This window comes from Pseudomonas sp. KCJK8993 (assembly GCF_046230915.1).
Lineage (GTDB): Bacteria > Pseudomonadota > Gammaproteobacteria > Pseudomonadales > Pseudomonadaceae > Aquipseudomonas > Aquipseudomonas piscis.
Window position 1 is genome coordinate 1 of the sequence record NZ_JBJJLO010000044.1, and the last position, 46,294, is coordinate 46,294.

The 46,294-nt window shown below is 61.5% G+C and carries 46 protein-coding genes and 5 pseudogenes; 28 read left to right on the forward strand and 23 right to left on the reverse strand.

Features of this window, described 5'->3' with window-relative positions; genetic code table 11:
* Nucleotides 1-469 precede the first annotated feature (469 nt).
* Together ACK6AU_RS15785 and ACK6AU_RS15790 are read right to left on the reverse strand one after the other, a co-directional pair.
* A complete protein-coding gene (locus tag ACK6AU_RS15785; protein ID WP_409299946.1) occupies nt 470-1,750 on the reverse strand; it encodes an MFS transporter in 1,281 nt (426 codons plus the stop codon).
* A gap of 44 nt (nt 1,751-1,794) precedes the next feature.
* Nucleotides 1,795-2,724 carry a transporter gene (locus ACK6AU_RS15790; RefSeq protein ID WP_409299999.1) on the reverse strand — a complete coding sequence of 310 codons (930 nt, stop codon included), beginning with the start codon at nt 2,722-2,724 and terminating at the stop codon, nt 1,795-1,797.
* 413 nt (nt 2,725-3,137) lie between these two features.
* Here ACK6AU_RS15790 and ACK6AU_RS15795 point away from each other — a divergent pair.
* A pseudogene (locus tag ACK6AU_RS15795) lies at nt 3,138-3,541 on the forward strand (IS3 family transposase); the annotation flags it as partial.
* Between the two features lie 83 nt (nt 3,542-3,624).
* On the opposite strand, the gene ACK6AU_RS15800 reads toward ACK6AU_RS15795, so the two are convergent.
* The gene (locus tag ACK6AU_RS15800; protein ID WP_185699453.1) at nt 3,625-4,635 is read right to left on the reverse strand and encodes an aldo/keto reductase; all 1,011 of its coding nucleotides are present in this window, start codon (nt 4,633-4,635) and stop codon (nt 3,625-3,627) included.
* Nucleotides 4,636-4,727: 92 nt separating this feature from the next.
* Between ACK6AU_RS15800 and ACK6AU_RS15805 the strand changes: the two genes are divergently transcribed.
* The gene (locus tag ACK6AU_RS15805) at nt 4,728-5,627 is read left to right on the forward strand and encodes a LysR family transcriptional regulator (protein WP_185699452.1); all 900 of its coding nucleotides are present in this window, start codon (nt 4,728-4,730) and stop codon (nt 5,625-5,627) included.
* Nucleotides 5,628-6,299: 672 nt separating this feature from the next.
* Here ACK6AU_RS15805 and ACK6AU_RS15810 read toward each other — a convergent pair.
* Nucleotides 6,300-7,208: a LysR substrate-binding domain-containing protein gene (locus ACK6AU_RS15810; RefSeq protein WP_409299949.1), complete on the reverse strand. Its 909-nt coding sequence runs from the start codon at nt 7,206-7,208 to the stop codon at nt 6,300-6,302.
* A gap of 59 nt (nt 7,209-7,267) precedes the next feature.
* Here ACK6AU_RS15810 and ACK6AU_RS15815 point away from each other — a divergent pair, with 59 nt between their 5' ends.
* Nucleotides 7,268-7,795, forward strand: a complete 528-nt coding sequence (locus ACK6AU_RS15815) for a DUF6196 family protein (RefSeq protein WP_260497991.1) — start codon at nt 7,268-7,270, stop codon at nt 7,793-7,795.
* A 542-nt stretch (nt 7,796-8,337) separates the two neighbouring features.
* A pseudogene (locus ACK6AU_RS15820) lies at nt 8,338-8,789 on the forward strand (acyl-CoA thioesterase).
* Nucleotides 8,790-9,041: 252 nt separating this feature from the next.
* Here the strand turns inward: ACK6AU_RS15820 and ACK6AU_RS15825 are convergent.
* Nucleotides 9,042-9,428, reverse strand: a complete 387-nt coding sequence (locus tag ACK6AU_RS15825; protein ID WP_185699450.1) for a MerR family transcriptional regulator — start codon at nt 9,426-9,428, stop codon at nt 9,042-9,044.
* 73 nt (nt 9,429-9,501) lie between these two features.
* On the opposite strand from ACK6AU_RS15825, the gene ACK6AU_RS15830 reads away from it, so the two are divergent.
* The 4 genes from ACK6AU_RS15830 to ACK6AU_RS15845 all read left to right on the forward strand — a co-directional run bounded on the left by ACK6AU_RS15830 (nt 9,502) and on the right by ACK6AU_RS15845 (nt 13,620).
* Nucleotides 9,502-10,566, forward strand: a complete 1,065-nt coding sequence (locus tag ACK6AU_RS15830; RefSeq protein ID WP_185699449.1) for an SDR family oxidoreductase — start codon at nt 9,502-9,504, stop codon at nt 10,564-10,566.
* A 124-nt stretch (nt 10,567-10,690) separates the two neighbouring features.
* Complete coding sequence (locus ACK6AU_RS15835; protein ID WP_409299952.1) at nt 10,691-11,632, forward strand: chromate resistance protein ChrB domain-containing protein; 942 nt, start codon at nt 10,691-10,693, stop codon at nt 11,630-11,632.
* Nucleotides 11,625-12,989, forward strand: coding sequence for a chromate efflux transporter (gene chrA, locus ACK6AU_RS15840; RefSeq protein ID WP_409299954.1), 1,365 nt, complete (start codon nt 11,625-11,627; stop codon nt 12,987-12,989). Before ACK6AU_RS15835 ends, chrA begins: the two co-directional genes overlap by 8 nt.
* Before the next feature lie 181 nt (nt 12,990-13,170).
* Nucleotides 13,171-13,620 (forward strand): GNAT family N-acetyltransferase, encoded by a 450-nt coding sequence (locus tag ACK6AU_RS15845; protein WP_409299956.1) that lies wholly within the window; start codon nt 13,171-13,173, stop codon nt 13,618-13,620.
* A gap of 299 nt (nt 13,621-13,919) precedes the next feature.
* On the opposite strand, the gene ACK6AU_RS15850 is transcribed toward ACK6AU_RS15845, so the two are convergent.
* The 3 genes and pseudogenes from ACK6AU_RS15850 to ACK6AU_RS15860 form a co-directional block, all read right to left on the reverse strand.
* Nucleotides 13,920-14,354, reverse strand: coding sequence for a GNAT family N-acetyltransferase (locus tag ACK6AU_RS15850; RefSeq protein ID WP_409299958.1), 435 nt, complete (start codon nt 14,352-14,354; stop codon nt 13,920-13,922).
* 25 nt (nt 14,355-14,379) lie between these two features.
* Nucleotides 14,380-14,505 (reverse strand): annotated as a pseudogene (locus ACK6AU_RS15855) (transposase domain-containing protein); the annotation flags it as partial.
* A gap of 3 nt (nt 14,506-14,508) precedes the next feature.
* Nucleotides 14,509-14,676: pseudogene (locus ACK6AU_RS15860) on the reverse strand (hypothetical protein); the annotation flags it as partial.
* Nucleotides 14,677-15,022: 346 nt separating this feature from the next.
* Here ACK6AU_RS15860 and ACK6AU_RS15865 point away from each other — a divergent pair.
* Both ACK6AU_RS15865 and ACK6AU_RS15870 read left to right on the forward strand, forming a co-directional pair.
* Nucleotides 15,023-15,682: a carbonic anhydrase gene (locus ACK6AU_RS15865; protein ID WP_185699443.1), complete on the forward strand. Its 660-nt coding sequence runs from the start codon at nt 15,023-15,025 to the stop codon at nt 15,680-15,682.
* A 663-nt stretch (nt 15,683-16,345) separates the two neighbouring features.
* Complete coding sequence (locus ACK6AU_RS15870; protein ID WP_022639183.1) at nt 16,346-16,855, forward strand: ProQ/FINO family protein; 510 nt, start codon at nt 16,346-16,348, stop codon at nt 16,853-16,855.
* A gap of 250 nt (nt 16,856-17,105) precedes the next feature.
* Here the strand turns inward: ACK6AU_RS15870 and ACK6AU_RS15875 are convergent, their stop codons facing one another.
* Nucleotides 17,106-18,116 carry an AraC family transcriptional regulator gene (locus ACK6AU_RS15875; RefSeq protein ID WP_022639182.1) on the reverse strand — a complete coding sequence of 337 codons (1,011 nt, stop codon included), beginning with the start codon at nt 18,114-18,116 and terminating at the stop codon, nt 17,106-17,108.
* Nucleotides 18,117-18,285: 169 nt separating this feature from the next.
* Here ACK6AU_RS15875 and ACK6AU_RS15880 point away from each other — a divergent pair, with 169 nt between their 5' ends.
* The 5 genes from ACK6AU_RS15880 to ACK6AU_RS15900 all read left to right on the forward strand — a co-directional run bounded on the left by ACK6AU_RS15880 (nt 18,286) and on the right by ACK6AU_RS15900 (nt 23,277).
* Nucleotides 18,286-19,128, forward strand: coding sequence for an SDR family NAD(P)-dependent oxidoreductase (locus ACK6AU_RS15880; RefSeq protein WP_409299961.1), 843 nt, complete (start codon nt 18,286-18,288; stop codon nt 19,126-19,128).
* A 136-nt stretch (nt 19,129-19,264) separates the two neighbouring features.
* Entirely contained in the window at nt 19,265-20,209 is a 945-nt protein-coding gene (locus tag ACK6AU_RS15885) for an alpha/beta hydrolase (RefSeq protein ID WP_409299963.1), read from the forward strand.
* Between the two features lie 47 nt (nt 20,210-20,256).
* Nucleotides 20,257-21,096: an SDR family NAD(P)-dependent oxidoreductase gene (locus ACK6AU_RS15890; RefSeq protein ID WP_409299965.1), complete on the forward strand. Its 840-nt coding sequence runs from the start codon at nt 20,257-20,259 to the stop codon at nt 21,094-21,096.
* Between the two features lie 125 nt (nt 21,097-21,221).
* Nucleotides 21,222-22,088, forward strand: a complete 867-nt coding sequence (locus ACK6AU_RS15895) for an SDR family NAD(P)-dependent oxidoreductase (protein WP_185699439.1) — start codon at nt 21,222-21,224, stop codon at nt 22,086-22,088.
* A gap of 82 nt (nt 22,089-22,170) precedes the next feature.
* On the forward strand, nt 22,171-23,277 hold the full coding sequence (locus tag ACK6AU_RS15900) for a YheT family hydrolase (protein ID WP_185699438.1): 1,107 nt from the start codon (nt 22,171-22,173) through the stop codon (nt 23,275-23,277).
* A 266-nt stretch (nt 23,278-23,543) separates the two neighbouring features.
* Here the strand turns inward: ACK6AU_RS15900 and ACK6AU_RS15905 are convergent, their stop codons facing one another.
* Nucleotides 23,544-24,458 (reverse strand): LysR family transcriptional regulator, encoded by a 915-nt coding sequence (locus tag ACK6AU_RS15905; protein WP_409299968.1) that lies wholly within the window; start codon nt 24,456-24,458, stop codon nt 23,544-23,546.
* Nucleotides 24,459-24,595: 137 nt separating this feature from the next.
* On the opposite strand from ACK6AU_RS15905, the gene ACK6AU_RS15910 reads away from it, so the two are divergent.
* Both ACK6AU_RS15910 and ACK6AU_RS15915 read left to right on the forward strand, forming a co-directional pair.
* Nucleotides 24,596-25,540, forward strand: a complete 945-nt coding sequence (locus ACK6AU_RS15910) for an alpha/beta hydrolase (protein ID WP_409299970.1) — start codon at nt 24,596-24,598, stop codon at nt 25,538-25,540.
* A gap of 230 nt (nt 25,541-25,770) precedes the next feature.
* Nucleotides 25,771-26,478 (forward strand): haloacid dehalogenase type II, encoded by a 708-nt coding sequence (locus ACK6AU_RS15915; RefSeq protein ID WP_409299972.1) that lies wholly within the window; start codon nt 25,771-25,773, stop codon nt 26,476-26,478.
* Between the two features lie 17 nt (nt 26,479-26,495).
* Here the strand turns inward: ACK6AU_RS15915 and ACK6AU_RS15920 are convergent, their stop codons facing one another.
* The 3 genes from ACK6AU_RS15920 to ACK6AU_RS15930 form a co-directional block, all read right to left on the reverse strand.
* Nucleotides 26,496-27,053: a hypothetical protein gene (locus ACK6AU_RS15920; protein ID WP_409299974.1), complete on the reverse strand. Its 558-nt coding sequence runs from the start codon at nt 27,051-27,053 to the stop codon at nt 26,496-26,498.
* A 145-nt stretch (nt 27,054-27,198) separates the two neighbouring features.
* Entirely contained in the window at nt 27,199-27,408 is a 210-nt protein-coding gene (locus ACK6AU_RS15925) for a hypothetical protein (RefSeq protein ID WP_185699434.1), read from the reverse strand.
* A gap of 75 nt (nt 27,409-27,483) precedes the next feature.
* Nucleotides 27,484-27,786 (reverse strand): hypothetical protein, encoded by a 303-nt coding sequence (locus tag ACK6AU_RS15930; RefSeq protein WP_185699433.1) that lies wholly within the window; start codon nt 27,784-27,786, stop codon nt 27,484-27,486.
* A gap of 140 nt (nt 27,787-27,926) precedes the next feature.
* Here ACK6AU_RS15930 and ACK6AU_RS15935 point away from each other — a divergent pair, with 140 nt between their 5' ends.
* Complete coding sequence (locus ACK6AU_RS15935; RefSeq protein WP_409299976.1) at nt 27,927-28,316, forward strand: hypothetical protein; 390 nt, start codon at nt 27,927-27,929, stop codon at nt 28,314-28,316.
* Between the two features lie 9 nt (nt 28,317-28,325).
* The gene (locus ACK6AU_RS15940) at nt 28,326-29,819 is read left to right on the forward strand and encodes a UbiD family decarboxylase (RefSeq protein WP_409300001.1); all 1,494 of its coding nucleotides are present in this window, start codon (nt 28,326-28,328) and stop codon (nt 29,817-29,819) included.
* An 83-nt stretch (nt 29,820-29,902) separates the two neighbouring features.
* On the opposite strand, the gene ACK6AU_RS15945 is transcribed toward ACK6AU_RS15940, so the two are convergent.
* Nucleotides 29,903-30,940 (reverse strand): PAS domain-containing protein, encoded by a 1,038-nt coding sequence (locus ACK6AU_RS15945; protein ID WP_409299978.1) that lies wholly within the window; start codon nt 30,938-30,940, stop codon nt 29,903-29,905.
* Between the two features lie 279 nt (nt 30,941-31,219).
* On the opposite strand from ACK6AU_RS15945, the gene ACK6AU_RS15950 reads away from it, so the two are divergent.
* Nucleotides 31,220-31,654 (forward strand): hypothetical protein, encoded by a 435-nt coding sequence (locus ACK6AU_RS15950; protein WP_185699429.1) that lies wholly within the window; start codon nt 31,220-31,222, stop codon nt 31,652-31,654.
* An 87-nt stretch (nt 31,655-31,741) separates the two neighbouring features.
* Entirely contained in the window at nt 31,742-32,089 is a 348-nt protein-coding gene (locus ACK6AU_RS15955; RefSeq protein WP_185699428.1) for a ribonuclease E inhibitor RraB, read from the forward strand.
* 217 nt (nt 32,090-32,306) lie between these two features.
* On the opposite strand, the gene ACK6AU_RS15960 is transcribed toward ACK6AU_RS15955, so the two are convergent.
* Entirely contained in the window at nt 32,307-32,687 is a 381-nt protein-coding gene (locus tag ACK6AU_RS15960) for a hypothetical protein (RefSeq protein WP_185699427.1), read from the reverse strand.
* Nucleotides 32,688-32,858: 171 nt separating this feature from the next.
* Here ACK6AU_RS15960 and ACK6AU_RS15965 point away from each other — a divergent pair, with 171 nt between their 5' ends.
* Nucleotides 32,859-33,317 carry an anti-virulence regulator CigR family protein gene (locus tag ACK6AU_RS15965; protein ID WP_409299982.1) on the forward strand — a complete coding sequence of 153 codons (459 nt, stop codon included), beginning with the start codon at nt 32,859-32,861 and terminating at the stop codon, nt 33,315-33,317.
* Here ACK6AU_RS15965 and ACK6AU_RS15970 read toward each other — a convergent pair.
* The 3 genes from ACK6AU_RS15970 to ACK6AU_RS15980 all read right to left on the reverse strand — a co-directional run bounded on the left by ACK6AU_RS15970 (nt 33,287) and on the right by ACK6AU_RS15980 (nt 36,822).
* Complete coding sequence (locus ACK6AU_RS15970) at nt 33,287-34,198, reverse strand: proline iminopeptidase-family hydrolase (protein ID WP_409299984.1); 912 nt, start codon at nt 34,196-34,198, stop codon at nt 33,287-33,289. The two genes, ACK6AU_RS15965 and ACK6AU_RS15970, sit on opposite strands and share 31 nt — an antisense overlap.
* Nucleotides 34,199-34,246: 48 nt before the next feature.
* Complete coding sequence (locus ACK6AU_RS15975) at nt 34,247-35,614, reverse strand: APC family permease (protein ID WP_185699424.1); 1,368 nt, start codon at nt 35,612-35,614, stop codon at nt 34,247-34,249.
* 191 nt (nt 35,615-35,805) lie between these two features.
* Complete coding sequence (locus tag ACK6AU_RS15980) at nt 35,806-36,822, reverse strand: AraC family transcriptional regulator ligand-binding domain-containing protein (RefSeq protein ID WP_409299987.1); 1,017 nt, start codon at nt 36,820-36,822, stop codon at nt 35,806-35,808.
* 446 nt (nt 36,823-37,268) lie between these two features.
* Between ACK6AU_RS15980 and ACK6AU_RS15985 the strand changes: the two genes are divergently transcribed.
* The 3 genes and pseudogenes from ACK6AU_RS15985 (at nt 37,269) to ACK6AU_RS15995 (ending at nt 39,574) form a co-directional block, all read left to right on the forward strand.
* A complete protein-coding gene (locus tag ACK6AU_RS15985) occupies nt 37,269-37,529 on the forward strand; it encodes a hypothetical protein (RefSeq protein ID WP_185699422.1) in 261 nt (86 codons plus the stop codon).
* 418 nt (nt 37,530-37,947) lie between these two features.
* Nucleotides 37,948-39,084 (forward strand): annotated as a pseudogene (locus tag ACK6AU_RS15990) (ribonucleotide-diphosphate reductase subunit beta); the annotation flags it as partial.
* A gap of 52 nt (nt 39,085-39,136) precedes the next feature.
* Nucleotides 39,137-39,574 carry a DUF1289 domain-containing protein gene (locus ACK6AU_RS15995; protein ID WP_409299989.1) on the forward strand — a complete coding sequence of 146 codons (438 nt, stop codon included), beginning with the start codon at nt 39,137-39,139 and terminating at the stop codon, nt 39,572-39,574.
* Nucleotides 39,575-39,654: 80 nt separating this feature from the next.
* Here ACK6AU_RS15995 and catB read toward each other — a convergent pair whose 3' ends face one another.
* Together catB and ACK6AU_RS16005 are read right to left on the reverse strand one after the other, a co-directional pair.
* A complete protein-coding gene (gene catB / locus ACK6AU_RS16000) occupies nt 39,655-40,290 on the reverse strand; it encodes a type B chloramphenicol O-acetyltransferase (protein ID WP_409299991.1) in 636 nt (211 codons plus the stop codon).
* Nucleotides 40,291-40,522: 232 nt separating this feature from the next.
* Nucleotides 40,523-41,779, reverse strand: coding sequence for an NADH:flavin oxidoreductase/NADH oxidase family protein (locus ACK6AU_RS16005; RefSeq protein ID WP_185699418.1), 1,257 nt, complete (start codon nt 41,777-41,779; stop codon nt 40,523-40,525).
* Between the two features lie 111 nt (nt 41,780-41,890).
* Between ACK6AU_RS16005 and ACK6AU_RS16010 the strand changes: the two genes are divergently transcribed.
* Nucleotides 41,891-42,355, forward strand: a complete 465-nt coding sequence (locus tag ACK6AU_RS16010; RefSeq protein ID WP_185699417.1) for a MerR family transcriptional regulator — start codon at nt 41,891-41,893, stop codon at nt 42,353-42,355.
* Nucleotides 42,356-42,381: 26 nt separating this feature from the next.
* Here ACK6AU_RS16010 and ACK6AU_RS16015 read toward each other — a convergent pair whose 3' ends face one another.
* On the reverse strand, nt 42,382-42,627 hold the full coding sequence (locus ACK6AU_RS16015; RefSeq protein WP_185699416.1) for a hypothetical protein: 246 nt from the start codon (nt 42,625-42,627) through the stop codon (nt 42,382-42,384).
* A 186-nt stretch (nt 42,628-42,813) separates the two neighbouring features.
* Here ACK6AU_RS16015 and ACK6AU_RS16020 point away from each other — a divergent pair, with 186 nt between their 5' ends.
* The gene (locus ACK6AU_RS16020) at nt 42,814-43,335 is read left to right on the forward strand and encodes a hypothetical protein (protein WP_185699415.1); all 522 of its coding nucleotides are present in this window, start codon (nt 42,814-42,816) and stop codon (nt 43,333-43,335) included.
* A gap of 51 nt (nt 43,336-43,386) precedes the next feature.
* Here ACK6AU_RS16020 and fabF read toward each other — a convergent pair whose 3' ends face one another.
* Nucleotides 43,387-44,655, reverse strand: a complete 1,269-nt coding sequence (gene fabF / locus ACK6AU_RS16025; protein WP_409299995.1) for a beta-ketoacyl-ACP synthase II — start codon at nt 44,653-44,655, stop codon at nt 43,387-43,389.
* Between the two features lie 118 nt (nt 44,656-44,773).
* Here fabF and ACK6AU_RS16030 point away from each other — a divergent pair, with 118 nt between their 5' ends.
* Nucleotides 44,774-45,259: a helix-turn-helix domain-containing protein gene (locus ACK6AU_RS16030; RefSeq protein WP_185699413.1), complete on the forward strand. Its 486-nt coding sequence runs from the start codon at nt 44,774-44,776 to the stop codon at nt 45,257-45,259.
* 111 nt (nt 45,260-45,370) lie between these two features.
* Here the strand turns inward: ACK6AU_RS16030 and ACK6AU_RS16035 are convergent, their stop codons facing one another.
* Nucleotides 45,371-46,111 (reverse strand): HAD family hydrolase, encoded by a 741-nt coding sequence (locus ACK6AU_RS16035; RefSeq protein WP_409299997.1) that lies wholly within the window; start codon nt 46,109-46,111, stop codon nt 45,371-45,373.
* Nucleotides 46,112-46,294 lie beyond the last annotated feature (183 nt).

Below are 46,294 nucleotides of genomic sequence, written 5' to 3' on the forward strand. Positions count from 1 at the left end.
GAACCTCTTGGGGGGGGGCGCAAATCAGTTCCGCAATCAAATTCACGACCCGCGTAGACCGTGGATTACAGCCTTTCTAGGAGATGGCCCTTGCGGAACGGATTTATAACTAAGTAACTGAAAATAATAGAATTTTATCTGGATTGCAAACCCGCCTACGCCGGCTCGATTCCGATCTCGGCCTCCACCCTTGGAAACCCCGTGGATTAACGTCTACGGGGTTTTTTATTGCCTACAGGAAAGCGCAGGCGTACTAAAACTTTACTGTTTGGTAGGGTGGGCGATGGCTCCGACGCGCACATAAATCTTCTTTGTGGTTTCTGTTTTCGAGTGCCCAAGAAGCCTGCTTGCGTCATCCAAATCGAGAACTTCAGATGCTGCCTTCGGGCGGATATCGCGGAGCTGAACTCCGGCAATTTTCTGAGCTAACCCTTGAGCGCCTTGTTCGATAGCCTCGCTTTCTAACCCTTCAACCTCGCGTCAAACCTACAACTCCGTTCTTTTCCTCCTGGAACTCTTTGCGCATACACAGCAGGATAAGGAAAATGACCGTCTGTACACCGGCAAACGCGCTAAATGCAGCGACGAATGAACCGCTGGCTTCAATGATCGCTCCCATTAAGGCCGGCGCGATTAAGGTTGAGGAAATGCCAACCATCTCAGCATAGCCAATAGCATGACCACTGAGCTGGTCTCCATACTTCTCACTCAATAAGGCGAAAATAGCGCCACCGCTGAACACCGCCACACCACTCATGACCGCGACGGTGATCAATCCACCGTAGGGTAAACCCAGCTTGAGGGTCATCAGAAACGAAAGTGCCGAGAGCAGAGACAACAAGGCGCCGATCTTGAGAATCAGCACGCGGCGTCGGAACAGGTCGCTGCAGTAGCCGCCTAACAGCAACATGATGATTTGCGACACGCCCATCAGGGTGCCTATGGTGGCCGCTGATGCAGTTGTCATGCCTTGGGTCTCGATAAAGGCTGGAACCACCCAGGTAGCGGTTGCGGAGATAGCAAACATGTCTCCAAAGATCGCGAGCGACGCAATGTAGAACCAGCGTGACGTGAAAATAAGGCTAACTTTTGCGGCCGCTTGATTGGCGGGGGGCTCGTCGTCCCAGGCAAAGTCGGGTAACCCCACACAGCGGCGCTCGCTCTTGACCAGTACCCAGCCCAAAAATGCGACAAACAGAGTGCCAATCGCCAGAACGACGAAAAAACCGCGCCAGCCAACGGCTTCGGCAAGAGGAATCCCGATCGCAAAATCTACGGTGATCGCCAGGCTAAAAGCTGCCAGCAACGCGCTCAATGCTCTCCCGCGTTGAGCTGGAGGGAACCATGTAACAACCAATTTTGCTGCTGCGATCCACACCGCGGCATCGAAAAAACCCACCATCAAACGTGCGGCTACCATCGCTTCATACGACGTGACTTGCGACTGCAATAACATGAACACGCCAACGCCCAGCAGGCCATAACAGTACAGTGCACGTGTCGAAATTCGACTTCCCCATGCGGCCCAAAAAACCATACCCAATGCGTAGGTGATGGAGAACGAGCCTTGTACGATACCGATTTGCAGTGGCGACAAATGCAACGTTTCTGTGACAAAGGGAATGACTGCTGCGAACCCATACCAGTCGCCCGCCAGAAATAACTGGGCAATGACCCCCATCAGAAGGCTAATGGTTTTCCATTGTTTTAGCGTGGTGCGCTGAATGATGTTGAGCGACGACATTTTCATGCCAGATACTCCATTAACAGACACAGGAATTGATTGGGACAGGTTCATAGTTTGTGTACCCATCGCATGACAAAGCGGTTGCCTTCGGGGCGGTTGCGAGCTTCGGATTCGAAGTAAAGGTTGGCAATCACTACGTCTTGGCGAGAGAACGCAAACATAGCGCCGGGGCCGATGGCGAAAACTTTTTCGCGTCGTCCAGATACTGAATCACCGTCGACTTTTGTATCGGTGAACTGGTTGAGCCAGTACCCGTTCACACCTGCCGAAAATTTCGGGGTGAATGCGTAAAGGGTGTTGAAATTCAGATGCACCGCTTGCCCGGCCTGTACATCATCGACCCCATCGCCATAGGTCTCTGGTGAGGGAGCATCGTTTTTAGCGTTCCACAGGTAGTGCAGGCGCCACGAAATTGTGGTTTTGGAACTAGCCCAAAACGTCGCAGCCCAATATGGATTAAATGACCAGAAGTTTGCCCCTGGGTTGATCGCAGTATGTTTGTTGTAGTCGCCCACGGGAGCGATTACATCTGCCTCCAGGCGATGGACAAAGCGAGGGCCCTCGTCGCCCATGATTGGTTTGAACTGCAAGTAAAAGCCAATGTTGAGGTCAGCCAGACCTTCTGAACCGTCGAGCACGGTATTGTTCAAGCCATCGTCGACAAGGTTCTTGGTGACCACTGGCAGAACCGCTGAAAACCCCCAATCGGAATCGTGGGGGCCACCACTTCCCTGATAAATCAGCTGCATCAGCACACTGTCTATGTTGGTGCTCGACTTCGGCAAGCCGATTTCATGCCCTTTGTTGTCGGTGATCTTTCTGCCGCGGTAGTTCTGGTAGAACAACGATGCGCTCCAGCCTTTGCCACCGGGTACCTCAGCGCCATCATAGAACGTCGTCGAACCCAGGTTGACCACGGGAAGGTCAACGGCATGAGCTTTGATATGAATGGAGCATCCGACGATGAGGCTAACGATCAGGTGACCACGGTTTTTTACATATTTGTCTCCAAAGTTTTGAAGGTATTTCACCTTATGCGCTCCAGACTGATGTAATTGTGTTCGGACTTTTTCAAATGAAAAAACCGATATTTTTGAGGACAGTAGGAAGTGGTGATGGAAGTCGGCTCGTTGTTCTCTTGACGTCTTGGGCCGACTAAACACGATGGTGCGCTGAGGCCGCGGGATGCTCTATCCGCGTTATGGGCAATAGCTATCCCGTTTTTATTTACGTGATTGTTGAACGAGCACCATGAAAGACAGGACACCGTTTCCCCCTTACGAGAAGGGATAGGCAAACGGTTATGTTTATGACTAACAGCAACGATAAGAGTGGGGAGCTTTTGGGCCAGTAGCGGCGACGCCGCTGGAGCCCAGAGCAAAAGCTGGCCATGGTTCGCGAGAGCCTTGAGCCAGGGCAAAGCGTGTCGCTCGGCGCAACGGCATCAATGCCAACCAGTTGTTCCAGTGGCGCAAGCCGTCAAGCAGATGCGTGAACTGCAACGGATACTGGGCAAGAAGACCATGGAGGCCGAGATCCTCAAGGAAGCGGTGGAGATCGCCCGGTCACGAAAATGGATTGCGCACTCACCCTTGTTGCCGGGGACGACCAGTGAAAGCAGTCATTGAGCGTCTCGGTGTGGCGCGCTCGCCATTGACGGCTCGGCTCCAACAGCCCACTGCGAGGGCGCAGCCGCGTCGTCGCCGGACGCTCGATGCGGCCCTGGTCGAGCAGAACAAGCAGGCTGTCGGCGCATATGGCTATCGCCGGGGCTTGGGCCTGTTGCGTCGACAGCATGAGCCAGGGCCGGCCAGGCGCCTGGCTGAGGTATCAACTTAACGGGGTGCCGGTGTCCGGTTTGATAGGGGCAAGTCCACTCAGGCCACACTGCTAGGTACGTTCGTACCCATGCCTTCAGGTAAATAGTGGCTTATTTCTTCTATTTCAGCCTGGCCAAGACGAACGCTGATGGCGTCGATCAACCCATTCACCTGTTCGGGCCGGCGTGCGCCTACTATCGCGCCGGAGACAGCCGCATCACGCAGCACCCAAGCAATGGCGATGGCCGCCGCAGTGACCCCATGCCTGGCACCAATGTTTGCCATCACTTCTACCAAGGCGAGATTCTTGCTGAGGCGAGGTTCCTGGAAGTCGGCGCTGCGCGATTTTCGCCAGTCGTCGTCGGGCAGTTGTGCAATCCGCTCGCGGGTCATGCTTCCCGTCAGTAGGCCTGATTGTAAAGTCGAGTAGGCAATCACGCCGACCTGCGCCGTTGCGCAGTAAGGCAGAATATGGTCCTCGATATCACGCATCAAAACTGAATACGGCGGTTGAAGGGAGGCGATATCGGTGACCGAGCGGGCTCGCTCAAGCTGGGGAACATCGAAGTTCGACACACCAATTGCCCTTATCTTGCCCTGCGCCTTGGCGTGGGCCAAAGTCGCCAAAGCCTCCTCGATGCCTTCGCAGGTCCCCTCTGCCGGGAACGCTGGCCAGTGAATCTGATAGAGATCGATGACATCGACCTGCAAGCGACGCAGGCTGTCCTCGATCTCTTTCATCAGTGACTGGGGGGCGAGCGAATGAGAAATCTCACGGGTCTCGGGATCCCACACCAGACTGCCTTTGGTGAATACCAATGGGCGACGCGAAGCCGGCACCTGACGCAGCAATTGTCCCGTCAACCGCTCAGCATGGCCGAGCCCATAGACCGCCGCCGTGTCGATCCAGTTGACGCCGCGCTCTACCGCGTACTCCAGTGCCGCCAAGCTATCGCGGTCATCTTGTGCCCCCCAGCTGAACTCCCACCCTTGCCCCGCAATGGCCCAAGTGCCCATGCCAATGGGCGAAATCAACAACTCGGATGTACCCAGTCGATTCTTTTGCATAAACACCTCACGTCGATTGATGCGCAAAGTGTCCCTCAGGGGGTTGCTGACGATAAGATAGCCAATCGTGTTTGAACTACTGAATCCTATTCATGAAAGCCCCATGCGATCTTTCCGAACTCGACGCCTTCGCTGCAGTGGCTCGCCATCACAGCTTTCGCAAAGCAGCCGATGAGCGAGGCGTATCTGCATCGGCACTGAGCCACGCCATGCGTGCCCTGGAGGGCAGGCTGGGGGTCAGGTTGCTCAACCGTACCACGCGCAGCGTGACGCCCACTGAAGCGGGTCATCAACTGCTCGCCACGCTGGTTCCAGCGTTGGCGGAGGTCGCCAAAGGGCTGCATGAGCTGACTTTCAAACAGGAAGTTCCCACCGGTACGCTGCGACTGAACGTATCGCGACCCGCAGCCCGTCTCGTCATTGCGCCATTGCTGGCGCCATTCATTGCCGCCTACCCACGTATCAACGTGGAGCTGGTGACTGACGATGGCTTGAGCGACATCATCGACAAAGGTTTCGATGCCGGCGTGCGCTTCGGCGAGAGCCTTGCCGGGGACATGATCGCCGTCCCGGTGGGCTCACCGCAGGGATTTGTCACCGTGGCTGCTCCCGCTTACCTCAGGAAGCACGGCACACCGGGCACGCCACAGAGGCTGCTTGAGCACGCCTGCATCGGCAGGCGTTTCCCAAGCGGCAAACTGTACAAGTGGGAGTATCTTGCCGAGGGCCAGCCCATGCGCCTGGCCGTGGCAGGACCGTTGATACTGGAAGATGACACCTTGATGATCCAAGCCGCGAAGGACGGTGCCGGGATCGCGTACGTGTATGAGGAGATGGCCAGGGACTACCTGGCTCAAGGGCAACTGGAGGAAATTCTTGAAGACTGGAAAGCCCTGCCAAGCAGGTTTTTTATCTATTACTCCAGCCGGCGTCACGTACCACCAGCGCTACAGGCGCTGATCGAGTTCGTGCGTGAAACGCAGCCCTCATGAAAAACCGAAGGCCGTTCAGGTGTACGCCGTCTGCAAGCCTGGGATGGTGAAGAGGGTGTTCTGATCATCTGCTATCGACAGGCCGCTTCTGGCCGTATGTTGCCAATCATGCGGGTGGCAGCATGCGGTCACCCGCTGCCCGGCAATTGGCCGCGCTAATCAAAACGTACCTGCAAGAACAGGCGTATCGTTTCACGATTACGAAGTAATCGAAGGTACCCAAGGGTTCAGTTCGAATGACGGATTTGGGTCCAGGCTGTGTGAAAACGCTTGCGATTGTCCCACCTTCTGATCGTCGAGATCGTAAGTGCCGAGATGAGCCTTCATGCGCTCGCCTACAACTTCAAGCGAATGATGAGCGTCTTCGCCAGCGCAGGACTGCTTGAAGCGATCAGGGCATGATCCACCGTTTGATCGTCCGTACATGTAGCTGACTAAGGTAATTCATGCGGCCGCCCGTTTATTCCCAAGGCCATTCTCGCGACTTTCAGTTTTCGACCTATTCAGGGCGTTTTCACCCAGCCTGGGCCCACAGTGGACATCCTGTAACGGATGACTGCCAGTCCCATCGGCATCAGGCTGGACGGCCATGACCCAGAGACGATCAGATGATTTCGCCCTCACTACCCAGCACTCCTGCATTCAAGCTGCACGCAACCAGCCCTTGCTCTGTCAGGCCTGCGGCGAACCCAATGCAACAACGACTTCGTCTATGAAGTGCCTGAGCTTTGCGGAGGGACGACGGTCGAAGGAATAGATCAGATTGACGGGATACGTGGGTCCTTCGAATTCCTCGAAGAGCACGACCAGTTCACCCCGTTGCACGTAGGGCATCAGTACATCCTCGACGCAGAGCGTGATGCCGAAATCTGATAATGCGGCGTTCACCTTGGCCTGGGTGTTATTGACTTTCAGTCGACTGGCAATGGGGACCGTGAACGTCTGCTTGTTTTTGGTGAATCGCCAGAGTTTATCCGTCATTCGATCGGAGAAGAGATAGCCCAGGCAATCATGATCCACGAGTTGTTCGGGATGGAGCGGGATCCCTTTGCGCGCCAGATAAGCGGGGGATGCGCAAGCGAACATCCTGAAAGGCCTCAAGCCGCGTTGAACCAATGCCGCGCTGTCGGCCAGCTGGGGTTTGCCTAGCCGAAACACGATTTCGAATCCCTCTTCTACGATATTCACGAACCTGTCCGTCAACTCCAACTCGATTTCCGTTTCCGGGTAACGCGTCAGGTATTGGGTCAGGAAAGGGATGAGTCGATGAGAACCATAATTATAAGGCGCGCTGATCCTGATTTTTCCGCGCGGAGTCGAGTTTGCTGACAACGCCAGTTCATCGGCGTCTTCAACGTCACTCAGGATAGCCTTGCAGCGCGAGTAATATTCCCTGCCCACGGCGGTCAAGCTTTGGCGGCGAGTGGTTCGGGTGATCAGTTTGAGCCCTAGCTGAGATTCCAGATTGCCGACCTGCTTGGCAATCAGCTGTGGAGTCACGCCTAATACGGCAGCCGCTGCCGAGAAGGAGTCTGACTCAGCTGCCGCTACGAACGCCGCCATGCTTTTCAACTTATCCATATCTACAACCTTTGGTTGTCAATGTTATTTGATATTGAACATTTATCTTTAAGATCTTCATGCTTAGCATTTCATGGGTCAATAAAAAGAAGCGCTGCACGCTTTACGAAACGGAGAGTATGAAAATGGTGAACATTTCCCATGAAGCGGCACGGGATACGGAGCGCAGACTGTTGCATGTAATTACCGAAGCGCATGTCCGGTTCTTCCCCGGGACTTACGCGTTTCTGGAGTTTCCTTTGTCATCGTTTCCTGGTGCCGTACACCCAGATGCACTGGCGCTTGTACGAGATGACAAGGTATGGAGTCAGCTAGTCCCTTGTGCGGACTTCGAGCAAGAGCTGTTTACTGTCTTCCGGTTCCATTTTCCGGAAGGCGCCGACAACAGCGGGTTCGTTGGCTGGTTGGCAATGCACCTGAAGCAGAAGTTTGGAACCGGCGTTTTTGTGACGTGTGGCCAAAATCGAGATGAGGGCGGGATCTTTGATTATTGGGGCGTCCCGGCGAGCCTAGGTTCAGATGTCTTCGCAGAGATCCAGGCCTTGGTAGAGGGCCGAGTGCACGGTGAGGTGGGCGTTTCCCTGTAGCGAATTCGTCCGCGCGCCCCCAGATGTCGGCTTTTGCCCGTTGCCAGGGCAAAACTTGGGCCGCATGGTCATTACGATCACCGAGGGGCGGCATTCATACAAATTTGAGTACGAGCTACCAGATCAAAGCTGACTCTTGCGCGTTGGCTGGCAACGCTGGAGGGGCAGGCGGTTCTACTGGGCGACGATCGCCTTGGCGGCAGGGTTGAGCAGGTACAGATCGTTGATCTGGCTGTCCTGCGGCTTGTCGATGGTGATCTTCCAAATAGTCGCTGCCAAGGCCAAGCACTTCGTGGTGCTCGCTCATGAGGTGCATGGCCTGCTCGGTGCATTCGATGGGGCGGCTTGGTACCGACGATCACTCAGTGAATCCCAAAAGTCGCGTCCATCTTCGCCGTCTTCCATGGATGGCGTGCATCATCGACCCGCCGGGCGGGATCGGGCGTTCTTTTATTTCAGGCATGACTTGTCCTGGGCCGCTGCTGCGGCTGGCTTTGAACGGCGAGGGAGGTATTGTCCGACCCCAACACGCAGGAGCTGCGATGTGGTCTTGCGATCTGTGTCACTCAATATTGAGGGTTGATCTTGTGGCGAACGCTGTGATGATTAAGAGAAAGGTGTTGTTCGGCGACTGTGATCCAGAGGGATAGTCTGTACACCTAGGTTTTCGTACTTCGTTGTTGAGGCCGTTCATGATGCACTTACAGTGTGGCTTTCCTGTCCCGGATTAAGAACCCTGCTGGGATTTAATCTACTGCCTCCAGCAAGGGCTTTCTCGCTAGAGTTTCTTCGTCCGGTCACTTGGGATGATGAGCTTTCGATGACAGTAAGTATTTCCAGTGTTGGGTTCCACTCGTTCACATTTCAAGTCGAGGGTCATGTAGCGCCAGATGTCATAGCATTTACTTCTAGTCTTACGCAGCTTTGCGTCTCGCCGGTTACCAGAGAAGTTATTGAGGTTCCCGAGCAACTGAGGGCGCTACTCCTGTCTTAAGAGCTGCAGTTGCTTGGACAGGGCGCAGCAGCTCGAGGTTTGGCAAGCCGGTAATGACCCGCTTCGTTCCCGCCACGATCTCGACGAACAGAAGAGAAGGTTAGACAAGCGCAGGTGTTTTCACACGGCCTGGACCCAAAGCAGACATGCGGCAGCGGTAGTATCGGCCCGCGGGCTGCTCGATTTCCGGCCAGGCCTGTGACGACCTACAAGAAATTCGGGTTTTAGCAGCACGTGGTCGACAAGGCGGTCTCATGGACTCGGAGGCGGAGCAACAATTTGCCCGAGGGCAATGGCGCTGGCTTCAAGCTTCGCACGCTCTGCGTCCAGGAAAACATACGTGGCTTGCAGGGTGGTTATCTTCGTTTGGATTTCGGCCATCTTGCTGGCGACCAAGGCTGCACCTTGGGCGCAATTGATCGTATTACCCCGCTTGGCCGCAAGGATTTCTCCAATCTCAGCGAGTGAAAAGCCCACATCCTGCGCGCTCTGAATGAAGGCCAGATCGCCAACGGTCTGCTCGCTGTAGGTGCGGTAGTTGTTGGCCTGACGATGGGCCGTTATAAGCCCGAGCTGTTCGTAATAGCGCAATGCATGGCGGCCGATGCCACTTCGACGCTCCAGCTCTCCAATATTCACAGTAAAAATTCCTTGACTATAGAGTTGACTCTATACCTTAGCCTGCGCCGATCATTCAAACAAGGAGTCAGGCATGAGTGCGGAATGCTTCGTTACAGGCGGCAGTGGATTTGTGGGGCAACATTTGCTGGCCCATCTTACTGCGGCGGGGCACAAAACCTGGGTGCTTATGCGCAACCCAGAAAACATCAACCGTCTCAGAGAGCAGGTGGGTCGCTTGGGCGGTGATCCTGCCTATGTCCACGCTGTTGAAGGCGATATTAGCAGGGAGGGGCTTGGACTGAGCGAGGCCGCCACGCAATGCCTGGCTTCGGTCTCTGTGGTTTTTCACCTCGCTGCGCAATTCTCCTGGGGGCTGACCATGGACGCCGCGCGTGCAGTGAACGTACAAGGGGCGCTGAGAGTCGCCAGGCTTGCGGCGAGCCAGCGCATCCGATTGCTGATGGTGGGCGGCTTCATGCTGCAAAACCTTAGTCATCTGGCCAATATCGGGGTGGATCATGAGTGCCCTGAAAACACCGACTGGCCCGCAGTCTACAGCCGTGTCGGTGGCTATGAAGGCAGCAAGCTCGAGTCCCATTTCGCAGTCATCCGTTATATGCAGGAAGCGAATGCGGACTACACGATCGTTCATCCTGCCACGGTGTGCGGCCACAGCGAGAGCGGGCACATCCTGGAGGGACAGCCTCTGGCCGAACTCATCCGCAATCTGGCCCAAGGCCGGTTCAAGGCCGTCCCCGGTTCCGCTAGGCACTGGCTGCCATTGGTCAGTGTCGATTACCTCGTGACAATGATTATCTGCGTGGCGTTCGACCCTTCGATGGCCAACCGGCAGGTCCTGGCTCTCTATGACGGCACACCGAACCTACAGGGGATGCTGGAGCAGATGGCAACAACGCTGCAAGTCAAGGCGCCCCGCCGCTATGTAGCAATGAGGTTGCTTCGGTGGCTTTTGATGATTCCCGGCCTGGCATCCCGATTCGGGATCAGTGCTGAGTCATTGGATTTCATTCAGACGCAACGCTTTGACATGAGCGCTAGCAAGCAGCTTGAAAGGAAGTATCAGTTCGCTCATCCCGACATGACGCGAACGTTGGAAATGACAGTGCGCTACGTCAAGGAATACTTGCGCGATTAAGGTCATCCAGTCAGGCATTCTTTGACGATGCGGCGTTCTATTCAGTTGGCTTGATGAGCATTTTTGCTTTTGGCTAAAGTCAAACTAATGTAGAAGAGGATACATTTTATGTTGAGTTCTCTACATGATTGGTTGGTCATTGCTGATTCTCGGCTTGCCGACGGCTAATGCCACTGAACGGATGCGCGCCTGGAGGACCCTGAAAGCCTCTGGTGCCGCAGTACTGCGCGATGGCGTGTATTTGCTTCCGGAACAAGGCGCTGGACGCGAGATGCTTGAAACGGTGAAGCGCGATGTGCTGGCTATCAACGGCACGGCGTATCTCTTGTCCTTGTCTGAGAGTGAAGAGCGCTTCAGTGAGCTGTTCGACAGAAGCGATGAGTACACCAAGTTGATGGAGGACATTGCAGGGCGCAGGGCCAAGCTATCGTCAGACAACGCGCTGCAGGCAGCACGGCAGGTGCGTAAGCTCAGAAAGTCCTTCGACCAGTTGGCAGCCATCGATTTCTTTCCCGGCTTGCTCAAAGCCCAAACCGACTCGGCACTTCAGGAGTTTGAGGCGGCCATCAGCCGTGCACTGTCTTACGATGAGCCCCATGCATGCGACGAGGCCATTGATCGGCTGGAGAGCAGCGACTATCAGGGGCGCCGATGGGCGACCCGAAAGCGTCCCTGGGTGGATCGGTTGGCATGCGCCTGGCTGATTCGCCGCTTCATCGATGCCGATGCGCAATTCATTTGGCTGGACAGCCCCAACGACTGCCCAAGCAATGCGCTCGGCTTCGATTTCGATGGTGCCCGGTTCAGCCACGTCGGCCAGCGAGTGTCCTTCGAAACCCTTATCGAGAGCTTTGCCGTTCAGCAGCCGGGCCTTTCCAGGTTGGCCGCTGTCGTCCATTACTTGGATGTAGGTGGAAGCCAGCCTTGCGAGGCGCCAGGCATCGAGCGTGTCTTAGCGGGCATGAGAGAAAGCATTGGCGACGACGATCAACTGACAATAGTCGCCGGGGGCATCTTCGACAGCTTGCTGACGGCTTTCGCACACGAGGAAACCCCACATGGTTGAGACCCCCTCCGGAGTAAGCGAACAGCCACTCGCTGCTCAGAAGCCGATTGGCTTGTTTGAAGCGTTTCTGTTCTGGCTCAAGCTGGGCTTTATCAGCTTTGGCGGGCCCGCCGGGCAAATCTCGATCATGCATCAAGAGCTGGTTGAGCGCCGACGCTGGATCAGCGAGAAGCGATTCCTGCACGCGCTGAACTACTGCATGTTATTGCCGGGCCCTGAAGCTCAGCAGCTAGCCACCTACATCGGGTGGCTCATGCACCGCTCCTGGGGGGGCGTGATTGCCGGTGTGCTGTTCGTGTTGCCTTCGCTGTTCATCCTGATTGGCTTGTCCTGGATCTACGTCGCCTTTGGCGAGGTGCCGGTAGTCGCGGGGATCTTCTATGGCATCAAGCCGGCGGTTACGGCCATTGTCGTACACGCTGCCCACCGGATTGGTTCGCGTGCGCTGAAGAATGGCTGGCTATGGACCATGGCCGCGGCGTCGTTCGTAGCCATTTTCGCCCTCAACGTGCCTTTCCCGCTGATCGTGCTGGTTGCCGGTATCGTCGGCTATATGGGGGGGCGTTTCGTGCCCGGTAAATTCATGATTGGTGGCGGTCATGGGGCGACCAAGAGCAGCTATGGTCCGGCCCTGATCGACGACGACACGCCAGCGCCTGAGCATGCGCGTTTTCGAGTAGCGCATTTGCTGCGCCTGGTCCTGATCGGCGCAATGCTCTGGGCCTTGCCGATGGGGCTGCTGACGCTTGCGTTTGGCTGGAATGGCCCCCTGACGCAAATGGGCTGGTTCTTCACCAAGGCTGCACTGTTGACCTTTGGAGGAGCGTACGCCGTGCTGCCCTATGTCTACCAGGGCGCTGTCGGGCATTATGGCTGGCTAACGCCAGCCCAGATGATCGATGGCCTCGCCCTGGGGGAAACCACGCCAGGACCACTGATCATGGTGGTAGCCTTCGTCGGTTTCGTCGGTGGTTACATGCAGCCGATGTTGGGTACGGAACACCCCTTCCTTGCCGGCGCAGTCGCGGCAAGCCTCGTCACCTGGTTCACCTTCCTGCCGTCCTTCCTTTTCATCCTGGCCGGTGGCCCTTTGGTGGAGTCGACCCACAACGAGATTAAATTTACCGCACCGCTGACAGGGATCACGGCCGCCGTGGTAGGGGTGATCCTCAACCTTGCCATGTTCTTCGGCTATCACGTGCTCTGGCCAAAGGGTTTCAGCGGGGTGTTCGACTGGCCTTGCGCGCTGATCGCGGTTGCGGCTGCCGTGGCCCTGTTCCGTTTTAAGCGAGGTGTGATCCAGGTGTTGGTTGCCTGCGCCGTAGTGGGCCTGGTAGTCCATATGATGCGTGCTTGACACCGAGAGGTATCTGCTCAGCAGGGCTACACGACCTTTACCGCATGGCATGAGAGGTTCGATGCGAGCCAGGACGATACCTGTCGCGCATGTCGGTATCTGTTCGCCGAGGCGTTGCTAGGTATCGCAAGGTCAAGTGCCCTAGTATAGAAACACTCTACTCACGCCACGGACGACGAATATGCAGATACGTAAGATGACTCACGAAGACCTGCCGAGCGCTAATGCCCTATGCCTGGAGGCTTTCATGATGGCGGTTGCACCCTCGCTGTCGGCGCAGGGCGTGGAAACCTTCGCAAAGGTAGCCGCACAGGAAGCGTTTGCCGAACGAATGGCAAGTAACAGCCTAATGCTGGTTTGTGTCGCAGAGGGAACTCTGGTTGGGCTGATCGAGTTAAAGGAAGGGTGTCATGTGGCGATGCTGTTCGTTGCCCCCCTTTGGCAGCGCCGTGGTGTTGGCAAGCGCTTGGTGAGTGCAGCTCTCGAGCAGGCCGGAGCCAATGTGATAACAGTCAGAGCGTCGCTGTCTTCAGTGGCCGCTTACGAACGATACGGTTTTACATTGTCAGGAGAGGTGGGTGAGTTTGCCGGACTGATCTTTCAGCCTATGGAGAGGCGGCTGGCCATTTGAAAGATCGCTTTTTCTCTACTTGATATCCGCTACAGCGCCGATGTAATAAAGGTTGGAATATAAGTGGTTATTATCTGATATAGCGTAACCGTGCGGGCAAGTCGCCTACCAATCTCCAGCTTCAAGGGCGATGGTGTCCGCGTATTTTTAAGTGGACGCGATCGCCCTTATTTCCAGGATTTCATCCGCCGCCTAAGCCCTTTCGCCAAACCATTCATAGCCTGTATCGTCCAGGAGCACCTGCAACTGGAGTGATGCTTTGTAATCGTCGGCCTGTACCACCTCCTGTGTTCGTAACATCAAGATGTGTGACCGGTAGGCCTAGGTGGGATACTGTAAGCCATACCTACAGAATGTGGTGCCGTGTGAATAAAACCAAACTGTGCGTAAAGGTCTTGTGCTTGGCCATCCGCGATAAGGCTGACATACCCACTTTCAGGAACGTTGGCTTGGATGTATTTCATGATTTCCGCCATGATTCGTTTCCCTAAGCCTTTTCCTTGATGCGCGGGAAGGACGGCTATATCCACAACTTGGAAGAAGCATCCTCCGTCACCGATCACGCGCCCCATTCCCACGGGTAGAGTCCCATATAGGATTTGAACGGCGAAGAGGGTATTGGGCAGACCTCGTACAGAGGCTTCATCTGTCTTGCCGCTAAGGCCGGAGCCCGTCCGTAGTGCTTGGTAAGTCTGCACTGACGGCAGCTTGAGCAAACATGAATATGAAGTCATTCGAACCACCGTTCTACAAGAATTCTCAAGAGCAATGACATATGTGCGTCCATTTATGCGGCAATAACTGATCAATTTCAAATGCTCGCTGCGTAGGAAGCCGCGTCACCACGTCCTTGAAATAAACATAGGGGTCGAGTCCATTCAGGCGGCGCGCCACCAACCCGATACCAATGCCGTCATGTACCAGTACTTTCATCCGATTGGCGCGGCGGTTGGCGAACAGATAAGCGCAGTGCGGCTTCGCTGCACCGAATCGATCATACGGACAAGGGCTGTTTCGATGCCAGCGCGCATATCCATGGGCTCGGTGGCGAGCCAGATGGGGTCGATGCGGATCATTGGGAGCGACTGCGGATGAAGCGAGCGCAACCGTCCGGGTCGGAGATCGGCCAGTTCACAGTGACTGTTCGCTGCCCGGAAGAAATATCGATGCGGGCTATATCCTGCTCAGCTGACATCGCCACAGCGATCTCAAGCTTCAACGGTATAAATGCAGGCAAGGCAGAAGCCTGCCGGTCACGATAGACAGGTATCCTCCGCGATGGCTATGCCTCGATGCCTATCTACAGCCAGCGCGCGACGTCTGCAATAATGACGAGCACTGCGGCGCGATGGCCTATCGAGTGCTTTGCGCCAACATCTGGTATTTGGGTTCGGAGGACTCCATGCGTGACATCATCGACGGCTTTCTGCGCTTTCAGCGCGAGGTTTATCCGCAACGCATCGAGCTTTTCAAGCAGCTCGCGACGACACAGAACCCCAAGGCGTTGTTCGTCACCTGCTCGGACAGTCGTGTCGTACCTGAGCTCCTCACGCAGCGTGAGCCGGGCGAACTGTTCGTTATTCGCAACGCCGGCAACATCGTGCCGTCCTATGGTCCCGAGCCGGGCGGCGTTTCGGCCACTGTCGAATATGCAGTTGCAGTACTTGGGGTGCAGGACATCGTGATCTGTGGCCACTCGGACTGCGGAGCCATGGGTGCGATTTCACGCTGCACGTGCCTGGATCATCTTCCGGCGGTCGCCAACTGGCTACGCCACGCGGACGCCGCAAAAGCGATCAACGCGGCCCATGAGTTCGACACACCCAGCGCGAAGCTCGATGGCCTAGTGCGTGAGAACGTGATCGCACAACTGGCGAACCTGCGTACGCATCCATCCGTGGCACTGGCGCTCGAGCAGGGGCGCATGAACTTGCACGGCTGGGTCTACGACATCGAAGCGGGGGGAATCGATGCGCTTGATGGCGCGACGCGCAAGTTCGTACCACTTGCCGATTCGCCGACCACCGTTGCGATCTCTGCGCGAAATGGCAGACAGATGTAATGGCGACAAACGAGTGAGGAGTACGTTGTAGGTGTGGCTCTGCCAACCCTTGATGACAATGACCTGGGCTGGTCCAGCACCATGGTCCTGGTGTCGATGGGCCCCCTAGTCGGCTGGTGCCTGGCGAAGAATGGATCAACCGTTTTCGGCGTACCGATGCGCAGATCGCCAGGCCGTTCGCGCGAATCATCTTTCTTTGCGACCATCGCCAGGATATCGCCGGCCTGCAGACACCAGCGCTCATCGCGCACTATTGCGACGAGACCCTGTGGCGCTGTAACCCAGGTGCTCTGCCATGGGTTGGGATATGACCAGGCCTGCCTGGGTGAATATCCCTTCGAACAACTGCTGACGCTCGGCAGCCGGCTGTCCAGCGCATCCACCGGACCCTGTTGAGAAGATGCAGGGTTCGCTAGCCGAGCTGAAGCAGGCCGATGAGCGTGTTGGCCCGTTGCCTCTCTTCGAGCAGGAGTCGCTCCTTGCCGGCGCCAGGTACTTTCGCCATTGCGGGCGATGGCCCAGAAGGTGGGGCATGAGAACCGAGTTCTTGAGGCCAGCTGCCGCTCGGAATGCAATGTTGATTTCGTTGTTGGTTTAGGCTGCTCCAAACGACTGCTTGGGGTAATCTTGCGCCACGAATCAACCATGAAGCTGAAATGAACGATGGGTTTTGAGCAACTAGCTGAGCTACGTGACCGCCTGCGGGCTGAACAACAGCAGGTAAAAACTGAAAGCAGCAAACAGGGTAAGCGCAAGCCTGCGCCGCACACCAAGCCCCGTGAGCAAGATCCTGCGGTAGAGGCCATCTGGCGATTGCAGAAGCACTTTCCACTGGCCTTTCCGGTCAATCCGGCGCCCAAGGTTCCGCTCAAGGAGGGCATCTTCAAGGATGCCGAGCAGCACCTGGAACTGCTCGGCCTGACCAGCGAGCAGCTCAAGCTGGGTATCGCTACCTGGTGCAAGGGCAGTCGCTACTGGACCTGCATGACCCAGGATGCGCCGCGGCTCGACCTGGATGGCCAGGCTGCTGGTACGGTCACCGCCTCCCAGGCGCTGCATGCCAGGCAGCAGGCCTCACGCCAGCGTGGACAAGCGCGACGCAAGCAGTCCAAGCCCAAGGAACGTCCCCAGGAGCAGGGGACAGAGGACGCCACGGAACAAGTCGTGGGCTGAAGCCTCTCTGGGCCCCGCTCGTACGGCCACGGCCTTGAGCTTTCGGCACGCTGCCCGCAATGGGCAGCGTGATGCCGGTTGGCCGAGGGTGAAAGCGCTTGATGGCAGATGAGCGCTATACCGGTATTTCCATGAATCGCTGGGTACGTCAGCGACCCCGGGCCTACCTTTCATGCCTGGCCTGTGTCGTCAGGCGAAGGGCCCGGACGCGAATGCCCGGGCTGCCTTGAAGCAAGGGCCGGCATTCTTCCTAGGAGCGCTGGTTCTGCCGGGCTTCAAGCGGCGTTTGCCCACTCCACTCCTTGAATGCCCGGGTGAAGGCGCTGTGCTCCGAATACCCCAGGAGCATGGCGATATCGACGATCTGCAGGCGCGGGTCGCGCAGGTATGACAAGGCCAGTTCATGGCGGACCAGGTTCAGTTCGCCGCGAAAAGTGGTGCCGGTCTCTTGCAGGCGCCGTTGCAGGGTCCGCGGGGAGAGACGAAGCCGGGCCCCGATTCGCTCGATGCTTGGTTCACCCTCGTGCAGCTCCCTGGAAATGGTCTTGCGTACCTGCTCCACCATCTCGTCCTGCTGTGGCAGTTGTGCCAGGAGCCGGTCCGCATGCTGTTCCAGCAATGTGATCAGCGCCGGGTCAGGGCTTTTCAGCGGCATCGCCAGCACATCCGGGGCAAAGCGCATCACCGCTTGCGCCTGGGCAAAACGCACGGGGCAGCCAAAGAATTCTTCATAAGGGCCAGGGTCAGTGGGACCTTGATGATTGAAGTCGATCTGGATCGGATCGACCGCGCCAACGACCAGGTCGCGGCAGAACTGGACCATCGCCACGATTCCCGTTTCATTGACCAAGGGACCGGGCTGGTACTCGCTGGTGTCCCAGACGATTTCCACCCAGCCCTGTCCTTCACGGCGGTACATCGGCAGGACATCGAACACCAGGCGCAGATAACGCTCCAGGCGCGCCAGGGCCGCTTCGAGGGTGTTGCAGGCCAGGAGCACCGAACCGAGCACTCCAAAGTGTCGGGCGCTGATCGTCCGGCCCAGGTGGATGCCCAGCAGCGGATCGCCCAACTGCCGCGCAGCCATGGCCAGCATATGTTCCCAGTGCTCGACGTCGACTCCTCCGGCGCCGTTCGGATCCGGCTGCGGCCAAGGTTCTTCGAGCACTGAAACCGGATCGTGTCCGTGGGCTTTCAGGTAGTCGTAAAGCAGTTGCACGTAGGTTTCTGGAACCACGCGCCGGTGCAGTGGCTGGCTCATGCGAGCTCTCGATTGTTGTTTGGCGCAAAGTGTCAAGCCGTGCGACGGGTAGCGTCAAGCCGTTCTTTGGGGAGTGGTCAAGAATGCCCATACACGCTGCTTCGAGCGCGATGCGCTGCTGAACAGAGTGCTTGCCCACCCCTCCCCGAGACTTGCTGAAGGTGCTGCCATGAACAACTACGACCTCAAAGGCCGCGTGATCGCCATCACCGGCGCCACAGGAGGACTGGGTAGAGCCGCGGCCCAGGCGCTGCGGGGCAGGGGGGCCAAGCTGGCATTGCTGGACCTGGATCTTGAGGTCCTGGATAAACAGGCCGCGACCTTGGGTAAGCCCGATGAGGTGGCGGGCTGGGTCGCTGACGTGCGCTCGCTGCATAGCCTGGAGACGGCCCTGGCGGCCGTTGCGCAGCACTTCGGGGGAGTCGACGTGGTGGTGGCGGCCGCCGGCGTGGCTACCCAGGAAAGCATGGAGTCCATGAGCCCGGAGGTTTTCGAGCGGACTATCGATATCAACCTCAACGGCGTGTGGCGGACCTTCCGCGCGGCGCTTCCCCATGTGAGGAAACGCCAGGGTTACTTGTTGGCCGTCTCGTCCATGGCTGCCTTCGTGCATTCGCCGCTGAACGCCCATTACTGCGCCAGCAAGGCTGGCGTCTGGGCCATGTGCGACAGCATTCGCCTGGAGTTGGCGCAGTTGCGGGTAGGGGTCGGGTCTCTTCACCCGACGTTCTTCATGACACCCATGATGGATGCCGCGCTCCAGGGGCGTTGCAGTGCGCTGGTCTGGAACAACCACCAGGGGCTCTGGAAATTGGTGTCGCTGGAGCAGGTGGTCGCGGCGCTGGTCGACTGCATCGGGCGTCGGCGCGACACGGTCACCGTGCCGGGGAGCAACAGCCTGGTAGCCAAGGCGCCCGGGCTGCTACGGCGGATCATCGAGCGCATTGGCTTCGACCCTGACCGCGTCGCCAAGGCTGTCAGAGAGCAGGCCAATCCCCCGGAGGCAGGCTAACCGCACGCGCCTGCCGGGCCGCAGCCCACTGTGTTGTTGGCGTGAACTGATAAGCGGCCCGGCGGATAGCGTCAAGCAGGGCCGTTTTACCTTGCCAACAATGCAATCACGCCAGCTATTCCAACGGAAGCGAACCATGAGCGATATCAGTGAATCCCCGGTCTCGACAACGCTGCACTTCTACTCCAATGCCACTCGCTGCGTAGCCGACTTCTATCGGCCGGCAGGTGCCGGCCCGTTCCCTGTGGTGGTGATGGGCCACGGGCTGGGCGGCACCCGGGGAATGCGTATTCCTGCTTTCGCTCAACGCTTCGTGGCGGCCGGGTACGCCTGCCTGGCCTTTGATTACCGGCACTTTGGCGACAGCGATGGCGAGCCTCGCCAATTGCTGGATATCAAGCGCCAGCTGGAGGATTGGCATGCCGCGCTTGCCCACGCTCGAAGCCTTGCGCAGGTGGACCCGGAGCGTGTGGCGATCTGGGGCACCTCCTTTGGTGGCGGGCATGTGCTGACGATCGCCGCCGAGGACCCGCGGGTGGCCGCAGTGATTTCCCAGTGCCCCTTCACCGATGGCCTGGCCTCCAGTCTCGTCACCCAGCCGCTGGTGTCCATCAAGCTCACCGCGCTGGCGGTGCTGGACCGCCTCGGCGCGATGCTCGGTGCCAGGCCGGTGATGGCCGCGCTCGCCGGCCAGCCGGGTGAGACGGCGTTCATGACTTCGCCCGATAGCTGGGGCGGGTACCACGGGCTGATCGCTCCCGGTGCCAGCAATCGCAACGAAATCGCCGCACGCTTCGCCCTGGACATCATCCGCTACTACCCCGGGCGCCGGACTCCCGCGATTCAAGCTCCCGTGCTGTTCAGCGTTTGCGACCCCGATAGCGTGGCTCCGGCCAAGGCGACCCTGCGACACGCCGGGCGCGCTCCGCATCACGAAATCAAGCGTTATCCCTACGGCCACTTCGCTATCTATGTCGGCAAGCCGTTCGAGGAAGTGGTGGCCGACCAGGTCGACTTCCTCCTGCGCACGGTCCCGGTGGCGCCAAAGAGCAATGAGCCTGAGCGGCGCTCCCTTGGATAACGCGGCCTGTGCACTCCCTGCATCCAAGACTCGCTAGGAAAGCAACCATGACCCGTTACGTACTCAGAGATCGCGTCATCGCCATCACCGGCGCCACCGGCGGCCTTGGCAGGGCCGCTGCCATCGCGCTGCGCGGGAAGGGGGCCAAGCTGGTCCTGTTGGACCTGGACCGCGACAGCCTCAATGCCCTGGCAATCGATCTGGGCGGTCCCGGCGTTGCCGCTGGCTGGGTGGCCGACGCGTGTTCGCTGCAGAGTCTGGAGGCGGCGCTCAAGCATGCGGCAGGGCATTTTGGCGGCATCGATGTGGTGATCGCCGGGGCGGGCATCGGCTCTCCCGAATCGCTGGAGTCCATGGAACCCGCCGCCTTCGACCGGGTTGTCGATATCAACCTCAACGGCGTCTGGCGCACCTTCCGTGCCGCTCTGCCGTATGTAAAGGCGCGCCAGGGTTACCTGCTGGCCATCTCCTCGATGGCGGCGTTCGTGCATTCGCCCCTGAACGCGCACTACACCGCCAGCAAGGCTGGGGTCTGGGCCCTGTGCGACAGCATTCGCCTGGAGCTCAAGCCCCAGGGCGTCGGGGTGGGGAGTTTTCATCCGACGTTCTTCCAGACGCCGATGATGGAGGCGGTCATCGATCATCCGTGCAGCGCCCTGGTGTGGAACAACCACCGGGGCATCTGGAAGTTCGTGGCGCTGGACCAGGTGGTTGCTTCCCTCGTCGACTGCATCGAGCGCCGGCGTGACCTGGTCACGGTGCCGAGCAGCAACGGCATGGTCGCCAAAACATGCGGTCTGCTGCGGCGCTTGATCGAGCGGATCGGCTTCGAGCCAAGCAAGGTGGCTGAAGCGGTACGACTCACGAACACCCGCAAGACGTCCTGAGCACCGCAGGCCGGCGCTGTCCCGTGGGTCATGACCTCGATGGCGGGGCGGGGTACTGGCTGGCAGCCAGGTCGTAGGCAAGGCGGCGCGGCAGTTTCCCGACCCAACAACAAGAGACAGACAGCATGAACTACGACCTTCACGGCAAAGTTGTCCTGATCACCGGTGCGGCCGGCGGCATCGGCTCCGCCACCGCCCGGGAGCTGTATGTGCACGGCGCCAACCTGGTGCTGACCGATACCCGGCAGGAGGCGGTGGACCTGTTGGCCCAGGAGTTCGATGGCCAACGAGTGCTGGCCCTGGAGCTGGACGTGACCGACAGCGCGGCGTCCAGGCAGGTGGTACACCAGGCTGTGGAACGCTTTGGCCATCTGGATGTGGCCTTCGCCAACGCCGGCATTTCCTGGAAGGGTACGCCGGCGACCTTGCGCACCTGCGATGAGGATGAGTTCCGGCGCATCGTCGAAGTGGACCTGTTCGGCGTGTGGCATACGGTGCGCGCGGCATTGCCGGAAGTCGTGCGCAACCGCGGGCAGATCCTGGTCACTTCGTCGACCTACGCCTATCTCAATGGCATGGCCAATGCGCCCTACGCCTTGTCCAAGGCGGCAGTGGAGTCGCTGACTCGCTCGCTGCGCGCCGAGTTGGGCAGTACCGGCGCCACTGCCAGCGTGCTCTATCCGGGCTGGGTGAATACCGCCATCGCCAAGGTTGCCTTCGGTGGCAACGCCATCGCCACCAAGATGAACGAAATCGGGGTTGCGCCGTTCTTGAACCAGCCGGTGGGACCGGAAGTGATCGGCCGTGGCGTGGTGCGCGGACTGCGCAAGCGCCAGCCGCGCATCACCGCGCCTTTTCGCTGGGCGCCCATTTCGATCATGCGCGGCATCTTCAATGTGTTCACGGATTGGCATGTTGCGCGCGAACCTCGCCTACAGCGCTTGCTCCTGCAACTGGAAGAAGAGGTGGTGCGCAATCGGCCCCGGGGCTGAAGCCAGGTATTGACGTGGGGCCGGGTCTTGGCCAGCGTAGCGACCTGAACCTGTGTTGCACATTTTGATCGAGGGACTCTGGATGTCGATTTGGATCAGCACCTGTGCCGTGCTGGCTGTCGGGCTGGGTGCGTACTATCTGTTCACGGCCGCACGCAGGCCACAGTTGATCTACCAGCCCAACCCGCAGAACCAGGCGCTGATTGCCCAGGTACCGCGCTTGAGCCGACGCTTCTGGGCCACGCCCTGGTTGTTCAACGGTCACCTGCAACTGCTCGGGCTGGGGTTGAAGAAGGTCCTGGCTGCGCGCCTGAGCTACGAGCATGTCGATACCTTGCGCATGGCCGATGGCGGCACCACCGCGCTGCACTGGCTTGGCTGCGATCTGCCGGAGCAGGTCCCGACCCTGGTGGTGCTGCATACCATCACCGGCTCGCCACACAGCATGCGTGGCTTCGTCCGTGATCTTAGGCGGCTCACCGGCTGGCGCGTGGTGCTATGCGAGCGTCGCGGCCACGGCCAGTTGCCGCTGACCAGCCCGCGTTTCAACACCATGGGTGATACCGCCGATCTGCGCGAACAACTGCGGCTGATCGCCGAGCGCTACCCGCAATCGGCGCTGTACGCTGCCGGCATCTCCGCCGGCACCGGCTTGCTGATCCGCTACCTGGGCGAGCAGGGCGCCGATACGCCGTTGCGGGGCGCCTTCGCCTATTGCCCGGGCTACGACATCCGCGTGGCTTTCGGCCGTGCACGTGCGCCCTATACCCGCTTGATGGCCAGGAAACTGGTGCGCCAGTTCGTGGCCCCCAATCGCCAGGCGCTGGCGCACTTGCCCAGCCTGGCGGCCCTGGAGGGTGCGCAGAGCCTGGATGAGTTCCACCGGCACCTGTACGAGTGCGCGGGTTATCCCACCCAGCAAGCCTTCCTCGAGGCCTGCAACCCGATGCTGGTGATGGAGACCGTGACCATCCCGCTGCTGGTGCTCAACGCCGAGGATGATCCGGTCTGCGTACTGGGTAACGTGCGCGATCACCAGAACGCCCTGTCACGCATGCCCAGGACGTTGTTGGCCGTTACCCGGCGAGGCAGCCACTGCGCTTATCTCGCAGGCTTTACGGCGCGTTCATGGGCGCATCACCTGGCGGCCGATTTCCTGCGGGCGGTGCATGGGCAACCCCGCCCCTGATCAGCTCCCGCTTCGTTCAAATGTGCAGCGCCGGGCCTGTGGCCGCGCCATGTCGCGGCCACAGGCCGGTATGGGCAAGCACGCAGCCGCACATGCCGATGACGATTCCCGGGCGCCGGAGCAAGTCCACTCCGATGCCGTGCGGGCCATCTTGGGTGGCGCCATGCGCATCAGCGTGAACCATTGGAAGTCCCATGTGCCTGGCGGCCCACAGCAGGGCCTTCAAGCGCATCAATGGTCAGCCGCCGGGAGCCATTCGGCACACCTCAGGTCGATAACGCTGTGGCCTGTGGTTTGTGGCGCAATGCCTCGAGCAGCAGGGTAAAGGCTGCCGATGGGTGACGGCGGCTGGGGTAGTACAGGTAATAGGGTTCGAATGTCTTGCGCCATTGCGGCAGCACTTCGACGAGCTGCCCGCTCTCCAGGGCATCACTGACGTAGGCCAGGGGCAGGTACGCCAGGCCCAGGCCGTGCAAGGCAGCTTCGCGCGCCGAGGCGATGCTGTTGCTGATGAACTGGCCCTCGACCCGGACCCGTTGCTCCTGACCCGTCTTGGCGAACACCCAGGCGAAGTGCTCGCCATGGGTGGGCAGGCGCAGATTGATGCAGGCGTGGTCGGTCAGGTCTCGCGGCTGCTGCGGCGCTTGGCGCTGCGCGAGGTAGGCGGGCGAGCCCACCACGCTCATCGGGTGCGGTGCACTGATGTTCACCGCAATCATGTCCTTGGCCACCAACCCGCCCCGGCGCACACCGGCATCGTAGCGGCCACTGATGATATCGGTCAGGCCGTAGTCGACGGTGAGTTCGACGTTGATATCCGGGTATTGCGGCAGGAAGTGCCTGAGCGCCGGTTGCAGCACGCTGTGCACCGCGTATTCATCGGCACTGATGCGGATGGTGCCCGAGGGCTTGTCCCGCAGCTCGGTGACTTTCTCCAGCCCCGCGTGGATCTGGCCCACCGCCGGCCCGATGAGCAGCAGCAAGCGCTCGCCTGCCGGCGTCACCGATACGCTGCGGGTGGTGCGAGCGAACAGTGGCAAGCCGAGGCTTTCCTCCAGCCCGCGGATGACTTGGCTCAGGGCCGATTGCGAAATGCCCAGCCGCGCGGCTGCGCGGGTGAAGCTGGCTTCTTCCGCTACCGCGAGGAAAGCTTCCAGGTCTCGAAGTCGATGCCCTTGCATTTATCAAGCCTGCTTATGACTGAATGCTGATTCTGAAGGATTATCAATAGACCGCTCAAGGCCTAACCTGCAGGGCACACGGCAACTGCCGAAGCAGGCATAACCCCGGTTGTCATCATCAATGCAAGGATCCGGTCATGAGCCACACGATTGAAACCGTCCAGTTCCGCAACCCAGGCATGGCCTGGCACATCGCCGCGGACCTGCACTTCCCACCCCAGTTCGACAGCGACAGGCAGTATCCGGCCATCATCAGCGCGCACCCCATCGGCAGTTGCAAGGAGCAGACCTCCGGCAATGTGTATGGCGCTGCTCTGGCCAAGGCGGGGTTCGTGGTGATCGCGTTCGACGCCAGCTACCAGGGCGCCAGCGGTGGCGAGCCGCGTTTGGTCGAGGACCCGGGGCAGCGCGTGGAAGACTTTCGCCAGGTGGTCGATTACCTGGTGACGCTGCCCTATGTCGATGCCGATCGCATCGGCGTGCTGGGCATTTGCGGTGGCGGCGGCTATGCCATCAGTGCGGTCAAGTCCGAACGGCGGATCAGGGCGGTGGCGAGCATCACCGGGGTCAATTTCGGACGCCTGAGCCGTGAGGGTTTTGGCGGCTACGATCCAATCGCTACGCTGGAAGCCATCGCGGCGCAGCGCACCGCCGAGGCCCGGGGTGGCCAAGGGCGGGTGGACGATGTGCTGCCGCCATCGGTGGCGGCGGCCAAGCAAGTCGGAATCAACGACATCGATGTTCTCGAAGCCACCGACTACTACAAGACTGCACGGGGCTGTGCCGAGCATGGCCCCACCAGATTCCTGTTTTCGCGTCGCGCGGCGGCGGTGGACTGGGACGCCTTCCACCTCGCCGAAGTGCTGTTGACCCAACCTTTGCTGCTGGTGATCGGTGACAGGCCCGGAGGCTTCGGGGCCTATCGTGACGGCCAGGAGCTCTATGGCCGCGCGGCCTCCAGAGACAAGGAACTGCTGGTCTTGCCCAATACCTCGCACTACGAGCTGTACGACCAGCCTGAAGCGACGGCAAGGGCGTTGGCCAGGGTAGTGCCGTTCTTCCGGGCACACCTGGCAGCTTGAGGGCGTTGCGCCTCGCGCTGGAAACCAGCAGGTTCCTTGCGGGTGAAGGGCTGTGGGCACGCTGTGTCACAAGCACCGTTGCTATGCTTGCTGCGCCCCGGCTGGAGCGTGCTGCGGCCGGCCAATGCCGCAACCGCCGCAGGGGCGTGCGTGTCGTCCGGCCTTGGAGCCACAAGTGCCCTGCGGCCAGGGCGTGGGAGGTTCGATCGCTCGCATGGAGGGAATAGGTGATGAGTTCGCTGCAAGCCTTGATTTTCGACGTCCAGGGAACCGTCTGCGATTTTCGCTCGAGCGTGGCCGAACAGGCCCGGCAGGTGGCAGGCGACCGCGGGGCGCACATTGATTGGGGGTGTTTCGTCGATGCCTGGCGGCGCAAGTACCGGCCGGCGCTGGATGGGATTCTTGCCGGTGCGCGGCCCTGGAGTTCGGTGGATCGCCTCTACCGGCAAGCCCTGGATGAGGTGATCGAGGCCCATGGGCTGCAATTCCTGACGCTTGATGAGCGCGAACGGATCAATTTTGCCTGGCAGGCCATCGCGCCCTGGCCCGATGCGGTTGCCGGACTGCGGCGACTGAAGCCGCGTTTCACTTTGGTGACCCTGTCCAATGCCGACGTCAGCGCGGTCATCAACATTTCCCGCAGTGGTGGCTTGCCCTGGGATGCCATTTTCGCCGCCGAGATGGCCGGCACCTTCAAGCCCGACCCACGCACCTACCAGATGGCCCTGCGCTACCTGGGCATCGGCGTCGGGAATGCGATGATGGTCGCCTGCCACAAGTACGATCTGCTGGCCGCCGGCGCCCTGGGGCTCAAGACCGCGTTTGTGGCCAGGCCCCTGGAGTTCGGTCCTGATGGCGATGTCGATACGGCGTTCGATGCAAGGTTCGACATCAACGCCCGGGACTTCCTGGACCTTGCCGATCAGCTCGGGTGCTGAATACGCCCCGTCGTCTTTCACGGTACAGGGTCGAGCATCGTATCCAGGTCAGGGTTCATTGTGCGGTCGGACGGATTGTCTTGCGGCTCCACGAACATCGCCTGGACGGCCTGGACCATCTGCACGTTGGACATCCTGCCGAGCGGCAGCATCCGGTTGTGGTCGCGGTTGCCCGGGGCGCAAACGAACGCGTAGCTGCGTTGGAGCCAATAGGCGGACTGTTGCGGATCGATCCAGCCACGGCTGGTGGTCGCGTCCTTGAAGGCGTAGTCGAGGCGCCGCATGTTCCTGGCGCTGTCCAGGCGCAGCTTGTGTTCCTGGCACTTGTACTGGATCTCGTAGGCCGTCAGTACCGGCATGGCCGGGTCTTCGAAGATCTGCATGATCATGGCCGACTGCACCCCTTCAGGGGTGTGCAGGATACCGGCGGCATCGGCAATGAACACCTCGTGGCGATAACGCTCCTGCTTGCCGTGGACTATCCAGTAATCGCCCGCGGTACCGGCCATGGCGCTGGCGCACAGCAGGCTGAGCGCCAGCAGCGAACGCCCGGCGCACGGCAGAGAGTTCGCCATGGGTGGTCCTTCCTTGGTGGTTCTGGTCACGCCCGCATCGGGGCGGCGGGACGGGACTATAGGCGGACCAGGGCAAAGGGGTCGACTAGCGCTGATGGGCTAATGGCGCTCTGCTTTCATGGATCTGGCGGGGAAACAGGCCTGGTCAATGGACCGTGACGGCCCTGCGGCTTTCACCGATGCGGATGCGATCCAGTGCCCGGTTCAGGGCGTCCAGGGCATTGATCAGCGCCTGCGCCTCGGCTTCCCGGCCATCTCCCCAAAGGCGTTCGGCCATCTTGTTGAGGGCCTGGATCGAGCGTTCGATATCGGCGGCGGTGGCGGTATTGGTCCTTGCGGGTGTTTTCCTGGACATTGGCTGAAATCTCTGGAGGTCGTGCTCACGACCAGGGGAACGGTGCAAAGGGTCTGGTGAAGGTGCGGGCGGTGTTCAGCCGCGCGCCGCATCACGGCGGCACTGCAGGGCCGCTGCCTGGAGGCTGGAATCGTCGCCGACATCGATGACGCTCACGCTGTCGCCGCCCAACTCGGCCGTTCGGTTGAAGGCCATGTTCAACGCATCGCCATTGGACGAACCCTTGACGGTGAAGGCCTTGAGCACCTTGCAGGCCTGGGCCGAGGCCGCGGTGACCAGGTTCACCTGGCGCCCGCCCTCGGTCAATTGCGTGGTGCATGCACAGAGCAGGGTCGCCATGACGAGGCCCGGGAGGGCGGTACTGAGGTGGCGCATCATCGAGAGTTCCTATGGGCTGGGCTGTGGCTTTATCTCATTAAACGCCGCCGATGCCTACAGCGGCCGTCAGGTGCAAAGAGTCAGGACAGTGCCGCACCGCGCGATGGTGAATGGCGATCGGTTACCCTTGCCAGCCAATCATGGGTTCTTTCAAGGGTATCGGCATGGGGCGCTTCCAGATCTTCAGTCATGGGCAGCTCATTGGCTGGTCCGACCTCGAACAGGGTGACCCGCCCATGGGCGTGGCTTTCGGGCTCTTCGTCCCGGGGCCTGGTTATGCCGCTATCCAGGAGCAGGTCCGGGCTTGCGCCGGGAATGACCAGGAGGCGTTCAAACTGACGGTGCAAGGCGCTGGCCCCCAGCAGATTCGCGCGGCCGGCCTGTGCATTCTCGATTACTCGGCCGATGCCGGGATCGACGCCATGGAGGTGCATGTGCTGGGCATCGAGTCGCCCACCTATGACGAGCTCTTCCCCGAACATGTCCTGGCCTACGAGCGCCAGTTCGTCCCATCTACCACAGGGAGTTGAAACATGAGCTTGCATGACTGCGCCGTGGACTTTCGGCACTTCATCGAGGAACTCAGGAGCAGAGGGGATCTGGTCGACGTCACTGTCGAAGTCGACGGCGACATGGAAATGGCCGCGATCACCCGGCGGGTATACGAAGAGCGCTTGCCCGCGCCGCTGTTCCATAACATTGCCGGCAATGCCCTGGGCGCGCGGGTGCTGGGAGCCCCGGCCGGCATGAGCGGCAAGCCGGGCGCCGAGTACGGGCGCCTGGCCCTGCATCTGGGGCTGGCGCAGACCAGCACCGCGCGAGACATCGTCGCCGCCATCCGCGCGGCGATGAAGGCCCGGCCCGTGGCCCCTCGCCATATGCCCGCGGGGCCGGTGCAACAGAACATCTGGCGCGGTGGCGAGGTGGACCTGACCCGCTTCGCTGCGCCCTTGCTCCATCAGCAAGATGGTGGGCGCTACTTGGGCACCTATGGTTTCCATATCGTCCAGTCGCCGGACCGTACCTGGGACAGTTGGGGCATCGGGCGCCTGATGCTGCTCGACAAGAACCGGCTCACCGGTCCGGCGATCCCCACGCAGCACATCGGCATGATCCGCCAGATGTGGACGCAGCAGAGCAAGGCCACTCCGTGGGCCATGGCCCTGGGCGCACCACCGGCGGCCGTGGCGGTGGCCGGCATGCCGCTGCCGGCCGGGGTGAGCGAGTCCGGGTATGTGGGGGCGCTGATGGGCCAGGGTATCGACCTGGTCCAGACCCAGACCAATGGCCTGTGGGTGCCGGCCCAGGCGGAGATCATCCTCGAGGGCGAGATCAGCCTCAGCGAGACGGCGCTGGAGGGCCCCATGGGCGAGTACCACGGCTACCAGCATCATGTGGGGCACCAACAGCCGGTGTTCCATGTCCATGCCGTGACCTTCCGCGACCGGCCGATCCTGCCGATCTGCGTGGCCGGGTTGCCGCCCGAGGAAAACCACACCATCTGGGGCACCATGATCTCGGCGCAGTTGCTGGAGCTACTGCAACAGGCCGGGCTTCCCGTGGACATGGTGTGGTGCTCGTACGAGGCAGCGAGTTGCTGGGCGGTGATCGCGGTGGACACCGTCGCCCTGGCGGCCCTGCACACCACGGCCAGGGCCTTCGCCGACCTGATCGCCCGGACGGTGTTCGACACCCACCCCGGCTACCTGATCCCCAAGCTGATCCTGGTGGGCAACGACATCGATATCACCGATATCGACCAGGTGGTCTGGGCGCTGGCCACGCGCTCGCATCCGGCCCATGACCATTTCAGCTATCCGCAGCAGCGCGAGTTTCCCATGGTGCCTTACCTGAATGAGGCCGACAGGACCCGGGGCAGCGGTGGCAAGGCGGTGATCAATTGCCTGTTTCCCGAGCAGTTCCGCGGGCAGATGCGGGCCGGCACCGCCTCGTTCAAGCATTCGTTCCCGCCGGCGCTGCAGGATCAGGTCAAGCAGCGCTGGGCCGAGTATGGCTACCGCGAGCGCACCTGAGACAGCGACCGTGCCAGGCTCCGGCGAGCACGACCAGGCGGTTCAACCGGGCGGGGGCGATCATGGGCCTTGCATGTCCTGGCTCATCGATCCACCTGTCCGTGGTGCAGCGGCAACCGCAGCCCGACCTGCAGGCCATGGCGGTGCCAGTCTCGGTCGATCAACCCGCCAGCGGAGGCGGCCAGTTGATCGATGAGCTTGGTGCCGTAGCCGTGCCGGGCCGGTGGTGCGCAAATCAGCGGGCCGCCTTGCTCTTGCCAGGCAATACCCAGTGCGCCATCGCCCAGGACCCAGCTGATCTTGATGTGCCCTTGAGGAACGCTGAGGGCCCCATGTTTCACTGAGTTGGTCGCCAGCTCATGGAGAAACAAGGCTAGCAGGTTGGCCAACGGGCCGGGCACGCAGTGCCTGGCACCGCTGAACTGGCATTGTCCACCGAAGGGCTGCAATACCGATTTCATGAAGCCTTCCATTTCCACGTTGACCACGTCGCCCGCCTCCATCACCGTGGAGTACGCCCTGGACAGTGCCTGCAATTTGCTGGCGGCGATCCTGGCCAACTGCTCGGTAGAGCCTGAGGCCCGGGATTCCCTGTCAGCCATCAGCATGACCGCCGCAGCCACGGTGAACAGGTTCTTGATCCGGTGCACCATTTCCGCGGACAGCAACTTCTCTCGCTCCAGCGCCTGGTCCAGCTCGCGCTGCAATGAAACCTGCTCGGTCACATCACGGGAAACGCAGACGATGGAACAGATCCGACCATCCCGATCAACGACCGGAGTCAGCAGGTTGTCCCAATGCGTGAGTTGTCCGGTTGCCTGGCTATGGCCGGCAAAGCGGGCCGTCTGGCCTCTGGCGGCCTTTGCCAGTGCTTGGCGAGCGGCCGCCTGCACCGCTGGCGGCAGCAGGGGAATCCAGGCTGTCCCCTCGACCTGGGGTTGTGCAATGCCCAGCGCCAGGCATCCGGCGGCGCTCATGGCCAGCAGGACACCTTCCGGAGTCAGGACCTTGATGCAGTCGCAGGTCGCATCCAGCATTGCGCGTTGCATGTCGAAGGCCGGTGGCTGGCCAGCGGCCGCGAGCAAGCCGGAATCACCTGTCTGGTTATCGTCCTTTCGCATATTTCTAACTACCCAAAGGCCGAAAACAGGGCAAAGACTAAAAGAAATGGCCGAACAACCCTAATGAAAGTTGCCAAACGGCAGTGATGCGCTGCCGCTCTTGGCTCTGGGCTTGTCTAGAGACAGGTTCAGAATTCTGTGCCCGGGCCGATCAAGGTGGGGAGCGTCTCGCTCGGCGCGCCCAAAGCCTTGTGCCAGAGCTGGCGCCGCAGGGATGGCAGCACCCTGCCCGAGGCATCGTGGGGGCTGGCGAACAGAACTTCGACCTACAGGTAAATCATGAATCATCGAGAAAAACTGCTGGAGCGACTCGAGGCGCTGGCGGCGCTGGACGAGGAGCATCTTCCATTGGTAACCCTGGACGAGTATTTCCAGGGTAACGACCAGGAGCAGTCCATCGCCCCTAATCAGTGGGAGTTCGGCCGGCCTTGCCTCGCGCGGATCCACGCGCATTTCAAGGCGCTGGAGCAGCGTCCCGACGTCCAGGGCGTGTATGTGGGCCTGCATCAGGAATGGAGCGAGGCGCTGGAGTCCGATGACTGGCCGGCGGCGGAGAACATCCATATCTATTCCAGTGCGCCACTGGCGGTGGCCGAGCAGTGGATCGAGGGCCTGGAAGCCGATGGCCTCGGCGAGGGCTGGCCCTATGGCAAGCACGCTGGCGCGCCAGAGCCCCGGGCCGGCTACCACGTCTACACCGTCTATTGGGATTGAGCCTAGCGCTCGCGGCGAAGCAATCCGTCTCGCATATGACCAACCCACCACAGGTTGGCAGTCGTTCAACCCAGGTTTGAGTCAGCCATGGAAATCAATAACGCCTCGATCGATGCCACGTATTCGCAGATGCAGCACGAGGGCTGGGATACCTCGAGTCCGTTGAAGTGGGGGTTCTTCTTCATCGCCAAGGCCGAGGAAGAGCTGATGGGGATCTATTCCGAGCTCGTCGATCACGACTATGTCGTCCAGGACGTGCACCAGGACGATGAAGGCGACTGGACGCTGTTCGTCAGCAAGACCGAAGTCCTGGCCGCGGACAAGCTTGCCCGCCGTTGCGGCGCGTTCAATGAGCTGGCCGAAGCCTATGGCGCGTTCTTCGATGGCTGGGATGTGGAGCGACTCCAGGCTGGTGAGGCCGAGCAGGCGCACTGAGCGAGGCGCCGGACGCCGCATCGGGCATGGCGCGAGGAACGCCGGGCGGCACCTTCCACTAGGAGCCCCTGGTGGCCGGACGCGATACAACGAGCCTGGCCTCGGCCGGGGCCCTGATGCAGGACCGCAGCGAACCGGGAAGCGTTCTTCGATGCCGATGCGCCCGGCAGGCTAGCTCCTGCTGGTCGATTCACCAGGCAGGGCCCCGCGAACCGGGTCAGGGCTCGGGCCTGAAGACCAGCTTGAGCGGCGACTGCCGGTGATTCCACGCCGGGGGGCCGTACTCGGGATTGAAGCTGGGCAGCCAGGCTCGCAACTCGGTTTCGGAGAGCCATTGCAGTTGCAGCTGGTCTGCCGATTCCTGCCCGCCGAACTGGGCCAGGGCGCTGATGAAGGTATTGCACTTTTCCGATCTCCCGGCCTCCAGCACCGAGACTTGCAGGCTCTGGCCCCAGGTGATGCTGCCTCTTTCGGGACACTGGCGGATTTCGACGTGATACGTGCCGCCGGGCGAGGGCAGGTCGGAGATGAGCTGGTCGGGGCCGCACCCGGCCAGTAGCGCAGGCAGTAGAAGGAGCAGGGCAGTGGTGGTCTTCATCGTCTGTCTCTTGAATGCCAGGGGCCTTGGACGATACGCCGCCCGGCGCCTGGACTCGGTCCATGAGGCGGCCATTGTAGGAGATTGCGACCGCCCAGGTGAACGGGCAGGTTGCCGCCAGCAGGGAGTGGCTATAGTTCATGACGTCCCTTCCCAGACAGGAGATCCAGCATGAACGCTCCACGAGCTTTGGTCGTCGCCCTGGCCTGCGTGGCCGTGATGGTCGGCCCCATGGGCGCTGGTGCCGATCCCGGTAACGGCCATGGCAAGGGTAAAGGCCATGACCAGGGCTCGGTCGAGCATGGCCAGGGGCACGGCAATCCGGGGCGAGGGGGTGAGCAGGGTCATTGGCAGGGTGGTCCGTCCATCGACCGTGGCGATGTATTGGGGATCTTGAGTGGCCATCGTGATTACTGGCGGCCCGGTCCGGCGCTGCCGCCGGGTATCCAGAAGAACCTGGCCCGGGGCAAACCGTTGCCCCCCGGCATCGCCAAGAAGCTCGACGGCCGCCTGCTCGGCCAATTGCCACGCTACGACGGCTATGAGTGGCGGCAGGCCGGCACCGACCTGATCCTGGTAACCGTCGCCACCGGACTCATCTACGAAGTGCTCAGTGGCGTCCTCGACTGATCCGGCGCCTCTCGGACCGGGGCGTCATGGCGTGCGAGGACTTCTGCGAGCCAGCCGAAGAACAGCCCTGGCTGTTCGACATGGGCCAGGTGGGACGCATCGGGCACTACATGGCCGCTGCCCTGCTTGAGATGGCGCACGTAGCGATGCATGGAGCCCGGAGTGCACTCATCGTGTTCGCCCACCACGAAATAGGCGGGACAGAGGATTCGCGGCAGCAGGGGGACCAGGTCCAGCTGCGCCAGGGCACCGTCGCCGAAGAAATCCGCGACTCCCCACATATGCCGAAATAGCTGCGGGTTGTGCAGGCGGTCCGACTCGGTGATGAACGCTGGCTCCTCGTCGAGCCTGAGCATGTGCCTGCGGTTGAACACCTGCAGCGCCGCTGCGAATTGCGGATGCCGGCTGTCGCCCGCCAGCAGCACCTCGCGCCAGGGGCTGGGCAGTCGCTGCAGATGCTGGTGGTTGTCGGCGTTCCAGTCGGCACCATTGATCAACGGCCCGGCCAGTACCAGGCTGGCCAGGCGCTGGTCCCGGGTGCTGGCGTAGGCCGTGGCGATGGAGCCGCCCCAGGAACTGCCCAGCAAATGGAAGCGCTCCAGGGCATGGAACTCGATGACGGCCGCCAGTTCAGCGCAGGCTCGCTCCAGGGTCCAGTGGGCCGGGTCATGGGGGCGGGCCGAGTAACCGCTGTCGAGTTGGTCGTAGTAGATCAGCGTGCGGTCCTTTAGGTGCTCGCTGAAGTTCGACAGATAAAGGTGGTTGGAGCCAGGTCCGCCATGCACCAGCACCAGGGGCGGGTGTTGGTCCGCGCCGTGCTTGATGGCGGTCCAGATCTGTCCGCCTGGTGCGGGGATGTGTTGTTGCTGATCGAAGTACATGCCTTGCTGCCTTGGTTTGGTGTAGGAGAGGCGCGCTGGCGCCTGGTGTCATTGGTCGAGCGGGAGGCTGCCCAGGCGGCCTTGGCGATGCAGGATGAGCGCCAGCACTAGGCCGATGCACAGCCAGGCGCCTCCCAGCCAGCGGGCGTTGTCGTTCATGCTGGCCAGGGCGGCGACCAGGATCAGGATGCCGGCCAGTGGCGATACCACGTGCTTGAACCAGTGCCGCTCGGGGTGCTTGCGAAAGCGATGGAACAGGCTGATGTGCAAGGTGATGTAGGCGAACAGCGCGCCGAAGGTGACCAGGGTCACCAGCAGTTGCACCTGGTTGGCCGCCACCAGGCCGATCACGCTGGAGACGATGGCGACGAACAGCAGGGCCGCCACCGGGTTGCCCCGCCGATCCAGGCGCGCCAGTGAAGCCGGGAAGCGTCCGTCGCGGGCCATGCTGAAGATCAGCCGCGAGGTGGTCATCTGCGAGACGATGGCGTTGGCGACCCCGGAGACGGTGCCGGCCACCACGATCATGATCGGCTGGAACCAGGCGCCGACGATATCGCGGCTCAGGCTATAGAAGGCGGTTTCGGCCTGTTCCGTGTCGTATTGGGTGCCGGCGGGAACGAACAGGTTGACCAGGTACACCTGGGCGAAGAACAGCAGGGACACCAGCAACAGCAGCATCAGCGTGGCCCTGGAAATGGTCCGGCCACCGCCGCTGGCCTCTTCGTTGAGGGCCGAGATCGCGTCGAAACCGACGAAGCTCAACGCCGCGACCGGGATGGCTGAAAGTATCGCCAGCAGTTCGAAGCGCTGCCCGTCCCAGATCGGCGTGAGCAGGCCGGTGGCATGGCTGTGCTGGAACACGCCCCACAGGGAATAGACGAAGAACACGCCCAGGGTCACCAGTTGCACCAGCAGGAACAGTTTGTTGACCCGCAGGGTCAGCTTCAGGCCGATGATGTTCAGCAGTGCCGGCAACCAGATGAACATCAGGATCCAGAAGCCCCGCGAGCTTTCCGGAAATTGCAGGACCATGCCGATGGCGGTGAGGATCGACAGCAGGGCCGGCAGCAGGAAGTAGTCCAGCAGGATCAGCCAGCCGGTGACGAAGCCGGTGAAGGCGTTGGTGCCGAGGCTGACGTAGCGATACACCGAGCCGCTGACATTCACCGACTTGGCCATTTCGCTATAGCTGATGGCACTGAAGGTCATGGCCAGGGCGGCGACGGCATAGACCAGGGCCGCCATGCCGCCGGACATGCCGTAGACGATGCCGAATACCGCCGTGGGGGCCAGGGGGCAGAAGTACAGCAGGCCATAGACCAGTACATCGGAAAGAGAAAGGCGGCGGGCCAGGCGTGATCCAGGGGCGGCGGTATCTGTGCCGGGTTGTACGGTGCTGGAGGTGGCGCGCATTCGACAGGCTCCTGTCAGCCGTCCCAGGTAGCCGTTGGCTGCTCGGGGCGACCGTATTATTAGAATGGGACAGGCAATGAAGCGGGTACCAGTATCTGGCCCGGGCGCGGGCCCCAGGTGCTGAGGCCGGCCAGTTTTTTGTCTTTTCCGGCCATTTCATCTGGCGGTAGCCGGCCCTGGTCGACTGGCGCTCAGCCGCGCAGCGAGCGGCGAAAGCGCCCGGGCGAGACTCCGGCCCACTTGCAGTAGGCGTGCACGAAGGAGGAGGGCGCGGCGAAACCCAGTTGTTGGCTGATGGCATCCAGGGACAGTTGGGTGGTGCTCAGCAGTCGGTTGGCCAACCGGTGCCGAGCCATGTTCTGCAGGCGCTTGAAGTTCACCCCTCGCTCGGCCAGCCGGCGCCGCAGGGTGCGTTCGGAGACATTCAGGGCCTGGGCCACGACCGGCAGGTCGCCGTAGCGCTGGATATCGGACTTGAGCAGGGCGGCCACTTCACTGGCCAAACCGCCACCGCCGATGGTTTGCAGTTCCTGTTCCCGTGCCTGGGTCAGCCTGAGCATGGCCTGGTAGCTGATCGGGTCCGCCAGCGGTAGCGGGCGGGTCAGCAGGGCCTTGGGCAGCTTGAGCGAATCGCCATGGCTGGCGAAGCGGATGTCGCCACCGAACAGCTGGCGATAGGGCTCCTGGTCCGGGGGCGCCTGGCGCTTGAAGTGCACGCACAATGGCTCGCTCTTCGATTGCAGGCAGTCGCGGATGACCCGCAGGCTGGCGCTGAGGAACACATCGCTGAAAAAACCGTGGCCTTCGAAGAAGCCATGGCAGTCGTTGGCCACGAAATGCAGCTCGCCGCCCTGGTGGACCATGGCCGGGGCGAACTGGCTGGCCAGCTGAATGGGGAAACGCAGGCCGGTATCCAGCGCGTCGCCGAGGGTTGGCGCCACCAGCAGGGTGTAGCCCAGCAGGCCCAGGGTGGAAATCGGCATGGAGCTGCCGATCAGCAGGCCCAGGTGCGGCTCGGGTAACGCTCGGCGGGCGTTGTCGAACACCACCAGTTCCTGTTCCATGCTGATCGCCGTGTCGGGGTCGGTGAGGGTCTGCGGCAGCTTGCCGGCATCCTGCAGGATCACCGCGTCCGGTACACCCCGAGCCCGGGTCACCGCCAGGGTGGCCAGCACGCCATGCAGCGATACGGGGCGAATTTCATACATTGAAACACTCCTCTGGCGGTGCCGCGGATGTGGCGCCCAATCATGCGCGTCGGGCCGGGGAACCACCAGTGCGGGGCTGCGGGGCGCTGGCTGTCGCCAATGCTCCCAGGCTCTGCCTCGCGCGCTGCAAGGCACGGTTGCCCGGGCGTGCCGAACGATTGGGGGGGGAAATTTGATTGCTCTATGTTTCGGCTCGCTGTCTCGGCCTAGGTCCTGACCCCTGACGGCCTGCTCCTGGCCGATCGCGAAGCTCGCGCCGATGGCAACACCGACCAGTTGGCGACGATCGTCGCCGGCAAGTTCAAGGCCCTGTCCAGGGTCTACGACAGGGTAGTGGCCGTGGACGACGGCGGCCAGGTGGCGCTTCATTCCTTCATGGGGTCGGTGCTCTTTCCCTTTGAGCCCCAGTGCCACGTCAGTGGCCCGGGCACCTGGTTCCGGGCCAGTTGGCCAACTGGCTGGCGTTGTTCCTCCATGAGTTGTTCCTCCATGAACTGCTCACCAATTCCGTGAAGCACGGGGCGCTCAGCCTTCCTGAAGGCCAGGTGAGGATCAGCTGGAGCACGACCGATGCGAAGCTGGATATCGACTGGCAGGAAGGCGGTGGGCCAGCCATTGCCGCACCTCCTGCGCGCTACGGCTATGGCACCGAGATGGCAGCAGGGCTATGTCGATCTGGCTTGGCGCTGCCGGTTGCCTGTATTTAACCGGTTGCGAACGCTATTCCCGACCCAGACCGAGTGGGATGGGGATGATGGTGGGTACTATATTTTGTGTTTTGTATTTTTAAAAACACAATATGTTGTGTTGACGTCCAGGTCTTCGTTCTATACCTTGTGCCTCGTTTTCGCCTTTTTAACTACATATGGTGTTTTGTTTTCATTTTTATTCTATATGTAGTGTTTTTTCTGGGGCGGAGCGTTCTGAAGCCAACGGCTTTCACCAAGAAGAATGTTGACCGCCCGAATGGGTTCGTCGCCCGTCGGTTCGGCCAAGGTAAGGATGAATGAAATGTTGAATTGGGATGAGCTCGATATACACGGCCACAAGGCCCCAGGAGCTGATGTAGCGGATAGATCAGAACCACGGACAACCGCCGCCGAGGCACTCGATACGGCGGGAAATACCGCTGCCGGGAACGCCAGGATGATTGACTCCCGTGACTCGGCCGCGGTGGTCCGGGCGAAGAAAGCGCTCAATGCGCTGGACGTCACCCAAGGCCTGGAGGAACTGGAAGGCGCTGCCGGGCGCGTGGCCGTCGATGAAAAGCGCATGATCAACTGCCGCGCCGACCTCAACCAGCTGGTGCCGTTGAAGTACGACTGGGCCTGGCAGAAGTACCTGGACGGCTGCGCCAACCACTGGATGCCGCAAGAGGTCAACATGACCGCCGACATCGCCCTGTGGAAGAGCGCCGAAGGCCTGAGCGAAGACGAGCGCCGTATCGTGATGCGCAGCCTGGGCTTCTTCGCCACCGCCGACTCCCTGGTCGCCAACAACCTGGCCCTGGCCGTGTACCGCCTGATCACCAACCCCGAGTGCCGCCAGTACATCCTGCGCCAGGCCTTCGAGGAAGCGATCCACACCCACGCCTACCAGTACTGCATCGAGTCGCTGGGCATGGATGAGGGCGAGATCTTCAACATGTACCGCGAGGTGCCCACCGTGGCCAAGAAGGCCGCCTGGGGGCTCAGGTATACCCGCGCCATATCCGACCCGAATTTCAAGACCGGCACTCTATTCGCCGACAAGGAACTGCTGCGCAACCTGATCGCCTACTACTGCGTGCTGGAAGGCATCTTCTTCTACTGCGGTTTCACTCAGATCCTGTCCATGGGCCGGCGCAACAAGATGAATGGGGTCGCGGAGCAGTTCCAGTACATCCTGCGCGACGAATCCATGCACCTGAACTTCGGCATCGACGTGATCAACCAGATCAAGATCGAGAACCCGCATCTGTGGGACCACGCCCTGATGGAAGAGGCCACCCAGATGATCATCCAGGGCACTCAGCTGGAGATCGAATACGCTCGCGACACCATGCCGCGCGGAGTGCTGGGGATGAACGCGGTGATGATGGAGGACTACCTGAAGTTCATCGCCAACCGACGCCTGTCGCAGATCGGCCTGAAGGAGGAGTACCCGGGCACCGTCAATCCGTTCCCGTGGATGAGCGAGATCATGGACCTGAAGAAAGAGAAGAACTTCTTCGAGACCCGCGTGATCGAGTACCAGACCGGCGGAGCCTTGTCCTGGGATTGATCCGGCTTGCAGACAAAGGTCGAGCCATAGGCCCGGCCTTCGGGAGTGGTTCATGTTGTTCGAAAAGATCAAGACCCCCTGCATAGGGCTCTGCTCGACCGTCTATGGCGATGTGGTCTGCCGCGGATGCAAGCGCTTCGAATATGAAGTGATCCAGTGGAACACCTACGACGAGCCACAGAAGCAGGCGATCCTGCGGCGCTTCGACAAGCTCTTGAACCAGGTGATGCACGACAAGTGCGAGATCTTCGATCCCGAGCGGCTGGTCTTCGAAGTACGTTCCAGGAAGATGAACTGTTCCGCGGAGGATTCGATCCCCTATTGTGCCTACCAGATCATCCGGCGCGGTGCGGTGGTGATCAGCAATATCGAGGCGTTCGGCATCCGCGTCCTGCCGGCCTACCAGGGCTTGTCGCTGGTGAAGTTGCGGGATGTGATCGACAGCGAGTTCTTTGCCTTGTCCCTGGCCAGCTACCAGGCCGGTGGCTGATTCGCCCGGCACCGCTTGCGGGCAGGGTGCCCGTGGGACCGGCAGGTCGCTCGCCAGCGGGCCAGGGCTCGATGAGCTAACTAGGCAGGCTGGCTGGCGGCCTGCCAATGTTGGTACAGGGCCTCGATATTGCCGCTGGTCATCAGTGGCATCACCGCTTGCAACTGGTCGATGGGCCAGTCCCACCATTTCATTTCCAGGAGCATCTGCACGGTCCGTTCGTCGAAGCGCTTGCGGATGGTCTTGGCCGGGTTGCCGCCGATGATGGCGTAGGGTTCCACATCCCGGGTCACCAGGGCGCGAGTGCCGATCACCGCGCCGTCGCCGACCTTGATGCCCGGCATGATGACTGCCTCGGAACCTATCCAGACATCGTTGCCGATGACCGTATCGCCGGCTCCCTCATAGCCGTTCTGCGCTCCGGCGAAGGCTGGCTCTTCCGACATCCAATAGAAGGGGAAGGTGCTGACCCATTCGTTCCGGTGGCCCTGGTTGCCGGCCATGATGAATGCGGCGCCCGAGCCGATCGAGCAGAAGCTGCCGACGATCAGCTGGTCGACGCCCTCGTCGGGGGGCAGGTAGCGTGCGCATTCGTCGAAACTGTGGCCGTGGTAGTAACCGGAGTAATAGCTGTAGCGGCCTACCTTGATGTTGGGGTTGGTGACCTGACGGTCCAGGGTGATGCCCTTGAAGGGGCTCTCGAAGTAATTGCTCAAAACGCTCTCCATGTGGCTGACCGCCGCTGTCTTGCAAGCGCGCGGTACTTCGGCGAGAAGGCGCAGGGCCTCTCGGGATGCAGGTCTTGCGGGGGCATCATGCCAGATCCGTCTGGGCTGCGCCGCAGAGCCTGTTGGTGCAAGGTTTTGACTTGTGGCCGGCCCCAGGTGGCTCGGTAGATGTCGCCGGAAGGGGGCCACCCGGAAATGGCTCCGGGTGGCGGCAAGGGGTTCAGGCCGTTGCGGTGCTTGCCTGGTCGTTGCGGCCTTGCATCATGCGCCGGTACTGGCGGGTGCGGCGCAGGGTGCTCCACTGCTCCGCCAGCAATGCCCGCAGTGGCGAGGCGCCGGGCCTGGTGGAATGGCCGCCGGCCAACTGGCGCATCTGCAGTTTCACCAACGCCATGTAGGCGAGGGCGGCCAGGGCCTTGCGCTTCCAGCGGATCGGCGGCAACTCGGCGCTGGCCTTGCTGTCGCCGTTCTTCCAGCGCCGGGGCAAGTCCGGGTCCACGGCCAGGGCGGTGGCGATGCCGGCCATGGCCACTCCGCTGTCCAGCACTTGCTCCACCACTGGCAGGCGGCGGATGCCACCGGTGACCATCACCGGCATCCGGGCCACGGCGGCGATTTCCTGGGCGAACTCGAGAAAATAGGCCTCCCGGGCCAGGGTCCGGCCGTCGCGGGCATCGCCTTGCATGGCTGGCGCCTCGTAGCTGCCACCAGACAGTTCCACCAGGTCCACCGGCAGTTCGTTGAGCCAGAGTACGACCTGGCGCGCGTCGGCAGGCTCGAAGCCGCCGCGCTGGAAATCCGCGGAGTTGAGCTTGACTGCCACGCAAAAACGCGGCGAGACGCTGGCCCGTACGGCCTTTACCACCTCCAGCAGCAGCCTGGCGCGATTCTCCAAACTACCGCCCCAGCGGTCCTGGCGCTGGTTGCTCAGGGGCGAAAGAAACTGGCTCAGCAGGTAGCCGTGGGCAGCGTGGATCTGCACGCCGTTGAAACCGGCTTGCTCGGCCAGGGCCGCGGTGCGGGCGAAACGCCGGATCAGGGCGGCAATCTCGGCTTCATCCAGGGCCTTTGGCACGGGGAACATCTTCGACAGGCCGCCCATGTCCAGGGCGACTGCCGAGGGGGCCACGGTGGCCTGGCCGAGGCTGGCCTGCATCTGGCGACCGGGGTGGTTGATCTGCATCCAGAATTGCGCGCCGTGGGCCCGGCCGATTCGCGCCCACTCGCGAAAGCGCTGCAATTGCTGGCTGTCGTCGAGCATCACGCCGCCGGGGCCGGTCATGGCCCGGGGATCGACCATCACGTTGCCGGTCAGCAACAGGCCGGCCCCGCCTTCGGCCCAGGCCTTGTACAAGCGCAGCAACTGCTCGGAAGGGGTCTGGTCGAGATTGGCCAGGTTTTCCTCCATCGCCGCCTTGGCGATACGGTTGGGCAGCAGGGTGCCGTTGGGTAAACGCAGGGATTGGAAAGCAGTCATGGGGTTCTCCAAGTACAGCCCGTGCGTCGGTTTGTATGCAGGAGGGGGCTGTGTTGCGAAGAAGGCTAAGGTTAAAGTTATCCTTAAGGTCAATAGGAGGTTTGCAACCTGATGAAAATTGGTGAACTAGCCCGACGTACGGGATTGAGTGCATCGCGCTTGCGATTCTACGAGGCCAGCGGCCTGATCGAGGCCCAGCGCCTGGGCAATGGCTACCGCGACTACCCGGAAGATGTGGTGCAGCGCCTGGAGATCATTACCTGCGGGCAGCAGGCGGGCTTCAGCCTGGAGGAGATGCGCACCCTGACCCTGGAGTCCACCCGGAGCGATGGGCGCTTCCAGCATGACCGACTGCTGCTCAGCCTGCGCAGCAAGGTGGCGGAGATCGAAGCCCTGCAGCAGCGCCTGGCGCAGAATCGCCAGCATCTGCTGACCCTGATCGCCGGTATCGAAGGCAAGCCCGAAGGCCTGGGCTGCGAGGAGAATGCCCAGCGCCTGCTGGCCCAGTGGCGGGAAAACGAAGGGCAGGGGCCGGCGGCGGCCAGTGGCCGGCGGCGTCAGAAGCAAGGCCGCTGAAGCGCCATTGGCGGCTCAAGTCCGGATCAGTCGAGGCTCTCGGCTGGCGAGCCCATGGGCAGGGCGGGAAGGCTCATGTTGCGCATGGCCACCTCGAGCTTGTCCTGGTAGAGACTGAGGATCGAGTAGTCCAGCTTCTGAGTGATATTGGCGTTGCCCGCGCAGTTGGCCAGTAGTTCTTCCAGCGCGCCGGCGACCAGGTCCGCAGTGACCTGCAGGACGGTCAAGCCGTAGCTCTTATCGACAATGACCAGATTCGTTAAATCGTACATGCAGCACCCGTGGTCACTGTTCTTATGGTCTTATGGTGATGGCTATAAGCCATCAATAGCATACCGAAACGGCCTGTGGCCTGTCACCGGGGGCTGACAAGAACCTGAAGAGCGGGAGGATTTTCGACTCGGGTGGCGCCGGCATGGGTAGTATTGCCCCCGCGCAAACCACCAGGGTTTATTTCCATGCTGATTCTTACCAGGGGCAACCACCAGGGGTTGCAGATCGGGCCACGCTGGCCCTCGTCGACAGTGCAGTTGGACGGCCAGGTCTTCCAGCAGTTGCGCAAGGTCCAGTCGAGCCTGCCGGATACCGTGCGCTTGCTGGTGACCCGGGGGTATGAGCATAAAGGCAGTGGGCTGGGAGGGTTCCGCAGGTTGTCGCGCTGGTTGGGCATCCGCTTGTTCGTCTGCTGCTACCCGGGGCGCCAGGACGAGGTGCAGGACATCTTCGGCGCCAATGGCCACGATGTGGACGGCACCCATGTCGATGTATCGATCATTCTCGCTGGCAAGCGCCTGCGCTTCCTGCCTTTGGGGGTGTTCACCTCGCCAGCTCGCCAGGAGCTGCGCAAGGCCCGCCATGGCACGCTGGTGGACGAGGTCAGGCGCGCGCTGGTGCGCCATGGTTTCCAGATCCACCGCAATCACACGGAAAGCCTGCAGATCCACTGCGACTACCGGCCCGACTTGCTGCCCGGGTGCTGATCCGGCGTGGCCAGGCGGGCCGGTAGCGCTGGCGCGATATCGCGCTGGGGATCACTCCCAGCGCTTGAACAGCACGCTGGCATTCACCCCGCCAAAGCCGAAGCCGTTGGACAACGCGTACTGCATGGGCATCTTCCGCGCCTGGCCGTGCACCAGGTCCATGCCATCAGCGGCGCTGTCGGGATTCTCCAGGTTGAGCGTCGCCGGGGCGACCTGGTCGCGCAGGGCGAGGATGGTGAAGATGGCCTCGATCCCCCCGGCCGCGCCCAGCAGATGGCCGGTGGCGGACTTGGTCGCACTGATGGCCGGGCCATTGCCAGTGCCGAACAGCTGCCTGATGGCCGCCAGCTCGCCCTTGTCGCCCACCGGTGTGGAGGTGGCATGGGCGTTGAGGTGCTGGACCTCTGTCGGCGACACCCCCGCCTGGCGCAGGGCTTGCTCCATGGCGCGTCGGGCGCCGTCGCCATCCTCCGGGCCGGCGGTCATGTGGTAGGCGTCGGCGCTGGTGCCATACCCCACCAGCTCGGCGATGGGCCGGGCGCCCCGGGCCAGGGCATGCTCCAGTTCCTCGATGACCAGCAAGCCGGCGCCTTCGCCCATGACGAATCCGTCACGGCCCTGGTCGAAGGGCCGCGAGGCGCGTTCCGGGGTGTCGTTGTAGTCGCTGGACAGTGCCCGGGCCGCAGCGAAGCCACCCAGGCTGACCTGGTGGATCGTGGCTTCCGCGCCGCCGCAGACGGCGATATCGATCTCGCCCGCGCGAATCATCCGTGCCGCATCGCCGATGGCCTGGACCCCGGCGGCGCAGGCGGTGACCGGCGTACCCAGGGGGCCCTTGAGGCCATGGCGGATCGAGACGTGGCCGGCCGCCAGGTTGCACAGGAACGAAGGAATGGTGAAGGGCGACAGGCGCCGCGGGCCCTTGCTGTCAGTGGTGCGCACGGCATCGGCGATGGCCGGGAAGCCGCCGACCCCCGAGGCGATGATGGTGGCCGTGCGCTCCTGGGCCGCAGCACTGTCCGGCCGCCAATTGGCCTGGGCCAGCGCTTCTTCCGCCGCGGCCAGGGCGAACAGGATGAAGCGGTCCATCTTGCGCTGTTCCTTGGGCGGTAGCAGTGAGTCCGGATCGAAACCCGCCTGCGGATCCTGTGTCATGTCGGGAACCTGGCCGCCCACGGTGGTGGACAGTCCGTCGATGAACTCCTCGGGCAACTGGCGGATGCCCGATTGTCCCGCCAGCAGGCGCTGCCATACCTGCTCGACCCCGCAGCCCAGCGGAGTGATTGCGCCCATACCTGTGACTACGATGCGTTTGCTCATGCAGGTCCTGCTCCTTAAGTGTGTTTGGGTTGGGGGGTAACGAAGCGTGGACGATACTATCATCATGAAAGTAACATCCGACTCGACAATATTTCGAGCCGTAGCGCGGGAGCAAGTGATGCAACGAAAAAGCCTGGAGGACGCCGAATGTCCGATCGCCCGTGGACTGGAACGGGTCGGGGAGTGGTGGAGCATCCTGATCATGCGCGACGCCTTGCACGGCCTGCGGCGTTTTGACGAGTTCTCCCGCAGCCTGGATATCGCCCCGAACATGCTGACCCGGCGCCTCAACTCCCTGGTGGAGGCGGGCTTGCTGGAGCGCCAGGCCTACAGCCAGCGCCCGCTGCGCTATCAATACGTGCCAACGGCCAAGGGCGAGGACTTTCGTGTGGTGCTGATGGCGTTCGTCGCCTGGGGCAATCGCCACTTCGCCCCCGAGGGCGAAAGTGTGCAGATTGTCGAGCGGGCAACCGGCCGACCGGTACAGCCCGCGATGATGGATGTGCAGCGGCGCCAGCTGGTGCCCCTGCAGGACTGCACGGTGCAGGTCGGGCCGGCCGCCAGCGCCAGCATGCGCGAGCGCTTCCGCGTCCGGGCCGACTGAGAGCGCTCGGCTTGCAGCGGCAATAGCGGGGTTTCACCCGGTTTGTTCTGCTCCAGCGAGGGCCAGTCGCCGGTGTCCGGCGCCTGGCCCATCTGGCCCTTCGCGCAAGGTTCAGCGTGGCGCTTGCCCGCGGCGCCAGGCGGGATGGAAGTGACGCCAATGGGCGTCCTGGGCGGCGGCCAGCAGTTCATGATCGCCCCGGGTGTCGCCCCAGGCGCGTAGCCGATACTGGTCCAGCGGACCATAGACGTTCTCCAGGCGCAGCACTTTGTTTTCGCATCGGCAGTTGTTACCGACTATATGGCCGGTCAGCACGCCATCGACGACCTCCAGTTCGGTGCCGATCAGGGCGATGCCCAGGCGCCGGGCGAAGGGTTGCAGGACCAGGGCGGGGGAGGCCGAGCACAGGGTCACTCGGGCTCCGGAATCGATCTCTTCGGCTACCGCCTGCAGCCCCGCCGGACGCATCAGCCGGGACCAGGAGCGCTGGCAGAACGCCTCGGCCTGCTGTTGGACCCACGCGGCCTCGACTCCCTTGAGAAAGCAACTGATCAGGCGGGCCTTGAGTTGGTCGCGATCGACCCTGCGCGCCAGGAAACCCAGGCTGGGCAGGGCCAGCTTGAGCACCCGCTGATGGAATCGGCGGGGGCCGAAGGCGAAGCGCAAGAAGGGCACGAAGCTGTCATGGCGGGTCAGGGTGCCATCGAAGTCGAAGACCGAGAGTACCTGGCAGGCCCGAGAGTCGAGTACCAGGGTTTCCGGGGTTAGCGGTGACCCGGGCTGCTCGGGCTCCGGGGAGTGGCCGGCGGGGCTGGTGGCGAGCGTTGGGATGGGATCGGCTGGGGACGACATGCTGGTTCTCGATCGGTGCGGACGTTGGCGGGGGACCGGTGCGGTGGTCATTCGTGCAGTCTACGCGTTCTGCGTCGTCGGGTTCACTTTCGCCTGCCCGGCAGGGCGTTATCGGCGCGAGAGCGGTTCGGGTGCAGGACGATGTTTGGCGGGAGCGTGGGTGGAGGCGTAGCGGGGAGGGTA

Coding starts and splice junctions, on each gene's coding strand:
- ACK6AU_RS16005 (WP_185699418.1), bottom strand. CDS start 41,779: ATGACTGCTTTCCAATCCCTGCGTTTACCCAACGGCACCCTGCTGCCC.
- ACK6AU_RS15785 (WP_409299946.1), bottom strand. CDS start 1,750: ATGAAAATGTCGTCGCTCAACATCATTCAGCGCACCACGCTAAAACAA.
- ACK6AU_RS15935 (WP_409299976.1), top strand. CDS start 27,927: ATGGGTTCTTTCAAGGGTATCGGCATGGGGCGCTTCCAGATCTTCAGT.
- ACK6AU_RS15815 (WP_260497991.1), top strand. CDS start 7,268: ATGCTTAGCATTTCATGGGTCAATAAAAAGAAGCGCTGCACGCTTTAC.
- ACK6AU_RS15995 (WP_409299989.1), top strand. CDS start 39,137: ATGTTGTTCGAAAAGATCAAGACCCCCTGCATAGGGCTCTGCTCGACC.
- ACK6AU_RS16015 (WP_185699416.1), bottom strand. CDS start 42,627: ATGTACGATTTAACGAATCTGGTCATTGTCGATAAGAGCTACGGCTTG.
- ACK6AU_RS15810 (WP_409299949.1), bottom strand. CDS start 7,208: ATGGATAAGTTGAAAAGCATGGCGGCGTTCGTAGCGGCAGCTGAGTCA.
- ACK6AU_RS16035 (WP_409299997.1), bottom strand. CDS start 46,111: ATGTCGTCCCCAGCCGATCCCATCCCAACGCTCGCCACCAGCCCCGCC.
- ACK6AU_RS15965 (WP_409299982.1), top strand. CDS start 32,859: ATGAACGCTCCACGAGCTTTGGTCGTCGCCCTGGCCTGCGTGGCCGTG.
- ACK6AU_RS15960 (WP_185699427.1), bottom strand. CDS start 32,687: ATGAAGACCACCACTGCCCTGCTCCTTCTACTGCCTGCGCTACTGGCC.
- ACK6AU_RS15980 (WP_409299987.1), bottom strand. CDS start 36,822: ATGTATGAAATTCGCCCCGTATCGCTGCATGGCGTGCTGGCCACCCTG.
- ACK6AU_RS15950 (WP_185699429.1), top strand. CDS start 31,220: ATGAATCATCGAGAAAAACTGCTGGAGCGACTCGAGGCGCTGGCGGCG.
- ACK6AU_RS15900 (WP_185699438.1), top strand. CDS start 22,171: ATGTCGATTTGGATCAGCACCTGTGCCGTGCTGGCTGTCGGGCTGGGT.
- ACK6AU_RS15880 (WP_409299961.1), top strand. CDS start 18,286: ATGAACAACTACGACCTCAAAGGCCGCGTGATCGCCATCACCGGCGCC.
- ACK6AU_RS15945 (WP_409299978.1), bottom strand. CDS start 30,940: ATGCGAAAGGACGATAACCAGACAGGTGATTCCGGCTTGCTCGCGGCC.
- ACK6AU_RS15910 (WP_409299970.1), top strand. CDS start 24,596: ATGAGCCACACGATTGAAACCGTCCAGTTCCGCAACCCAGGCATGGCC.
- ACK6AU_RS15805 (WP_185699452.1), top strand. CDS start 4,728: ATGAAAGCCCCATGCGATCTTTCCGAACTCGACGCCTTCGCTGCAGTG.
- chrA (WP_409299954.1), top strand. CDS start 11,625: ATGGTTGAGACCCCCTCCGGAGTAAGCGAACAGCCACTCGCTGCTCAG.
- ACK6AU_RS15895 (WP_185699439.1), top strand. CDS start 21,222: ATGAACTACGACCTTCACGGCAAAGTTGTCCTGATCACCGGTGCGGCC.
- ACK6AU_RS15905 (WP_409299968.1), bottom strand. CDS start 24,458: ATGCAAGGGCATCGACTTCGAGACCTGGAAGCTTTCCTCGCGGTAGCG.
- ACK6AU_RS16030 (WP_185699413.1), top strand. CDS start 44,774: ATGCAACGAAAAAGCCTGGAGGACGCCGAATGTCCGATCGCCCGTGGA.
- ACK6AU_RS15870 (WP_022639183.1), top strand. CDS start 16,346: ATGGGTTTTGAGCAACTAGCTGAGCTACGTGACCGCCTGCGGGCTGAA.
- ACK6AU_RS15885 (WP_409299963.1), top strand. CDS start 19,265: ATGAGCGATATCAGTGAATCCCCGGTCTCGACAACGCTGCACTTCTAC.
- ACK6AU_RS15975 (WP_185699424.1), bottom strand. CDS start 35,614: ATGCGCGCCACCTCCAGCACCGTACAACCCGGCACAGATACCGCCGCC.
- ACK6AU_RS15915 (WP_409299972.1), top strand. CDS start 25,771: ATGAGTTCGCTGCAAGCCTTGATTTTCGACGTCCAGGGAACCGTCTGC.
- ACK6AU_RS15890 (WP_409299965.1), top strand. CDS start 20,257: ATGACCCGTTACGTACTCAGAGATCGCGTCATCGCCATCACCGGCGCC.
- fabF (WP_409299995.1), bottom strand. CDS start 44,655: ATGAGCAAACGCATCGTAGTCACAGGTATGGGCGCAATCACTCCGCTG.
- ACK6AU_RS15925 (WP_185699434.1), bottom strand. CDS start 27,408: ATGTCCAGGAAAACACCCGCAAGGACCAATACCGCCACCGCCGCCGAT.
- ACK6AU_RS15875 (WP_022639182.1), bottom strand. CDS start 18,116: ATGAGCCAGCCACTGCACCGGCGCGTGGTTCCAGAAACCTACGTGCAA.
- ACK6AU_RS16010 (WP_185699417.1), top strand. CDS start 41,891: ATGAAAATTGGTGAACTAGCCCGACGTACGGGATTGAGTGCATCGCGC.
- ACK6AU_RS15830 (WP_185699449.1), top strand. CDS start 9,502: ATGAGTGCGGAATGCTTCGTTACAGGCGGCAGTGGATTTGTGGGGCAA.
- ACK6AU_RS15845 (WP_409299956.1), top strand. CDS start 13,171: ATGCAGATACGTAAGATGACTCACGAAGACCTGCCGAGCGCTAATGCC.
- ACK6AU_RS15850 (WP_409299958.1), bottom strand. CDS start 14,354: ATGACTTCATATTCATGTTTGCTCAAGCTGCCGTCAGTGCAGACTTAC.
- ACK6AU_RS15865 (WP_185699443.1), top strand. CDS start 15,023: ATGCGTGACATCATCGACGGCTTTCTGCGCTTTCAGCGCGAGGTTTAT.
- ACK6AU_RS15800 (WP_185699453.1), bottom strand. CDS start 4,635: ATGCAAAAGAATCGACTGGGTACATCCGAGTTGTTGATTTCGCCCATT.
- ACK6AU_RS15835 (WP_409299952.1), top strand. CDS start 10,691: ATGATTGGTTGGTCATTGCTGATTCTCGGCTTGCCGACGGCTAATGCC.
- ACK6AU_RS16020 (WP_185699415.1), top strand. CDS start 42,814: ATGCTGATTCTTACCAGGGGCAACCACCAGGGGTTGCAGATCGGGCCA.
- ACK6AU_RS15930 (WP_185699433.1), bottom strand. CDS start 27,786: ATGATGCGCCACCTCAGTACCGCCCTCCCGGGCCTCGTCATGGCGACC.
- ACK6AU_RS15955 (WP_185699428.1), top strand. CDS start 31,742: ATGGAAATCAATAACGCCTCGATCGATGCCACGTATTCGCAGATGCAG.
- ACK6AU_RS15920 (WP_409299974.1), bottom strand. CDS start 27,053: ATGGCGAACTCTCTGCCGTGCGCCGGGCGTTCGCTGCTGGCGCTCAGC.
- ACK6AU_RS15970 (WP_409299984.1), bottom strand. CDS start 34,198: ATGTACTTCGATCAGCAACAACACATCCCCGCACCAGGCGGACAGATC.